At 65.7% G+C, this 54,289-nt stretch carries 56 protein-coding genes and 1 tRNA gene (1 of these 57 cut by a window edge); 27 read left to right on the top strand and 30 right to left on the bottom strand.

Annotated elements, in window-relative coordinates; translation table 11 throughout:
* Positions 1-656: oxidoreductase (locus tag AC0KVN_RS12740; protein ID WP_483656138.1), on the top strand; the 656-nt coding region annotated here is incomplete at its 5' end.
* Positions 657-787: 131 nt separating this feature from the next.
* Here the strand turns inward: AC0KVN_RS12740 and AC0KVN_RS12745 are convergent.
* From AC0KVN_RS12745 to tpiA, 3 genes are all read right to left on the bottom strand, one after another.
* Positions 788-2,419, bottom strand: a complete 1,632-nt coding sequence (locus AC0KVN_RS12745; RefSeq protein WP_284111665.1) for a CTP synthase — start codon at positions 2,417-2,419, stop codon at positions 788-790.
* Between the two features lie 90 nt (positions 2,420-2,509).
* Positions 2,510-2,887, bottom strand: a complete 378-nt coding sequence (gene secG, locus AC0KVN_RS12750; RefSeq protein WP_004211256.1) for a preprotein translocase subunit SecG — start codon at positions 2,885-2,887, stop codon at positions 2,510-2,512.
* Positions 2,888-3,263: 376 nt separating this feature from the next.
* The gene (tpiA, locus tag AC0KVN_RS12755; protein WP_435567384.1) at positions 3,264-4,007 is read right to left on the bottom strand and encodes a triose-phosphate isomerase; all 744 of its coding nucleotides are present in this window, start codon (positions 4,005-4,007) and stop codon (positions 3,264-3,266) included.
* Positions 4,008-4,218: 211 nt separating this feature from the next.
* On the opposite strand from tpiA, the gene AC0KVN_RS12760 reads away from it, so the two are divergent.
* The gene (locus AC0KVN_RS12760) at positions 4,219-6,168 is read left to right on the top strand and encodes a peptidylprolyl isomerase (protein ID WP_483656139.1); all 1,950 of its coding nucleotides are present in this window, start codon (positions 4,219-4,221) and stop codon (positions 6,166-6,168) included.
* A gap of 22 nt (positions 6,169-6,190) precedes the next feature.
* Positions 6,191-7,693: an anthranilate synthase component I gene (gene trpE, locus AC0KVN_RS12765; RefSeq protein ID WP_435567443.1), complete on the top strand. Its 1,503-nt coding sequence runs from the start codon at positions 6,191-6,193 to the stop codon at positions 7,691-7,693.
* Between the two features lie 6 nt (positions 7,694-7,699).
* Here trpE and AC0KVN_RS12770 read toward each other — a convergent pair whose 3' ends face one another.
* From AC0KVN_RS12770 to pobA, 3 genes are read right to left on the bottom strand one after another with little or no spacing between them, the layout of a single operon-like run.
* Positions 7,700-8,428 carry an extensin-like domain-containing protein gene (locus AC0KVN_RS12770; RefSeq protein ID WP_435567383.1) on the bottom strand — a complete coding sequence of 243 codons (729 nt, stop codon included), beginning with the start codon at positions 8,426-8,428 and terminating at the stop codon, positions 7,700-7,702.
* A 3-nt stretch (positions 8,429-8,431) separates the two neighbouring features.
* Positions 8,432-9,202, bottom strand: coding sequence for an NUDIX hydrolase (locus AC0KVN_RS12775; RefSeq protein WP_435567382.1), 771 nt, complete (start codon positions 9,200-9,202; stop codon positions 8,432-8,434).
* A gap of 56 nt (positions 9,203-9,258) precedes the next feature.
* Complete coding sequence (gene pobA, locus AC0KVN_RS12780; RefSeq protein ID WP_435567381.1) at positions 9,259-10,440, bottom strand: 4-hydroxybenzoate 3-monooxygenase; 1,182 nt, start codon at positions 10,438-10,440, stop codon at positions 9,259-9,261.
* 151 nt (positions 10,441-10,591) lie between these two features.
* Here pobA and AC0KVN_RS12785 point away from each other — a divergent pair, with 151 nt between their 5' ends.
* Positions 10,592-11,473 (top strand): helix-turn-helix domain-containing protein, encoded by an 882-nt coding sequence (locus AC0KVN_RS12785; RefSeq protein WP_333701503.1) that lies wholly within the window; start codon positions 10,592-10,594, stop codon positions 11,471-11,473.
* Between the two features lie 28 nt (positions 11,474-11,501).
* Here the strand turns inward: AC0KVN_RS12785 and AC0KVN_RS12790 are convergent, their stop codons facing one another.
* Complete coding sequence (locus AC0KVN_RS12790; protein WP_435567380.1) at positions 11,502-12,095, bottom strand: TetR/AcrR family transcriptional regulator; 594 nt, start codon at positions 12,093-12,095, stop codon at positions 11,502-11,504.
* Positions 12,096-12,145: 50 nt separating this feature from the next.
* Between AC0KVN_RS12790 and AC0KVN_RS12795 the strand changes: the two genes are divergently transcribed.
* From AC0KVN_RS12795 to AC0KVN_RS12820, 6 genes are all read left to right on the top strand, one after another.
* Positions 12,146-12,991, top strand: a complete 846-nt coding sequence (locus AC0KVN_RS12795) for an oxidoreductase (RefSeq protein WP_435567379.1) — start codon at positions 12,146-12,148, stop codon at positions 12,989-12,991.
* Positions 12,992-13,027: 36 nt separating this feature from the next.
* The gene (locus AC0KVN_RS12800; protein ID WP_435567378.1) at positions 13,028-13,513 is read left to right on the top strand and encodes a hypothetical protein; all 486 of its coding nucleotides are present in this window, start codon (positions 13,028-13,030) and stop codon (positions 13,511-13,513) included.
* Complete coding sequence (locus AC0KVN_RS12805; protein WP_435567377.1) at positions 13,513-15,102, top strand: alpha/beta hydrolase; 1,590 nt, start codon at positions 13,513-13,515, stop codon at positions 15,100-15,102. Before AC0KVN_RS12800 ends, AC0KVN_RS12805 begins: the two co-directional genes overlap by 1 nt.
* Positions 15,103-15,181: 79 nt before the next feature.
* Positions 15,182-15,934 (top strand): peroxide stress protein YaaA, encoded by a 753-nt coding sequence (yaaA, locus tag AC0KVN_RS12810; RefSeq protein ID WP_037512850.1) that lies wholly within the window; start codon positions 15,182-15,184, stop codon positions 15,932-15,934.
* Positions 15,935-16,012: 78 nt separating this feature from the next.
* The gene (locus AC0KVN_RS12815) at positions 16,013-16,573 is read left to right on the top strand and encodes a YkgJ family cysteine cluster protein (RefSeq protein WP_435567376.1); all 561 of its coding nucleotides are present in this window, start codon (positions 16,013-16,015) and stop codon (positions 16,571-16,573) included.
* Between the two features lie 93 nt (positions 16,574-16,666).
* Positions 16,667-17,563 (top strand): aldo/keto reductase, encoded by an 897-nt coding sequence (locus AC0KVN_RS12820; protein ID WP_010337440.1) that lies wholly within the window; start codon positions 16,667-16,669, stop codon positions 17,561-17,563.
* A 121-nt stretch (positions 17,564-17,684) separates the two neighbouring features.
* On the opposite strand, the gene AC0KVN_RS12825 is transcribed toward AC0KVN_RS12820, so the two are convergent.
* Positions 17,685-17,760 (bottom strand) — tRNA-Ala (locus AC0KVN_RS12825).
* A 257-nt stretch (positions 17,761-18,017) separates the two neighbouring features.
* Between AC0KVN_RS12825 and AC0KVN_RS12830 the strand changes: the two genes are divergently transcribed.
* Entirely contained in the window at positions 18,018-18,941 is a 924-nt protein-coding gene (locus tag AC0KVN_RS12830; RefSeq protein ID WP_159365586.1) for a DUF2171 domain-containing protein, read from the top strand.
* A gap of 202 nt (positions 18,942-19,143) precedes the next feature.
* On the opposite strand, the gene AC0KVN_RS12835 is transcribed toward AC0KVN_RS12830, so the two are convergent.
* From AC0KVN_RS12835 to AC0KVN_RS12845, 3 genes are all read right to left on the bottom strand, one after another.
* The gene (locus AC0KVN_RS12835) at positions 19,144-19,977 is read right to left on the bottom strand and encodes an HpcH/HpaI aldolase/citrate lyase family protein (RefSeq protein WP_435567375.1); all 834 of its coding nucleotides are present in this window, start codon (positions 19,975-19,977) and stop codon (positions 19,144-19,146) included.
* The gene (locus tag AC0KVN_RS12840) at positions 19,974-20,426 is read right to left on the bottom strand and encodes a MaoC family dehydratase (protein WP_435567374.1); all 453 of its coding nucleotides are present in this window, start codon (positions 20,424-20,426) and stop codon (positions 19,974-19,976) included. Before AC0KVN_RS12840 ends, AC0KVN_RS12835 begins: the two co-directional genes overlap by 4 nt.
* Positions 20,427-20,488: 62 nt before the next feature.
* On the bottom strand, positions 20,489-22,330 hold the full coding sequence (locus AC0KVN_RS12845) for an acetyl/propionyl/methylcrotonyl-CoA carboxylase subunit alpha (RefSeq protein ID WP_435567373.1): 1,842 nt from the start codon (positions 22,328-22,330) through the stop codon (positions 20,489-20,491).
* Between the two features lie 116 nt (positions 22,331-22,446).
* Between AC0KVN_RS12845 and AC0KVN_RS12850 the strand changes: the two genes are divergently transcribed.
* Positions 22,447-22,803: an endonuclease domain-containing protein gene (locus AC0KVN_RS12850; protein WP_347880927.1), complete on the top strand. Its 357-nt coding sequence runs from the start codon at positions 22,447-22,449 to the stop codon at positions 22,801-22,803.
* Here AC0KVN_RS12850 and AC0KVN_RS12855 read toward each other — a convergent pair whose 3' ends face one another.
* Positions 22,804-24,405, bottom strand: a complete 1,602-nt coding sequence (locus tag AC0KVN_RS12855; protein WP_435567372.1) for a carboxyl transferase domain-containing protein — start codon at positions 24,403-24,405, stop codon at positions 22,804-22,806. It abuts the gene before it with no gap.
* Positions 24,406-24,444: 39 nt separating this feature from the next.
* On the opposite strand from AC0KVN_RS12855, the gene AC0KVN_RS12860 reads away from it, so the two are divergent.
* Positions 24,445-24,783, top strand: coding sequence for a DMT family protein (locus AC0KVN_RS12860; RefSeq protein WP_097382498.1), 339 nt, complete (start codon positions 24,445-24,447; stop codon positions 24,781-24,783).
* Position 24,784: 1 nt separating this feature from the next.
* Here AC0KVN_RS12860 and AC0KVN_RS12865 read toward each other — a convergent pair whose 3' ends face one another.
* Positions 24,785-25,930 (bottom strand): isovaleryl-CoA dehydrogenase, encoded by a 1,146-nt coding sequence (locus AC0KVN_RS12865; protein ID WP_004211231.1) that lies wholly within the window; start codon positions 25,928-25,930, stop codon positions 24,785-24,787.
* Positions 25,931-26,015: 85 nt separating this feature from the next.
* Here AC0KVN_RS12865 and AC0KVN_RS12870 point away from each other — a divergent pair, with 85 nt between their 5' ends.
* On the top strand, positions 26,016-26,888 hold the full coding sequence (locus AC0KVN_RS12870) for a LysR family transcriptional regulator (protein WP_435567371.1): 873 nt from the start codon (positions 26,016-26,018) through the stop codon (positions 26,886-26,888).
* Here AC0KVN_RS12870 and AC0KVN_RS12875 read toward each other — a convergent pair.
* Positions 26,885-27,730, bottom strand: a complete 846-nt coding sequence (locus tag AC0KVN_RS12875; protein ID WP_435567370.1) for a bestrophin-like domain — start codon at positions 27,728-27,730, stop codon at positions 26,885-26,887. The two genes, AC0KVN_RS12870 and AC0KVN_RS12875, sit on opposite strands and share 4 nt — an antisense overlap.
* 372 nt (positions 27,731-28,102) lie before the next feature.
* On the opposite strand from AC0KVN_RS12875, the gene AC0KVN_RS12880 reads away from it, so the two are divergent.
* On the top strand, positions 28,103-29,248 hold the full coding sequence (locus tag AC0KVN_RS12880) for a BamA/TamA family outer membrane protein (RefSeq protein WP_435567369.1): 1,146 nt from the start codon (positions 28,103-28,105) through the stop codon (positions 29,246-29,248).
* A 9-nt stretch (positions 29,249-29,257) separates the two neighbouring features.
* Here AC0KVN_RS12880 and queA read toward each other — a convergent pair whose 3' ends face one another.
* From queA to AC0KVN_RS12905, 5 genes are all read right to left on the bottom strand, one after another.
* Complete coding sequence (queA, locus tag AC0KVN_RS12885; RefSeq protein ID WP_435567368.1) at positions 29,258-30,292, bottom strand: tRNA preQ1(34) S-adenosylmethionine ribosyltransferase-isomerase QueA; 1,035 nt, start codon at positions 30,290-30,292, stop codon at positions 29,258-29,260.
* A 25-nt stretch (positions 30,293-30,317) separates the two neighbouring features.
* The gene (locus AC0KVN_RS12890; RefSeq protein WP_125998748.1) at positions 30,318-31,094 is read right to left on the bottom strand and encodes a peptidylprolyl isomerase; all 777 of its coding nucleotides are present in this window, start codon (positions 31,092-31,094) and stop codon (positions 30,318-30,320) included.
* 120 nt (positions 31,095-31,214) lie between these two features.
* On the bottom strand, positions 31,215-31,727 hold the full coding sequence (gene coaD, locus AC0KVN_RS12895) for a pantetheine-phosphate adenylyltransferase (RefSeq protein WP_010337450.1): 513 nt from the start codon (positions 31,725-31,727) through the stop codon (positions 31,215-31,217).
* Between the two features lie 3 nt (positions 31,728-31,730).
* On the bottom strand, positions 31,731-32,636 hold the full coding sequence (locus AC0KVN_RS12900; protein WP_333885241.1) for a polyprenyl synthetase family protein: 906 nt from the start codon (positions 32,634-32,636) through the stop codon (positions 31,731-31,733).
* An 8-nt stretch (positions 32,637-32,644) separates the two neighbouring features.
* Positions 32,645-32,902 carry an exodeoxyribonuclease VII small subunit gene (locus AC0KVN_RS12905; RefSeq protein ID WP_004211214.1) on the bottom strand — a complete coding sequence of 86 codons (258 nt, stop codon included), beginning with the start codon at positions 32,900-32,902 and terminating at the stop codon, positions 32,645-32,647.
* A gap of 190 nt (positions 32,903-33,092) precedes the next feature.
* Between AC0KVN_RS12905 and AC0KVN_RS12910 the strand changes: the two genes are divergently transcribed.
* From AC0KVN_RS12910 to AC0KVN_RS12930, 5 genes are all read left to right on the top strand, one after another.
* Positions 33,093-33,476 carry a hypothetical protein gene (locus AC0KVN_RS12910; RefSeq protein ID WP_435567366.1) on the top strand — a complete coding sequence of 128 codons (384 nt, stop codon included), beginning with the start codon at positions 33,093-33,095 and terminating at the stop codon, positions 33,474-33,476.
* 178 nt (positions 33,477-33,654) lie between these two features.
* On the top strand, positions 33,655-33,990 hold the full coding sequence (locus AC0KVN_RS12915) for a glycine zipper 2TM domain-containing protein (protein WP_435567365.1): 336 nt from the start codon (positions 33,655-33,657) through the stop codon (positions 33,988-33,990).
* Positions 33,991-34,073: 83 nt separating this feature from the next.
* Positions 34,074-36,251 carry a phosphoribosylformylglycinamidine synthase subunit PurL gene (gene purL / locus AC0KVN_RS12920; protein ID WP_435567364.1) on the top strand — a complete coding sequence of 726 codons (2,178 nt, stop codon included), beginning with the start codon at positions 34,074-34,076 and terminating at the stop codon, positions 36,249-36,251.
* A gap of 90 nt (positions 36,252-36,341) precedes the next feature.
* The gene (locus tag AC0KVN_RS12925; protein WP_435567363.1) at positions 36,342-36,815 is read left to right on the top strand and encodes a hypothetical protein; all 474 of its coding nucleotides are present in this window, start codon (positions 36,342-36,344) and stop codon (positions 36,813-36,815) included.
* A 112-nt stretch (positions 36,816-36,927) separates the two neighbouring features.
* Positions 36,928-38,598, top strand: a complete 1,671-nt coding sequence (locus AC0KVN_RS12930) for a glycoside hydrolase family 43 protein (protein ID WP_435567362.1) — start codon at positions 36,928-36,930, stop codon at positions 38,596-38,598.
* Here AC0KVN_RS12930 and AC0KVN_RS12935 read toward each other — a convergent pair.
* On the bottom strand, positions 38,556-39,329 hold the full coding sequence (locus tag AC0KVN_RS12935) for a methyltransferase domain-containing protein (RefSeq protein WP_435567361.1): 774 nt from the start codon (positions 39,327-39,329) through the stop codon (positions 38,556-38,558). The two genes, AC0KVN_RS12930 and AC0KVN_RS12935, sit on opposite strands and share 43 nt — an antisense overlap.
* 57 nt (positions 39,330-39,386) lie before the next feature.
* On the opposite strand from AC0KVN_RS12935, the gene AC0KVN_RS12940 reads away from it, so the two are divergent.
* From AC0KVN_RS12940 to bfr, 3 genes are all read left to right on the top strand, one after another.
* Complete coding sequence (locus AC0KVN_RS12940; protein WP_435567360.1) at positions 39,387-40,631, top strand: DUF418 domain-containing protein; 1,245 nt, start codon at positions 39,387-39,389, stop codon at positions 40,629-40,631.
* A 54-nt stretch (positions 40,632-40,685) separates the two neighbouring features.
* Positions 40,686-40,856, top strand: coding sequence for a (2Fe-2S)-binding protein (locus AC0KVN_RS12945; protein ID WP_004211205.1), 171 nt, complete (start codon positions 40,686-40,688; stop codon positions 40,854-40,856).
* A 160-nt stretch (positions 40,857-41,016) separates the two neighbouring features.
* Entirely contained in the window at positions 41,017-41,496 is a 480-nt protein-coding gene (bfr, locus tag AC0KVN_RS12950) for a bacterioferritin (RefSeq protein WP_004211204.1), read from the top strand.
* Positions 41,497-41,626: 130 nt separating this feature from the next.
* Here the strand turns inward: bfr and AC0KVN_RS12955 are convergent, their stop codons facing one another.
* A complete protein-coding gene (locus AC0KVN_RS12955; protein WP_435567358.1) occupies positions 41,627-42,034 on the bottom strand; it encodes a (deoxy)nucleoside triphosphate pyrophosphohydrolase in 408 nt (135 codons plus the stop codon).
* Positions 42,035-42,114: 80 nt separating this feature from the next.
* On the opposite strand from AC0KVN_RS12955, the gene AC0KVN_RS12960 reads away from it, so the two are divergent.
* Positions 42,115-42,300: a Flp family type IVb pilin gene (locus tag AC0KVN_RS12960; RefSeq protein ID WP_004211202.1), complete on the top strand. Its 186-nt coding sequence runs from the start codon at positions 42,115-42,117 to the stop codon at positions 42,298-42,300.
* A gap of 133 nt (positions 42,301-42,433) precedes the next feature.
* Positions 42,434-42,595 (top strand): Flp family type IVb pilin, encoded by a 162-nt coding sequence (locus AC0KVN_RS12965; protein ID WP_004211201.1) that lies wholly within the window; start codon positions 42,434-42,436, stop codon positions 42,593-42,595.
* Between the two features lie 76 nt (positions 42,596-42,671).
* On the opposite strand, the gene AC0KVN_RS12970 is transcribed toward AC0KVN_RS12965, so the two are convergent.
* From AC0KVN_RS12970 to AC0KVN_RS12990, 5 genes are all read right to left on the bottom strand, one after another.
* Positions 42,672-44,150 carry a M48 family metalloprotease gene (locus AC0KVN_RS12970; protein WP_037510136.1) on the bottom strand — a complete coding sequence of 493 codons (1,479 nt, stop codon included), beginning with the start codon at positions 44,148-44,150 and terminating at the stop codon, positions 42,672-42,674.
* Positions 44,151-44,230: 80 nt separating this feature from the next.
* The gene (locus AC0KVN_RS12975; RefSeq protein ID WP_004211198.1) at positions 44,231-45,175 is read right to left on the bottom strand and encodes an acetyl-CoA carboxylase carboxyltransferase subunit alpha; all 945 of its coding nucleotides are present in this window, start codon (positions 45,173-45,175) and stop codon (positions 44,231-44,233) included.
* Between the two features lie 11 nt (positions 45,176-45,186).
* Complete coding sequence (locus AC0KVN_RS12980; RefSeq protein WP_435567356.1) at positions 45,187-46,116, bottom strand: tyrosine recombinase; 930 nt, start codon at positions 46,114-46,116, stop codon at positions 45,187-45,189.
* 14 nt (positions 46,117-46,130) lie between these two features.
* A complete protein-coding gene (locus AC0KVN_RS12985; RefSeq protein WP_435567355.1) occupies positions 46,131-47,960 on the bottom strand; it encodes a hypothetical protein in 1,830 nt (609 codons plus the stop codon).
* Positions 47,961-47,965: 5 nt separating this feature from the next.
* Complete coding sequence (locus AC0KVN_RS12990) at positions 47,966-48,151, bottom strand: hypothetical protein (protein WP_004211192.1); 186 nt, start codon at positions 48,149-48,151, stop codon at positions 47,966-47,968.
* Between the two features lie 94 nt (positions 48,152-48,245).
* Between AC0KVN_RS12990 and AC0KVN_RS12995 the strand changes: the two genes are divergently transcribed.
* Both AC0KVN_RS12995 and aroB read left to right on the top strand, forming a co-directional pair.
* Entirely contained in the window at positions 48,246-48,794 is a 549-nt protein-coding gene (locus AC0KVN_RS12995) for a shikimate kinase (protein ID WP_048937845.1), read from the top strand.
* Complete coding sequence (gene aroB / locus AC0KVN_RS13000) at positions 48,785-49,894, top strand: 3-dehydroquinate synthase (protein ID WP_435567354.1); 1,110 nt, start codon at positions 48,785-48,787, stop codon at positions 49,892-49,894. Before AC0KVN_RS12995 ends, aroB begins: the two co-directional genes overlap by 10 nt.
* A gap of 377 nt (positions 49,895-50,271) precedes the next feature.
* Here the strand turns inward: aroB and rpmE are convergent, their stop codons facing one another.
* The 4 genes from rpmE to bamA all read right to left on the bottom strand — a co-directional run.
* The gene (gene rpmE, locus AC0KVN_RS13005) at positions 50,272-50,496 is read right to left on the bottom strand and encodes a 50S ribosomal protein L31 (RefSeq protein WP_004211187.1); all 225 of its coding nucleotides are present in this window, start codon (positions 50,494-50,496) and stop codon (positions 50,272-50,274) included.
* 213 nt (positions 50,497-50,709) lie between these two features.
* A complete protein-coding gene (gene fabZ / locus AC0KVN_RS13010; RefSeq protein WP_037518190.1) occupies positions 50,710-51,189 on the bottom strand; it encodes a 3-hydroxyacyl-ACP dehydratase FabZ in 480 nt (159 codons plus the stop codon).
* Positions 51,190-51,193: 4 nt separating this feature from the next.
* Positions 51,194-51,862: an OmpH family outer membrane protein gene (locus AC0KVN_RS13015; RefSeq protein ID WP_004211184.1), complete on the bottom strand. Its 669-nt coding sequence runs from the start codon at positions 51,860-51,862 to the stop codon at positions 51,194-51,196.
* Positions 51,862-54,289: the 3' portion of an outer membrane protein assembly factor BamA gene (gene bamA, locus AC0KVN_RS13020; protein WP_435567353.1), read on the bottom strand. The gene runs 209 nt beyond the window's last position; only the last 2,428 of its 2,637 coding nucleotides appear in the window; its start codon lies beyond the right edge, outside the window; its stop codon occupies positions 51,862-51,864. Before bamA ends, AC0KVN_RS13015 begins: the two co-directional genes overlap by 1 nt.

The raw sequence follows: 54,289 nt of genomic DNA on the forward strand, positions 1-54,289 counted from the left end.
AATCGGCACTACCCGCCCGCTGCCGCCTCCTCCTGCGCCCAGTTGGACATAATCCGACGGTTCTTCGAGGTGTCCAGCTGCATGGCGCCCATGGCTATCTGCTGCACCAGTTCCTCTCGCCGCTCTCCAACCAGCGCGACGATGATTATGGCGGCAGCCTGAAAAACCGGATGCGCCTGCCGCTGGAGATTTTCGACGCGGTTCGCGCCGCGTTCCCGGCGCACAAGCCGGTGACGATGCGAGTATCGGGCACCGACTGGGTCGAAGGTGGCTGGGACATCGAGCAGACGGTCGCATTTGCCAAGGCGCTGGAGGCACGCGGATGCAGCGCCATCCATGTGTCGAGCGGCGGCCTAGACCCGCGCCAGGATATTCCGGTGGGGCCGAGCTATCAGGTGCCGCTGGCCCGCGCGGTCAAGCAGGCGGTCAACATGCCGGTGATCGCCGTCGGCCTGATCACCGATTTCGAGCAGGCCGAAGCGATCATCGGCACCGGCGACGCCGACCTGATCGCGATCGCCCGCACCATCCTCTATGATCCGCGCTGGCCCTGGCATGCCGCCGCGCATCTGGGCGCTTCGGTGAAGGCCGCGCCGCAATATCTGCGCTGCCAGCCGCGCCAATATCGCAATCTGTTCGACGCGCCGAAGGGCTGAAACGAAAAACGGGGCCTTTCGGCCCCGTTTATCCTGGCACAGCCGATCCGATTATATCGGTTCGACTGTACCAGTTCTTATTTTGCGCGTTTTCAGAGTCAGCAGGCGATCCCGCCTGCTTCGAAAACGCTTTATACCAACCGGCTCTGCTTGACCGCCGCTTCGATGAAGCTGGCGAACAGTGGGTGCGGGTCGAACGGCTTGGACTTGAGTTCCGGGTGGAACTGCACGCCGACGAACCAGGGATGGTCGGGCCGCTCGACGATTTCAGGCAGCGTGCCGTCGGGCGACATGCCTGAGAAGATCAGGCCACCCTTTTCCAGCGGTTCGCGATAGCCGGCATTGACTTCATAGCGGTGGCGGTGACGCTCGCTGATGTCGTTGCTGCCATAGATGCCGGCGACGACGCTGTTGCCCGCAAGCTTGGCCGGATAGGCGCCCAGACGCATGGTACCGCCCAGATCGGTTTCGGCGGTGCGCTTCTGCAGGCCCTCCGCGCTCATCCATTCGGTGATCAGGCCGACGACCGGCTCGCTGGTCTCGCCGAACTCGGTGGTCGAGGCATTCTCGATCCCCGCCGTGTTCCGCGCGCCTTCGATGCAGGCCATTTGCATGCCGAGACAGATACCGAAGAAGGGCACGTCGCGTTCGCGCGCGAACTTGACCGACGCGATCTTGCCTTCCGACCCGCGCACGCCGAAGCCGCCGGGGACGAGAATGCCGTGCATCGGTTCGAGGCTGGCGGCGAGATCGTCGCCCTTCTCGAACAGTTCGGCGTCGATCCACTTGATGTTGACCTTCACCCGGTTGGCAAGGCCGCCATGGTGCAGCGCTTCGTGCAGCGACTTGTAGGCGTCGAGCAGGCCGACATATTTGCCGACCACGCCGATCGTCACTTCGCCTTCGGGATTGAGCTGGCGATCCATGATGTCGGTCCAGCGGTCCATCGACGGCGCGGGCGCATCGGTGATGCCGAAGGCGCGCAGCACTTCATTGTCGAGACCCTCGGCATGATATTGCTCGGGCACGGCATAGATGCTCTTGGCGTCGAGCGCCGGAATGACCGCCTCGGGACGGACATTGCAGAAGAGGGCGATCTTCTTGCGCTCGCTCTCGGGCAGCGGATGCTCTGCCCGGCACAGCAGGATGTCGGGCTGGATGCCGAGCGAGGTCAGCTCGCGCACGCTATGCTGGGTCGGCTTGGTCTTCAGTTCGCCCGCCGCCGCAAGATAGGGCACCAGGGTCACATGGACGAAGATCGACTGGCCGCGATCCAGATCATTATGGAGCTGGCGAATCGCTTCCATGAAGGGCAGCGATTCGATGTCGCCGACGGTGCCGCCGATTTCGCACAGCACGAAGTCCAGATCGTCGGTCTCCGCCGTGGCGAACGCCTTGATCTCGTCGGTGACGTGCGGGATGACCTGGACGGTCGCGCCCAGATAGTCGCCGCGCCGTTCGCGCTGGATGATGGTCTGATAGACCCGGCCCTGGGTGACATTGTCCGACTGGCGCGCCGACACGCCGGTAAAGCGTTCATAATGGCCAAGATCGAGGTCGGTTTCCGCCCCGTCGTCGGTCACATAGACTTCGCCATGCTGATAGGGCGACATCGTGCCCGGATCGACGTTGAGATAGGGGTCGAATTTCCGGATTCGCACGCGATAGCCCCGCGCCTGCAACAGCGCTGCCAAGGATGCGGCCATGAGGCCCTTACCAAGCGAGGAGACCACGCCGCCGGTGATGAAAATATACCGCGTCATGGGAGAAGAGGCTTAGCCTTATACAAACGAGTTGAGCAAGCGCGCGAATCCGCACGCTCGCAAAAAATATGGCGATGAACGACGAAAAGGTCAGTTAGCGAGCGGAACTGCGCCGTTCGCTGCCGAACCATTGCCGGCGGCACTGGCCGCACCGGCCAGCGGGTCGGCGTTGCCGGTCGCGGGCGCCGGGGCCTGCGTGGCGGGGGCCGACTTGACCAGCGAGGTGTCGATGTCGCCGCCTGCATGACGGACCGAGGCGATGACCGCCAGGGTGATCGACAGCAGGACGAAGATGGTCGCCAGGATCGTGGTCGAACGCGTCAGGAAATCCGCCGCGCCGCGCGCCGACATCAGCCCGGCCGGGCTGCCACCGACGCCCAGACCGCCACCTTCCGACTTCTGCATCAGAATGACGGTGACCAGCAGGGCAGCGACGATCGCCTGCACGACGAGAAGGAAGGTGAACATGCGGGTTCTTTTCTGTCCAATGAAGGAATGCGTTGGCGCGCACATAGCGATGATGGGCCGCCGGGGCAACCGGCGAGCCTGTCGATATGAACGAAGGCATGGATGAGGGCGCGTGCAGAGGGTGCTGCGGATGGCTTGCAATGGCCCATATAATCAAGTCTGAACAGTGAAAGAACCGTTCGGGCTGAGCGAAGTCGAAGCCCTCGGCCGAGCGGAGCGAGGCAATAGCTTCGCCTTCGCTCAGCAGCGCCCTTCGACTTCGCTCAGGGCGAACGGAGTGAAGATAGCCAGCCCCTTCAACGCACAGCCAGCAACGAGCCCGACTCGCATCAGGCCAGAATGCCCCCTCTTCCGCACGAAGAGAGGGCGTTCGGCATCAATCCGCGGCGGCGATCACCGGTTCGAACTTGGCGGCCGACAGGCTGGCGCCGCCGACCAGGCCGCCGTCGACGTCCGGCAGGGCAATGATCTCGGCGGCATTGTCGCCGTTCATCGATCCGCCATAGAGGATGCGCATGGCGTCGGCCTGGTCCGGGCCGATCCGGCTGGCGAGCGCAGCCCGCAAGGTGGCGTGCATCGATTGGATCGCCTCCAGCGTCGGGATACGGCCGGTGCCGATCGCCCAGATGGGTTCATAGGCGACGGCCAGCCAGTCGGCGCTTGCGCCTTCGGGCAGCGAGGCGAGCAACTGGGCGGTGACCACTTCGTCGGCATCGCCTGCATCGCGCACGGCGAGCGTTTCGCCGACGCACAGGATCACCTTCATGCCCGCGGCATGGGCGGCGACCGACTTGGCGGCGACATCGGCGTTGGTCTCGCCGCGCGTCTCGCGCCGTTCGCTATGGCCGGTGATGACCCAGGTCGCCCCCGCCTCGATCAGCATCTCCGCCGACAGCGAGCCGGTATAGGCGCCGCTCAGTTCCATATGGCAGTTCTGGGCGCCGATGAAGGCTGCGCCCTTCAGCTGCGACCCGGCCATGATCAAAGTGGCCGGCAGGCAAAGCCCGACTTCCACCGCCGGATGCTGCGCGGCGAGCTTGCCGATCGCCTCCACCTCGTCGAGATGCGCGCGCATCCCGTTCATCTTCCAGTTGCCGACCACCAGCTTGCGCCTGCTCATCGGTCCATGTCCCCTTGTGATTATTGCTGCACGTGCCCGCAGCGGGTCCCCACGGCATGCGCCGCGTCTCCTGGTTCCGCTTTCAGGCAATCAAGCCGATGGACGGCGATGCAGCATTTGTCCAGACCGTCCGCCACGGCCGCACTTGCCGCCGGGTCGATCCGCCCCTAAAGCGGGCCGCCATATCGCCGCATAAAAACCGGACATTCTCATGCTCTCTGTCTTCCGCAGTTTCATCCGTTCCAAATTCGGCGCCCTTTTCGCGATCCTCTTTCTGGGGTTGATCGCGGCGGCGTTCATCCTGGGCGACATTTCCAGCGGCAAGTTCGGGACCGGCCTTGGCGGCGGCGACACCGTCGCCAAGGCCGGCGGTTCCAAGCTGCGCATGAGCGAGTTGCAGGACCGCATTCAGCGCGTGTTCGAAAATGCGCGCCGCGAAAATCCCGGCATGCAGATCGGCGATTTCTTTGCCCAGGGTGGCGGCAAGCAGGTGTTCGACCAGCTGGTCGCCGCGCTGACGCTCAAGCAGTTCGCCAGCGACCAGGGCGTCCATATCAGCAAGCGGCTGGTCGATGCGCAGATCGCGCAGATCCCCGCCTTCCAGGACGCGGCCGGCAATTTCAGCCAGGATAATTTCCGCGCCCTGCTGCAGCGCGAGCGGATCAGCGAACAGTCGCTGCGCGACGATATCAGCCGCGAAATCCTGCAGCGCCAGCTGCTGGCCCCGGTCGGTCTGGGCGTGAAGCTGCCCGACAGCGTGGCGCTGCCTTATGCGTCGCTGCTGCTGGAGGAACGCCAGGGCACGATCGCCGCGATCCCGGCCGCCGCCTTCCTGGACGCCAAGGAGCCGACCGACGCGCAGGTCGCCGATTTCTACAAGAAGAATGCCGCGCGCTACACCATCCCGGAACAGCGCCGCATCCGCTATGCCGTGATCGACAGCGAGCGTTTCGCCCAGGCGGCCCAGCCGACCGAGGCGGAAATCACCGCCGCCTACAACCAGAACAAGGCGGCCTATGCCGCCAAGGAAAATCGCAGCGTCGAGCAGCTTGTGCTGCCGACCCAGGCCGCCGCCAAGGCGATCGCCGACCAGGTGAAGGCCGGCAAGACGCTGGCCGCCGCCGCACAGGGCGCGGGCCTTGCCGTGTCGACCCTGACCGACCAGAGCCGCGAGGCGCTGGCCGCCACCGCGTCCAAGCCGGTCGCCGACGCCGCCTTTGCCGCCAAGCAGGGCGAACTGGTCGGCCCGGTCCGTGGTTCGCTCGGCTGGATCGTGCTGCGCGTCACCGCGCTCAACAATGTCCCGGCCCGTGCGCTGGCTTCGGTGCGTGATGAGATCATCGCCACGCTGCGCACCCAGAAGGAAAAGCAGCTGCTGACCGACTTCACCGGCAAGATCGAGGACCAGATCGCCAATGGCGGCACCTTCGAGGAAGTCGCGAAGGATAATGGCCTGAAGCTGGAAACCTCGCCGCTGCTGGTGTCGAGCGGCAAGCAGGTCGAGGACGAAACCTATCAGCCCAACAGCGACCTGCAGCCGCTGCTGGCGCCCGTCTTCGCGATGAGCGCCGACGATGACGCCCAGCTGGTGCCGATCACTGCCGACAAGCGCTATGCGCTGGCCGCGCCGGGCGACATCGTCGCCCCCGCCCCGCCGCCGCTCGCCAAGATCAAGCCGCTGGTCGTGGCCCAGTATAAGCTGAGCCAGGGCTATGAGAAGGCGCAGAAGGTCGCCGAGGACATCCGCGCCAAGGTCGCCAAGGGCACCAAGCTGGCCGATGCACTGGCCCAGGCCGGCGTCAAGCTGCCCGCCCCGCAGGTCGTGGGTGGCCGTCGCGCCGACCTGATGCGCGGCCAGCAGCGCCCGCCGGCCGAAATCGCCATCCTCTTCTCAATGGCCGCCAACAGCGTGAAGACCCTGCCGATCGGCCAGGATCGCGGCACCTTCGTGGTGCAATTGAACGCCATCAAGCGCGGCGACGCCGCCGGTCAGCCCGAATTGCTGAACCAGGTCCGCACCCAGCTGGGCGACGTCGTGGGCGAGGAATATGGCGCCCAGTTCGAGCGCGCGATCGAAAAGGACATGGGCGTGACCCGCAAGGCGAACGCCGTGGCCGAAGCCCAGAAGGCGCTGTCCGCCACCAATAGCGGCGAGCAGTAAGATGGTGGCGCAGGGGGGAATGATGGACGGCACCGCCGTCGCTCGCGCGGCACTGGCACAGGGCCGTTCGGGTCTGGTGTGGCGGCGGCAGATTGCCGACACCGACACGCCGATTTCCGCTGCGCTCAAGCTGTTCGAGCCGGACCGCGGCGACTTCCTGCTGGAATCGGTCGAGGGCGGCGCGGTGCGTGGCCGCTACAGCCTGATCGGCCTGGCCCCCGACCTCGTCTATCGCGCCGAGGGCGCCAAGGGCGAGATCAACCGCCAATGGGCGACCGATCGCGACGCCTTCGTCCCCGCCGAACAGGATGCGTTGCAGGCGCTGCGCGCACTGGTCGCCGAATGCCGCGCCGATCTGGACCCCGCCCTGCCGGCCGCGCTCGCCTGTCTGGTCGGCTATTTCGGCTATGAGACGGTAGGCCTGGTCGAAAAGCTGCCCCGCCCGGCCGCCAACGACATCGCCCTACCCGACATGCTGTTCGTGCGGCCGACCGTCATCCTGGTGTTCGATCGCCTGGCCGACGCCCTGTTCCTGGTCGCCCCGGTGTGGAAGGATCAGGCTGCCGACGCCGACAAGGCGATCGCGCAGGCACTGGAACGGATCGACGCGACCGCCGCGCGCCTGGCCGCGCCGCTGCCGGCCGTGCCCGCCCCGGCCGACATTGCCGAGATCGACGTGACGCCGGTGCTGGAACCGGGCCGCTACGCCCAGATGGTCGACCGCGCCAAGGACTATATCGTCGCGGGCGACATCTTCCAGGTGGTGCTGGCGCAGCGCTTCACCAGCCCCTTCACTTTGCCCCCGATCGCGCTCTATCGCGCGCTGCGCCGGATCAATCCGTCGCCCTTCCTCTATTATCTCGACCTGCCCGGCTTTGCGCTGATCGGGTCCAGCCCGGAAATCCTGGTCCGCGCCCGCGATGGCGAAGTGACGATCCGGCCGATCGCCGGCACCCGCCCGCGCGGCAAGAATGCGGTCGAGGACGCCGCCAACCGCGCCAGCCTGCTCGACGATCCCAAGGAACGGGCCGAGCATCTGATGCTGCTGGACCTGGGCCGCAACGATGTCGGCCGCGTCGCCAGCGCCGGCAGCGTCACCGTGACCGAAAGCTATACGGTCGAATTCTACAGCCATGTGATGCACATCGTGTCGAACGTGGTCGGCCGGCTGGCACCGGAGAAGGACGCGATCGACGCGCTGTTCGCGGGCTTCCCCGCCGGCACCGTGTCGGGCGCACCCAAGGTCCGCGCCTGCGAGATCATCGCCGAACTGGAGCCGGAAACGCGCGGCGCCTATGCTGGCGGCGTCGGCTATTTCGGACCGGACGGCAATATGGACAGTTGCATCGTGCTGCGCACCGCCGTGCTGAAGGATGGCGTGATGCACGTCCAGGCCGGTGCCGGCATCGTCGCCGATTCGACCGCCGAATATGAACAGCGCGAATGCGAGGCCAAGAGCGGCGCCCTGCTCGCCGCCGCGCGTGAAGCCGTCAGCCTGGCCAAGCAGGCCGGCTACGGGCAGTAACCACCTTTAACGACAGGCCCGCCAGCCCGTCGCGCCGCGTTCCGCCTGGTCGAGGTGGAAATGATCGCGATGGGCGGCATTATAGTCGGGCGAGAGCACGGTCGAGAAGAGGTCGCAGGCGCCATCGCGCACGTCACGCAGGAAGGCGGCGTCCTTGCCCTCTCCCTTCCAGTCGCCGACCACGCTGATCCGGTGGCCATCGGCCAGCACGAAGCCCGCGACATCGATCGCGTCGGCCGTGGCATGTTCGCTGAAGTCCCCCTGGCTGCGGCCATACATGCGCCGGCAGCTATAGGAACCGAAATGGGTGATGGAGCGCACCGGCTGGCCGAACAGGCGCTGGGCGGCGGGCTGCACCACCTGCCATTCCCAGACGCGCAGGGCGGCAACTACCGGGCAGGACGGCGCCACCCCGGCGGGTGACAAGGCGATCATGTCCTTTTCCGCCTTCAGCCGGACCGCGTCGGCATAGTCGCACTGCCCCTCGCCCCCGCCCGGCTTCATCGCCGTATAGGCAATGCCTGCCCGGTCGAGCAGCGCCAGACATTGCGCCCGGTCGCCGGTCAGCGCGGCAAGCTTGCGACCGGTGAACAGGCCGACCGGCTGCGACAGGTCCAGCCTGGTCCAGGGCAGATCCTGCGGTCGCTGGCGCAGCAGCGCATAGCCGACCCAGAGCAGGCCAAGGATGACAGCGACAATGACAAGGGCACGAAGGGTCAGATGAAGGCGGCGCATCCCCTAACCACGCCGGACCTGCCGCATTGGTTCCGACGTGACCGGATAGCCCAGATGCGCCGGGATGCAGAGATGCGGCTCGCCGTCGCGCTCCTCGAACCAGGGGCGCACCTTTTCCACCGGGATGCTGCGCGCATGGGCGGCGAGCGCGTCGAAACTGTCATATTGCGCCAGCCGTTCCAGATTGCGACGGGTCGGGAAGATGACATGCCCCTCGCCGCCATCGGCACGGGCGATGGTCGCGGCGGCGCTGCTCCAGAACAGGCGGACATTCTCGGTCGCGTCGACGCTTGCCTCCTGCCCCAGCGGCGCGCGGGCGAGATAGAAGCGGGTGTCATAGACACGGATCGCCTTTTCCCGTGTAGACGGGTGCCAGCGGGCGAACGGCACCAGCGCATCCAGCGCCAGGGCGATGCCGCGCGGCGCCAGAAGATCGCCGAGCGGCGCCCCACCGAGCAGGCCCGCGCGAATCGCCGACACGGTCGCGGCATCGACAGACCCCGCCAGGCCGACGCCCAAACCGCTTTCCTCGATCGTCTCGCGAATGGCGGCGATCCGCGCAGCGACCTCGTCACTGGCCAGATCGCTAGACATACTGGCGGCCAGCGCCCGATCGCTATCATCGACGCCACCGCCCGGAAAGACCAGCGCACCGGCGGCAAAGGCCATGGTCGCGGCCCGTTCCATCATCAACAGGTCGGGCGCTGTCCCCGGCCGGTCGCGCACGATCACGATCGTCGCTGCGGGGCGGCCCGCGTCATTCTCTTGGCTCATGCCCCGGTCTAGGCCGCATCCGGCGGGGCGGTAAAGCCCCGCCCCGGCCAGAGGCGTCAGGCGGCCATCAGCGGAAGGCCGACATAATTTTCCGCCAGCGTGCGCTGCGCCGCCTGCGACCCGCGAATATAGTCGATCTCCGCCGCCTGGATGCGGCGGGCAAAACCGTCCATGTCGGGGAAGCGGTGCGTGATCGAGGTGAACCACCAGGAAAAGCGCTCCGCCTTCCAGACGCGCGCCAGGGCACGGGCGGAATAGCCGTCCAGCCCGGCATCCGATCCGCCGCGATAATGGTCGACCAAAGCCTCGCTCAGCATGATGACGTCCGACGCGGCAAGGTTGAGCCCCTTGGCACCGGTCGGCGGCACGATATGGGCAGCATCGCCGGCCAGGAACAGCCGGCCCCAGCGCATCGGTTCCGACACGAAGGAGCGCAGCGGCGCGATCGACTTCTCGAAGCTCGGCCCGCGGGTGACGCGCGATGCGGCGTCGGGGCCAAGGCGCAGGCAAAGCTCGTCCCAGAAACGGTCGTCGGACCAGTCCTCGACCTGCTCGTCGAGGCCGCACTGGATATAATAGCGGCTGCGCGTGGGCGAGCGCATCGAGGCGAGCGCGAAGCCGCGCTCATGATTGGCGTAGATGAGTTCATGGTCGACGGGCGGCACATCGGCCAATATGCCGAGCCAGCCGAACGGATAAACGCGCTCGAACGTGCGCAGCACATGGGCGGGGATGCTGTTGCGGCTGACGCCATGATAGCCGTCGCAGCCGACGACATAGTCGCATTGCAATTCTTGCGCGACGCCATCCTGGCGCCAGCGGACCACGGGATGATCGCCGTCCAGTTCCTCCAGCGTCACATCCTGCGCATTCCAGACGATCTCTACGCCGCGCTCCGGCGCCGCCTCGAACAGGTCGTGCATCACCTCCTGCTGGCCATAGACGGTGACCGCGCTGCCGCCGGTCAGCGCCGCCATGTCGATGCGGAACAGCGAACCGTCGAGCGAAATCTGGGTGCCCCCATGGACCAGCCCCTCGCGATCGAGCCGGCTGCCGAGGCCCAGTCGATGCATCAGGTCGGTCGTCACCTGTTCCAGCACGCCGGCACGCACCCGCCCCTCGACATAGGCCCGGTCGCGCCGTTCCAGCACGACAGCGGCAATGCCCTCCGCCGCGAGCAGATGGGCCAGGAACATGCCGGCCGGGCCGGCGCCGATAATGGCTATGCTGGTGCGCATTCGCATCCTCTCATGATCCGGGCGCGCTGACGGCGCCCCTGTTTGTCCGATGCGCCCATCGTATCCGCACGGCCGGCGATGGACATGGGCGCACCAGCCTATTAATTGGACAATTCATCAGCCCCAGCGCATCCCGACGGGACCATGCCCGATGTCGAAACAGTCCTTCCCGACCTTCTATCTTTATGGTGAACCCCACAGGCTGGTGGCGGAGGGCTTCGTCCATGTCGAAACGCTGGACGATCGTTCGCGTCCCAGCGAATGGACGATCAAACCGCATGCCCATAGCGAGCTGAGCCATATCTTCCTCATTACCTCGGGCGGCGGCGCGATGGAGGCGGATGGCGCGGAGCTACGCTTCGTCGCGCCCAGCTTCCTGCTGGTGCCGGCCACCGCCGTGCATGGCTTCAAATGGCTGGAGGAAACCGCCGGCTTCGTCATCACCATGGCGGACGCCTATCTGCAGGATCTGGGCCGCCATGGCCCGGAACTGACCGGCCTGTTCGAGCGGCCAGACGCGATCGAGATGAGCGCGGCGCAATTGCCGCCAGTCGAACGGCTGGTGGCCGATCTGATGCGCGAACTCAGTTGGTCGGCGCCGGGCCACCGGGCGGCGGTCGATGCGGCGATGCTGTCGCTGCTGGTGACGGCACTGCGCCATCGCAGCGCCGCCGTCCATGCCGCCCCGCGCGCCGGACCACATGCGTCGATCGTGGCGCGGCTGCGCGAACGGATCGAGCAGCGCTTCCGCCTGCGCGAACCGGTGTCGATCCATGCCGCCGCGCTAGGCGTCAGCCAGACCGCGCTGCGCGTCGCCTGCGCGCGGATGGCGGGACGATCGCCGGCGCAGATGCTGGACCAGCGCGCCCTGCTCGAAGCGCAACGGGCCCTGCTCTATTCCAACCTGTCGATTGCCGAGATCGGCTTTTCGATCGGCTTTGCCGACCCGGCCTATTTCAGCCGCTTCTTCCAGCGCAACATGGGCCTGTCCGCCCGCGCCTATCGCGAGGCACAACAGGGCACGAACGGATAAGACACGCCGCCCGCCCTAGGCATGACGATCAGGACTGGCTGGCTGCGCCGCCCAGCAAGGCGTTCGCCACGTCGCGGGCATTGGCAGCAAGTTCGTCATCAGGCAATTCACCGGCCGTCCAGAAGGACAGCACACCGCGAAAGCCGAAGGCCAGATGCCGTGCCAGGGCGGGCAGCGCCGGGTGTCCTTCAACCAGGCCTTCGCCAGCACCGATCGCCAGGGTCCACAGCGCGGTGGACTGCGCCAGCACTTCGCCATGGGTCGGCCCCGGCGTGCCGAGCCACCCCATCACCGCCCGATTCACGCGCGGTTCTTCCAGCATCAACTCGACCACCGTGGCGACCGCCAGCAGCACGCGCTGGCCGGCATCGTCGAGCCGCGGCTTGTCCGCGAAGCGCTGGGTCGCGGTGGCGATCCGCCGCGCCGACAGGGCGTGCATGATCGCGGCCTTGCTGCCGAACTGGTTGAAAGGCGTGGCGAAACTGACGCCCGCTTCGGTCGCCAGATCGCGCATCGAAAATTCCGCCTTGCCGTCGCGCAGCAGGCGTTCGGCCGCGTCGATCACACGATTGCGCACAGGTTCACCACGCGAACCGGTCGAGGGGGGCTTGATGGACGTCATATTGCTATCTATATCATGATATAGTTGATGTTCAAATCATGGAGTAGGCCATGTCGGCGCTGATCCCCAAGACTTTCCTGATTACCGGCGTCAGTTCCGGCCTGGGCCGGGCCTTTGCCGAGGGCGCGCTGGACGCCGGCCATGCCGTCGTCGGGACCATGCGGCACTCCAAGGATGCCGACGCCTTTGCGGCGCTGGCGCCCGGACGCGCGCATCCGCTGCAGTTGGACGTGACGCATCTGGACGCGATTCCGGCGGCCGTGGCGGAGGCCGAGCGGCGCGCCGGGTCGGTCGACGTGCTGGTGAACAATGCGGGCTATGGTCATGAGGGCGTGCTGGAGGAATCGTCGATCGACGATCTGCAGCGCCAGTTCGCGGCCAATGTGTTCGGCCCGGTGGCGATGATGAAGGCGGTGCTGCCCGGAATGCGCGAACGGCGGCGCGGGCATATCGTCAACATCACTTCCATGGGCGGGTTCATCACCATGCCCGGCATCAGCTTCTATTGCGGCAGCAAGTTCGCGCTGGAGGGGATTTCCGAAGCGCTGGGCAAGGAAGTGGCGCCGTTCGGCATTCATGTGACGGCGCTGGCGCCCGGCCAGTTCCGCACCGATTGGGCCGGGCGGTCGATGGACCGCACGCCGCGCAGCATCGCTGATTATGACGCAGTCATGGACCCGATCAGGGCGGCGCGTCAGGCCAAGAGCGGGCAACAGCCGGGTGATCCCGCGCGCGCGGCGCAGGCCTTGCTGGCGCTGGTGGAGGCGCCGGCACCGCCGACGCGCCTGCTCCTGGGCGACGATGCGCTGGGCCTGGTCGAAGGCAAGATGGCCGCCATGGAAGCAGAGATCGCGCAGTGGCGCGAACTGTCCCGCTCCACCAACTTTACCGCATAAGCGCGGCGATCGCCCGCCAACCGAAAGATACAGACCATGTTTGGAATAACGCCCCTGGGCTGGGTGCATACGCTCGGCAGCCTGCCCGCCATTCCGCTGGCGGCCTATATGTTTGCGCGCCATGGCCGAATCATGCCGCGAACGGCACCGGGCATCGCCTATCTCATCTTCATGCTGATCGGTGCTGGCACGGTGTTCCTGGTGGCGCATCAGTCCGTCAGCTACGGCATCGGCACGGTGACGATCCTGCTGCTGATCGCCGGCTATGGCGTGGATCGCATCCGCTTTCTCGGGCGGGCGCGGCGCTATCTGGAAACCGTCTTCCTCAGCCTCACGGCGTTCCTGCTGATGGTGCCGACCGTGACCGAAATCCTGCGCCGCGTGCCGGACGGTCACCCGTTCGTCACCGACCTCAAGTCGCCCTTGCTGCTGGGATCGCAGGCTGTACTTCTGGCAATGCTGATCCTGGGCCTTGCCGCCCAGTTGATTGCCCTGCGCCGGCAAAATGGCAGGATCTCCTGATGATGACCGCAATGGCCCGCTTGCTTGCACTTCCCCTGTCTGGGCTGGCGCTGATCGGCGCTGCGGCACCCGAAACGCGTTTCGATATCAGCCTGCCGGCTGCGCTGGGCGACGACCCATCGGGGCGACTGTTGCTCTTTGCTGCACCGCTGAGCGCCGACAATGGCAAGAGCGAGGATATCGACATCTATGGCCCCGACGACGCCCGCATCTTCGTGGCGGGCCGCGATGTCGCCAGTTTCGGGCCTGATCGCACCGTGAGCATCGATGCCGAGGAAAGCGCGTTTCCCAAGGGATTGGCGGGACTGGCGCCGGGGGACTATCGGGTGCAGGTCGTGCTCGATCGCGATGGCGACTATAATTATGGCGGGCGGGGGCCGGGCGACCTGGTCTCGAAGGTGGTGACGTTGCGCCTGCCGCTAGGCGCCAGGCCGTCGATTGCGCTCGATCACAGACTGCCGCCGGTGGCCGGACAGTTCGACGTCACCGGCCTGCCGCCGCGCGCCGCCGAGCAGATCACCGCGTCGCGCCCGCATCTGCACGACGAACAGGTCGTATCGAAAGTGCTGACCCGCTTTCGCGGCACGCCGCAGAGTGTCGCCGCCTGGGTGCTGACCCCGCCGGGCTATGATCCCCATGGCCGCGTCACCTATCCCACGGTCTATACGGCCGGTGCGTTCGGCACCAATCACCGGGTGGACGGGCAGCAATTGTCGCGCATCTGGCATCTGATGGAGACAAAAGCCATTCCGCCGATGATCTGGGTGACGCTGGACTTCGCCTCGCCGACCGGCACGACCGAATTTGCCGACAGCGTCAATAATGGTCCCTGGGGCGAAGCGCTGACGCGCGAGATCATTCCAGCGCTCGAAAGCCGCTATCGGATGGATGCCAGGCCCTCGGGCCGGTTCCTGACCGGCCATAGTTCGGGCGGCTGGTTCGCGCTCTGGGCGATGGTGCGCTATCCCGCCTTCTTCGGTGGAAGCTGGGCCTCGTCACCCGATCCGGTGGATTTCCGGCATTTCATCGGCGTCGACCTCTATCAGCCGGGGGCGAACATGTATCGCGATGCCAATGGCGTGGCCCGTCCGCTGGAACGCGCCCATGGCGCGGTGAAGACGACGATCGCGCAGGCGGCGGGGATCGAGACGGTGCTGGGGCGCGACGGCGGCCAGTTGCGATCCTTCGACTGGACCTTCTCGCCGCGCCGTGCGGACGGGACGCCGGCGCCGCTCTTCGATCGGGTGACGGGCGCAGTCGATGCGCAGGTCGCGGCCTATTGGCGGGACAATTATGATATCGGCCACCGGATCGAGACCCAATGGCCGCGCCTGCGCCATGATCTGGACGGCAAGGTCCATGTCATGGTCGGGACCGCCGATTCCTACTATCTCGACGGTGCCGTCCATGATCTGGAGGCTGCGTTCCGCAAGGTGGGAGGTCGTGCGGAATTCATCTATGTCCCCGGCGCGTCGCACAGCATCAACGAAGTCTATGCACGGGACGGCGATCGCAACGCCTATTACCGGGAAATGGCGCAGGCCATGTATGCGGTGGCGCGGCCATCAGGGGCCACAGGCGGGCGCTGAAGCGAAATCCGCTGGCGGGCGGGAGGGGGAGGCGCGGTCCGGTTTGACGCCCGGACGAGGCGCGGCTACCGCGCGGGGCATGATCGTTCTGCTCTCTCCCGCCAAGACGCTCGACTTCGAGCGCGCGCTGCCGCCCCTTGCCGTCACCACGCCGCATTTCGCCGAGGAAGCGCGCGGGCTCGCCAAGTCGGCCGCCAATCTTTCGCAGAAGCGGCTGGCGGAACTGATGCATATCTCGCCGCGCCTGGCCAAGCTCAATGCCGACCGGTTCCGGGACTTTGCCGAGTTGCCCGAACGGCAGGCGCTCTATGCCTTTGCCGGCGACGTCTATTCCGGTTTCGAAGTGGACACGCTGGACGAGGCGGCGGTGGCCTTTGCGCAGGATCATGTGCGCATGCTGTCGGGGCTTTACGGGCTGCTGCGTCCGCTGGATGCGATCCGTCCCTATCGGCTGGAAATGGGCACGCGCTGGGCACCGCGGCACAAGAAGCTGACCGACTGGTGGGGCGATCGCATCGCCGCGCTGCTGCGCGCGCAGGCCGCGGAAGAGGGGTCGGGCGTCGTCCTCAACCTGGCCAGCCAGGAATATTTCGCGGCGGTCGAGAACAGGCTGGACGGCCTGCGCGTGATCCATGTCGATTTTCGCGAGCCGGGGCCGAACGGCCCGCGCTTCGTGAGCTTCAACGCGAAGCGGGCACGCGGCATGATGGCGCGCTGGATGTGCGAACATCATGTCGCCGATGTCGAGGCCATGCAGGGGTTCGACAGTGACGGATATCGCTTCGATCCGGCCGAGAGCGACGCCGACCATTGGCGCTTCATGCGCGCCTGAGCGGCGCAGGACATCTGCCGCGAGGCGGCCCGCATGATGCCGCTTGCATTCCCGACAAGGCCAAGGCACCCCGCCCGGATGCACATGGATACAGATCTGGAAACCGCTCTGCTGGGCCCTGTCATCCCTGACCGGTCCTGCGGCGATTGCACCATGTGCTGCACCATTCTGACCGTCGACACGCCCGATTTCAAGAAAACGGCGGGCGCGCCCTGCGCGCATCTGGGCGAGCAGGGATGCAGCATCCATGCGGTGCGCCCGCATATCTGCCGGACATGGTTTTGCGCATGGCGCCGGGTCCAGGCCATGCCCGATGAAGCCCGTCCGGACCGGTCCGGCATCCTGGCGTCGATCGATTTCGTCCGCGAACCGCGCAACTGCTTCGAAGGCGTATCGATCATGGTTCGCATGCTGCCCGGCAGCGCTGCGATCGAGAATGGCATGGCCGGCGCGATCCTCGACAGTCTTTGCGATCAGCTGGTGCCCGTCTGGTTCAGCGACGGATCGCGGAAGATGTTGATGCACCCCGATAATGAGGTCGCCGCCCTCGTCCTGTCGGGGGACGCCGCCCCCGCCCACCTGCGCGCCGAAGTCGCCGCCTGGCGCGCGCGTTACATGAGCTTTTCATCCAAGGCCTGACACCGGCCCCGGCAAGCGCCGGTCGCCCGGCCGGTCATGTGGGACGCGGATGGCCCCTACCGCCGGCACATTGCTTGTGCCATTGATCGATCCATGACGACGCTGCGCCTCTCCGCCGAACCACGTCCGCTCGGCAAGAGCGGCATTTCCGTCTTTCCGATCGCCTGGGGCATGTGGCGCCTGGCCGGCGAGGATATCGCCGAGGCCCGCGCCAGGGTGGAGGCGGCACTGGACGCCGGCATCACCCTGCTCGACACGGCGGACATCTATGGCTGCGACACACCCGCCGGTTTCGGATCGGCCGAAACGCTGTTCGGCCAGATATTGGCGGATGCCCCTGAACTGCGGCACCGCATGATCATCGCCACCAAGGGCGGCATCCGACCGGGCATCCCCTATAATAGCGGCGCAGACTATCTGGCCGAGGCCATCGATGCGTCCTTGACGCGAATGGGCATCGACCGGGTCGATCTCTACCAGATCCATCGCCGCGATTTCCTGACCCATCCGCAGGAAGTCGCCGCCAGCCTGACCCGCATGGTCGAAGCCGGCAAGGTACGCGCGATCGGCGTGTCCAACTATGCGATTCATGAACTCGACGCGCTCCAGACCTTTCTCGACCTGCCGATCGTCAGCACCCAGCCCGAATTTTCCGCGCTGCGCACGGCGCCGCTCCATGACGGCACGCTCGATCAGGCGATGGCGCGCGACATGGCGGTTCTGGCCTGGTCGCCGCTGGGTGGTGGTCGCCTCGCCAAGGCGCTGCACCCGGCCGCTGTGATGCTTGCAGATCAGGGCGAGCGCTATGGCGTCGATATCACCGCCGCCGCCCTGTCCTGGATCATGGCGCATCCCGCGCGCCCGATTCCCATTGTCGGCAGCCAGTCCGCTGCCCGCATTGCCCGCAGCATCGATGCCTTCAAGGTCGAATGGACCCGCGGCGAATGGTATGCGGTGCTCGAAGCGTCGATGGGAGAAAGGCTACCCTGATCCGCCCGTGCGAGATCGCGATCTTGCCATGCTGCCCGATGATCATGGGGTGCGCCGGCCGGTGGCGTCCGGTCCGCACAGCCAATGCCACACGGAACAGTTCGTTCATTTCGAAGGGAAATGGTGGAGCCTAGGGGGATCGAACCCCTGACCTCGTCATTGCGAACGACGCGCTCTCCCAGCTGAGCTAAGGCCCCAAAGGTGGGCTGCCTATAGGCGAGGGATTTTCGCCTTGCAACGGTCTTTTGCGCAAAAAATCGCCGCCTTTCCTGATCTCGATCAAGAGCCCCGGAAATCGGCCCTTTCCGCCTTCGACAGGGCGGTTGAAAGGCGCGACGTTACCCGCCCGTAACGCCCGGAACGATGGGCCGCGCCACCCATTGATGGCCTGTCGGTGCAACACGCACGCACCACCGGAGGGCGCGATCCTCCGACAAGCACAAGGAGACGGACCATGGGTTATCAAGGCGGACGCCGCTATGGCGGCGATGATCGCTATTCGACCGACTGGGATCGCGGCAACGACCGTTATAATGATCGGTACAGAGCGTCGCGCGACGAGCGCGCCTATCGATACGGCATGCGCGGCCAGTTCAGCGGGCCGGGTGCCCGCCCCTATCCCCAGGGCTATGATCCCGACGAACGCGGCTTCTTCGACCGGGCGGGCGACGAGATTCGCAGCTGGTTCGGCGATGACGAGGCGGAACGCCGCCGCGAATATGACGAATATTATAATCGCCCCTATGGCGACCCGCGCGACCAGTCGAGCCGGCTTGGCTATGCCTCGGCCGCGCGCAGCGACTATCTGCCCGGCCGTGGCTTTGCCCCCTATACCGGGGAGCGCAGCGGCTATGGCAGCGAGGACCATGGCTATCGCAACCGCGCCTTCGGCCCGCAGCAGGACTATGGCGCGCATCATGACAGCAATTATTATAGCTGGCGCCAGCAGCGGATCGACGAACTGGACCGCGACTATGCCGAATATCAGCGCGAACATCGCGATCGCTTCAACAGCGAGTTCGGTACATGGCGCACCCGTCGCGGCGAGCAGCGCCAGGCGGTGACGCAGGTGCGCGAGCATATGGAAGTGGTCGGCAGCGATGGCGAGCATGTCGGCACCGTCGACAAGCTGCGCGGCGACCGCATCATCCTGACCAAGAGCGACAGCGATGCGGGCGGCGTCCATCACTCCATCCCCTCCTCCTGGATCAAGTCGGTCGATGCGACCAAGGTGACGCTGGAGAAGAGTGCGGATGAGGCCCAGCACGCCTGGCGCATCGAGCGCGAACAGCAGGCGCTGTTCGGCGATCGCGACGATACCCGCGGCACCTATGGCGCCGGGTCGTCGACCAATTATGAAAAGAGCCGTTACCGCTAAGAGTCTGTTTTGACATGCGCCTTTGGCGCATCCGCACCCGCCCACACCCCCACCCGACCTCCCATTCAGGATACACTCTGTGGGTGGTCGGGTGGGGGTGTGGGCCGGTGCCGCGTCCGAAATGCGCTCTTTCGCGCATTTCGAGAAAAAGTCCGAACAAAGGCAACTACATGAAAAGGCCCGGCCGCGATGCCGGGCCTTTTCATATGGCGGCCAGCACCCGCTGCGCCTGCACCAGATGCGGGCGATCGATCATTTTGCCATCCAGCTTCAGCACGCCGGCACCCGGATTGGCGGCAAAGGCATCGACCACCGCGCGGGCATGATCGACTTCCGCCGGGGTCGGGGTGAAGCCGGCATTGATCGCCGCGACCTGGACCGGGTGGATCGCCATCATGCCGGTAAAGCCATCGCGCCGCGCCCGGCCGACATAGGCGGCCAGATCGTCCATCGCGTCGATCCGGGGGAAGACCGTGTCGATCGCCGCGACGCCGGCGGCGTGGGCTGCGAACAGGGTCAGGCTGCGCGCCATCTCGATCGGCGCGGTATAACGGCCATCGGCCTCCCGCGCGCTGGTAGCGCCGATCGAGGCGGGCAGATCCTCCGCGCCCCAGGTGAGGCCGGCCAGCCGATCACGAACGCTGCGATAGCTGCCAAGCTCGAACAGGGCGGCGGGCGTTTCCGTGGCGATGGGCAGGATCGGCGGCAGCCGCCCTGCCCCGGCCAGTTCCTCCAGCGCTAGGATGCTGGCCGCCCCTTCCGCCTTGGGCAGCATGATGCCGTCGGGCGCCGCCGGCAGGATGATGGCCAGATCGTCGGCGGTCTGCCCGCCCTCCAGCGGATTGACCCGGACGAAGGCGGTGCAACCGCGGGCACCCGCCAGCCAGCCGGCGATCGCATCACGGGCATAGCCCTTGCGCTCGGGCGCGACCGAATCCTCCAGGTCGAGGATAATCGCATCTGCGCCGCTCGCCGCCGCCTTGTCGAACCGTTCGGGACGATCGCCCGGCACAAAGAGCAGCGAGCGAAGTTTCATGCAGACCTCTTCTTGAGCAACGCCATGCGCAGGCACTGGCAGACAATCTCGTCCCGCTGGTTGAGCAGGCGATGGGTGAAGGTGACGATGCCCGCTTCGGGGCGCGAGCGGCTTTCTTTGAGCTCTGTGACCTCGGTCTCGCAGCGCAGCGTATCGCCGATGAACACCGGCTTGGGCATGACCAGTCTGTCATAGCCCAGGTTCGCGACCAGCGTGCCCATAGTGGTATCGCCCACCGACAGGCCGATCATCAGCGCGAAGCTAAAGGTGCCGTTGACCAGGATCTGGCCGAATTCCGACGCCTTGGCCGCCTCGGCGTCCAGATGCAGCGGCTGGGGATTATGGGTCATGGTGGTGAACAGCAGATTGTCGATCTCGGTCACCGTGCGGCGCAGTTCATGCGCGATCCGGTCGCCCACCTGCCATTCGTCGAAATGCCTGCCCGCCATATGTCGCCCTCTATATAAATATGCACAATAGTGCAATTATCATTCCATGGAGCCGGATCGGCTCAGCCCTCGGCCTGATCGATCCGGGCCAGCAATACGCCCTCGCTCACCTGCCCGCCCTCGGCCGCGTTCAGGTCTGCGACCACGCCATCGAACGGCGCGACCAGGCTATGCTCCATCTTCATCGCTTCGAGCGTCAGCAACTTCTGTCCCTTGGTCACCGTCTGTCCGGCCGTCACCGCCACGGCAATGATGCGGCCGGGCATGGGCGACAGGATCGCGCCGTCAGATGCCGCGCCACCGGCGCCACCGGCGACGCGCCAGGGCGTCATTTCCCAGACCTGCCCGCCCTCGGCAATCAGCACATCCTCCAACGGCCGGGCGTCGCCCAGACGCGGATCATAGCGCACGGCATGGGGATGGCCGTTCAGCAGGAAACTCGCCTCCGCCCGGACCCGCGCATTGAGGCGGAAGCCCGCCAGCGCCCCGCCCGGCGTCAGCGCCGCTGCCGCGTCAGCCAGTGCCGCGTCGGACGGATCGGCCGGCGGCAACAGCGCGTCGCCCTCCCGCGCGATCAGGCCGGTGTCGAGCCGGGCCGCCGCGAAATCCGCATTCTCCAGCGCCTTGACCAGAAAGCCCGCATTGGTGCGCAGCGGCCAGATCACCGTCTCATCAAGCGCCGCCGCCAGCCGCAGCCGCGCCGCGTCGCGCGTGTCGCCATGGGCGATGACCTTGGCGATCATCGGATCATAATAGGGCGAAATGGCCGCCCCTTCCTCGACGCCGGTATCGATGCGCGCACCGCCGCCCAGTTCGAACGTGTCGAGCGTGCCGATCGAGGGCAGGAAGCCCTTGACCGGATCCTCGGCATAGAGGCGCGCTTCCATCGCCCAGCCATTGATCGACAGTTGCTCCTGCGTCCGGGGCAGCGGTTCGCCCGACGCGACCCGCAACTGCCATTCGACCAGATCCTGGCCGGTAATCTCCTCGGTCACGGGATGTTCGACCTGAAGCCGGGTGTTCATTTCCATGAACCAGATGCGGTCGGCGCGCAGCCCATCCGATCCGTCGGCAACGAACTCGATCGTGCCGGCGCCGACATAGTCGACCGCCTTGGCCGCATTGACCGCCGCCTGACACACGGCCGCGCGGGTCGCTTCATCCATGCCCGGCGCGGGCGCTTCCTCGATCACCTTCTGGTGGCGGCGCTGGAGCGAACAGTCGCGCTCGAACAGATGGACGACATGGCCATGTTTGTCGCCGAACACCTGCACCTCGATATGGCGCGGGTTGGTGATCCATTTCTCCAGCAGCACCTGCTCGTTGCCGAAGCTGGACGCCGCCTCGCGCCGGCAGGACAGTAGAGCGTCGGCGAAATTGACAGGGTCATCGACCTTGCGCATCCCCTTGCCGCCGCCACCGGCCACCGCCTTGATGAGGACAGGATAGCCGATCGCGTCCGCCTCCGCCGCCAGCCGCTCGGGCGACTGGTCTTCGCCCAGATAGCCGGGCGTAGTCGGCACGCCAGCGTCCTGCATCAGCTTTTTGGCCGCGTCCTTCAGGCCCATGGCGGTGATGGAGGACGGGTTGGGGCCGACCCAGATCAGCCCCGCATCGATCACCGCCTGCGCAAATTCGGCATTTTCCGACAGGAAGCCATAGCCAGGGTGGATCGCCTGCGCCCCTGTCGCTTTCGCTGTCGCGATGATGCGGTCGCCGACCAGATAGGATTCGCGCACCGGCGACCGGCCGATATGCACCGCCTCGTCCGCTTCGCGCACATGCAGCGCGTCGGCGTCGGCATCGGAATAGACCGCGATCGTGCGGATACCCAGCCGCCGCGCGGTGCGGATGATGCGACAGGCAATTTCGCCACGATTGGCGATGAGGAGGGATTGGATCATAGTGCATTCCTCCCCGGCACGGGGAGGGGGACCGTGCGAAGCACGGTGGAGGGGCAGGCGCCATGTTGACCGGACCAGGCCGAACGGTGAAGCGCGCGCGTGAATTGCGCCGCCAGATGACCCTGCCGGAAGGGCTGTTGTGGCAGGCGCTGCGCCAGCGCCCGAACGGCTTCAAATTCCGTCGCCAGCATCCAGCCGGCATCTATATCCTGGATTTCTACTGCGCGGTCGTTCGACTGGCCATCGAAGTGGACGGCAGCAGCCATGACGGGCCTGATGCCCTGCGCCATGATGCGGCCCGAACCCATTGGTTGACGGCGCAAGGCGTTACGGTGCTGCGCATAACCGCCGCCGATATTCTGCGAGATTTGCCTGCTGTGGTCGATCATATCATCTCTCACTCTCAAAGGCTCTTGCCCCTCCACCACTCGCCTCCGGCGAGCGGTCCCCCTCCCCGTGCCGGGGAGGAATGATCACATCCGGAACACGCCAAATTGCGCGCGTTCGTCCACCGGCGCGTTCAAGGCGGCGGCGAAGGCCAGCCCGAGCACATCCCGTGTCTGGGCCGGGTCGATCACGCCATCGTCCCACAGGCGCGAGGTCGCGAAAAAGGGATTACCTTCATCCTCATATTTCTGGCGCACCGGCGCCTTGAAGGCTTCGGCCTCTTCCGGCGTCCATTTGGCGGCGTCGCGGTGGACGGTCGCCAGCACGCTCGCCGCCTGCTCGCCACCCATCACGCTGATGCGGGCATTGGGCCAGGTGAAGAGGAAGCGCGGCTGATAGGCGCGGCCACACATGCCATAATTGCCCGCGCCGAAGCTGCCGCCGATCAGCACGGTGATCTTGGGCACCTGCGCCGTGGCCACCGCCGTCACCAGCTTGGCGCCATGCTTTGCGATCCCTTCCGCCTCATATTTGCCACCGACCATGAAGCCGGAAATATTCTGGAGGAAGAGCAAGGGTACGCGCCGCTGGCAGGCCAGTTCGATGAAATGGGCGCCCTTCTGCGCGCTTTCGCTGAACAGCACGCCGTTGTTCGCCAGGATCGCCACCGGCATGCCCCAGATATGGGCGAAGCCGCAGACGAGCGTGGTGCCGTAGAGCGGCTTGAACTCGTGGAATTCGCTACCATCGACGATCCGCGCAATCACTTCGCGCACATCATAGGGCGCGCGCACATCCTGGGGGATGATGCCATAGAGATCGGCCGGATCGAACTTGGGCGGACGCGGGTCGCGCAGGTTGAGGTCGCTCTGGCGATCGGGCTGCAGGGTCGAGACAATGTCGCGCACGATCGACAGCGCATGCTCGTCATTGTCCGCGACATGATCGACCACGCCCGACTTGCGGCCATGCAGGTCGCCGCCGCCCAGATCCTCGGCACTGATGACCTCGCCCGTCGCCGCCTGCACCAGCGGCGGACCGGCGAGGAAGATGGTGCCCTGGTTGCGGACGATCACCGTCTCGTCCGACATGGCCGGGACATAGGCGCCACCGGCGGTGCAACTGCCCATGACGCAGGCGATCTGCGGAATGCCGCGCGCCGACAGGTTCGCCTGATTGTAGAAGATGCGGCCGAAATGATCGCGATCGGGAAAAACCTCCGCCTGGTTGGGCAGGTTGGCGCCGCCGCTGTCGACCAGATAGACGCAGGGCAGCCGGTTTTCGAGCGCGATTTCCTGCGCGCGCAAATGCTTCTTCACCGTGACGGGATAATAAGTGCCGCCCTTCACCGTGGCGTCGTTGCAGGCGATCATCACCTGGCGCCCCGACACCCGGCCGATGCCGGCAATCATGCCGGCGCCCGGCACCTCATCGCCATATTGGCCGTTGGCGGCGAGCTGGCCGATCTCAAGGAAGGGCGAGCCGGGATCGAGCAGCCGCTCGACGCGATCACGCGGCAGCAGCTTGCCGCGCCCGGTGTGCTTGTCGCGCGCCGCCGGCGATCCGCCCAACGCCGCGTCGGCAACCTTGGTACGCAATTCCTCCGCCAGCGCGCGATTATGCGCGGCATTGGCGCGGAAGCCTTCGCCGTCGGGCGACAGCTTGCTGTCCAGAACCGGTGCGCTCATGCCCTCGCCTTCCCGGCGTCCGCGTGCCACAGAGCAGATATGCCCACCATCATCCTCCTCATCCTCTCCAACCTGTTCATGACCACCGCCTGGTACTGGCACCTCAAGGGCGGCATGAACAAACCGCTGATGCTGGTCATCCTGATCAGTTGGGCGATCGCCTTCGTCGAATATTGCCTGGCGGTGCCCGCCAACCGCATCGGCTTTGCCCATGGCTGGTCCGCCGGACAACTCAAGATCGCGCAGGAAGCCATCGCCCTCGTGATCTTCGGCGTCTTCATGGTGACGGTGCTGGGCGAACCGCTCCACTGGCGCCACGCGGCGGCCTTTGCCTGCATCATGGCGGCGGTCGGCTTCCTGTTCGTGGGGCGGAGCTGAATCACGCCCCAATTAATTCCCGGCCAATCAGCATCCGGCGGATCTCGTTGGTGCCGGCGCCGATATCGAGCAGCTTGGCGTCGCGCATATAGCGTTCGACCGGCCAGTCCCTAGTATAGCCCGCGCCGCCCAGCGCCTGCACCGCTTCCAGCGCGACCTTCATCGCATTCTCGCTGGCCAGCAGGATGGCGCCGGCCGCATCGAAACGCGTGGTCTTGCCTGCGTCGCAGGCACGCGCCACGGCATAGACATAGGCGCGCGCGCTGTTGAGCGCGACATACATGTCGGCGACCTTGGCCTGCATCAGCTGGAACGCGCCGATGGGCTTTCCGAACTGCCTGCGCTCGCGAACATAGGGCAGCACCGTGTCGAGACAGGCCTGCATGATGCCGAGCTGGATGCCGGCGAGCACGGTGCGCTCATAGTCGAGGCCCGACATCAGCACGCCCGCGCCGCCGTTCAGCGGCCCCATGATATTCTCTTCGGGCACTTCGCAATCGTCGAACACCAGTTCGGCGGTCGGGCTGCCGCGCATGCCAACCTTGTCGATCTTCTGGCCGATCGAGAAGCCGGCAAAGCCCTTCTCGATCAGGAAGGTCGTGATGCCCTTGGAGCCCTCGCCGGTCTTGGCATAGACGACCAGCGTGTCCGCCTCGGTCGCATTGGTGATCCAGAACTTCGTGCCATTGAGGACGTAGCGATCGCCCTTCTTTTCGGCCTTCAGCTTCATCGACACGACATCGGACCCGGCGCCGGCCTCCGACATGGCAAGGCTGCCCACATGCTCGCCGGAAATCAGCTTGGGCAGATAGCGCGCCTTCTGCGCGTCATTGCCCCAGCGGCGGATCTGGTTGACGCAGAGATTGGAGTGCGCGCCATAGCTGAGACCTATGGAGGCGGAGGCCCGCGCCACTTCCTCCTGCGCCACCACATGCTCCAGATAGCCCAGGCCCAGGCCGCCATCCGCCTCGTCCACGGTGATGCCGTGCAAGCCGAGCGCGCCCATGGCGGGCCACAGGTCGCGGGGGAACCAGTCCTTGGCATCGATCTCCGCCGCCAGCGGGGCGATATGATCGGCGGCGAAACGGGCGGTGCTTTCGCGGATCATGTCCGCATGCTCGCCCAGGGCGAAATCGAAGTCGGTCATTGGCATCTCTCCTGCGCCGCACCCTAGTCCTGAACGCGGCAAGGGAAAAATTGAAACCACGGGCAGGAGTGTATAGTTTCCATCTATGATCGAACGCTATCTGCTGCGCTATTTCCTGGCGGTCGTGGACCAGGGCAATTTCTCCCGTGCGGCGGCGCATTGCCTGGTGTCGCAACCGACCCTGTCGGTCGGCATCGCCAAACTGGAACAGGCGGTCGGCGCGCCCTTGTTCCTGCGTAGCAACCAGCGGGTCGAACTGACCGAGGCCGGCAGTCGCCTGCTGAGCCACGCGCGGCGGATCGAGCGCGAGTTCAACCTGGCCGAACAGGCGGGCGCGCAGACGGCCGAAATCCAGACGCTGCGCATCGGCCTGCTGACCAGCATCGCCGGGGCGCCGGTGGCGGCAGCGGTCGCCGCCTGCCCGGCCGAGGCGCGCGGCCGGGTGGAATTTATTCCAGGGTCGGAGCGCGAATTGCTGGGGCGCCTGGATGCCGAGCGGATCGACGTGGCGCTGACCCTGGTGCGGCCGGGGGCGGAAGAGCGCTATGCCGCGCGGATATTGGCCGAGGAAGGCTATGACCTGGCCCTGCCCGCCGACCATCGCCTCGCCGGGCGCGAGACGATCGCGGCGGAGGAACTGGCGGGCGAGACGATGATCGTGCGCCGCCATTGCGAGGCGCTGTCGGCGACCAGCCGCTATTTCGTCGATCGCGGCATCCGCCCGCATTTTGCCTATCGATCGACCAATGACGAGCGGGTGATGCAGATGGTGGCGGCGGGCCTGGGGGTCACGGTGATGCCGCTGAGCTATGAATGGCCCGGCATGGCGCGCGCGGCGCTGCGCGACTTTGGCGAGCGGCGGACGATCGGCCTGCTCCATGGCCCGCGCGCCATTCCCCTGCGCGACACGCCACCGCCGATGCTCCGTGCATTGGCAGTGGCATTCGGTCGCGCTTAGGTCGCTGGCTCCACGACCGGCTTGCGCCAGGTATCGAAGGTGCCGGGCGGCTGCTGCTTCAGCGTCTCGCGCAGTTCGATCATCGGCCCCTGGCTTTCGACGATATTGCCGCCCGCCGGCCGGTCGATATCGATAATCAACATGTAGGACATGGTGAAGAGCAGGAATAATATGCCCGCCAGCATCCGCCCCTGCGTCTCCGACCGGGCATAGCCCAGCATCCCCGCAGTCACCGCGATATAGAGCCACAGCGCCAGGAACACCTCGCCCGGCACCCGCACCTTGCGCGCCGCCTTGCGCGCGCTGTCCATGTCGATCACTTCGTTGACGGTCGAATGGAGCGAGGAGGCCAGCGCGGAATTGCCGATCGCATCGGTCGCCGCCAGCGTGCCAGCCCATAGCTCGACCAGCAGCCGATCGCTGGCGACGATCAAGGGCGCCATCTTGTCGGGGCTGGCCGTGCCCAGTTCGACGCGATTATTGGTGTAGTTGACCAATATCTGCGACATCCGCGTGCGATGCGGTTCGGGCAGGCCCTGGACCCGCAAATAGCTGGTGCCGATGGCATTGGCTTCCTGCAACACCAGCGCCCGGCGCGTTTCGAACCGGCCAACCGCCAGTGCGAAGGTGAAGCCCAGCAGCAGCGCAACCAGACCGATCACGGCGGAGACGATATAGCCCTCCGCCCCGCCTTCTTCCGTGGCGCCCTTGTGCGTCAGCATCAGCCGCACGCGCCGCCGCAGGACATAGCCGGCTGCCGCCGTCAGCATCATGGTTGCCAGCATCAGCAGCCCGACCAGCAGGATGGGCAGCTTGTCCAGAAATTCCGCCAGATTGGCCATATGACCCCCTCAGTCTATCGGGGGCAGCATGTGCCGTTTCAGGGTCCGGGAACCATCGGGCGAAACACCGGCATGGCTCAGGGATTATCCCTAGTGGTGACCGGCCGACGCCGGCTTTCCATGACGATCGTCAGGCGAGAGCGCAAAGCGATCGACATGTGGGGGCATTGCCATTTCAGTCGCTTGCGCATGCCCTGCTCTGCATCCGCCGGATCGCATTCCCCCGACCGTCACGGCGCAATTCGACAGCTTTGCCTTGAAGCTGCACAAGATCGCCGGCCATGCTTCAGTGTTTGTCCCGATGGTTCCTATGCCAGAGATGGGGGATGGATAGAGCATGGCCATCCGCCCGCCTCTCCCACAGGCCCCGGCATGATCCGGCGCTATCGCCTCGGATGCGTGGCGCTTGCGTCCGTCCCCTGCCTGTCATCGGGCATGGCGACGGCCCAGAGCGAGACCGATGCGAACAGCCTGTCACGCGCCCTGCCCGCCGAAGGCAGGACCGCAGCTTCCCCTACCCGCAAGCCCCAGATCCTCTTCGTTCCCGTGCCGCTGTCCAATCCGGCAACCGGCACAGGCCTCGCCGCAGGTGCCATCGCCTTCTACAATCCCAATGCCGCGCCCCAGCAGTGGATCAGTGCCGGCGGCATCATCTACACCTCCCGCGGGACCAGGGGCGTCGGCGCCTTTCATTCCATGTCGTTCGACAAGGATCGGCTGCGCTTCAGCGCCAGCCTCTCCTATATCGACGATCGCAACGACTATTATGGGATCGGCGCGGCTGCTGGCGATGACGGTATCCGTCGCGAGATCGACAGCAAGCAGTTCAACATCGACCTGCAGGCGTTGATGCGCGTCTTCCCGCGCGGCTATGCCGGCATCCGCTACCGCCTGCGCACCACCGACGCGCGGCTGAAAGAGGCGGAGGCCGAATCCTTGCCGGCGCCGCCGCCCGACGCCATGAACAGCAACCTGTCCGCGATCGGCCCCAGCTTTGCCTATGATACGCGCGACAGCGCGACCCAACCGCATCGCGGCATGATGTTGAGCGCCAATTGGCTGTTCGGTCTGCGCGCCCTGGGCGACAGTTATAGCCATGACAAGTTGCAGATGGCCGCCAACAGCTATCTGCCGATCGGCTCTGGCACGGTGATCGCACTGCGGGGCGCGCTATGTGCCGCCGGGGGCAACGCCCCTTATTATGATCTGTGCCTGTTCGGCGCGAACAACGATCTGCGCGGCTATGTCACCGGTCGCTATCGCGACAAGGCCAGTTGGGCGACGCAGGCCGAATGGCGCCAGCATGTCAGCGGCCGCTGGGGCGCGACCGCCTTTGTCGGGCTGGGCGGCATCGCGCCATCGGCCGGCACGATCATCGACAAGGGCAAGCTGCTGCCGGCCGGCGGCATAGGCCTGCGCTATCGTCCTTTCCGCAGCAATGACGTGCAGTTGCGCGTCGACCTTGCGGCGGGAAAGGACGATCATGCCATCTATGTCGGGATTGCGGAGGCGTTCTAGCCGCCAGGTTCAGCCCTGCGGCAGCAGCAGCGAAGAGTCCCCATAGCTGTAGAAGCGATAGCCGGTGGCGATCGCATGGGCGTAGACCTGCTGCATCCGATCGCGGCCCATCAAGGCACTTACCAGCATGAACAGGGTCGATTTGGGTAGGTGGAAATTGGTCATCAGCCCGTCGATCGCGCGGAAGCGGTAGCCGGGTGTGATGAAAATGCGGGTTTCGTCGGCGAAGGGGCGGATCACGCCATCCTCGCCGGTCGCGCTTTCGAGCAGGCGCAGCGAGGTGGTGCCGACGGCGATGATCCGGCCGCCGGCCGCGCGCGCGGCGTTCAGGCGATCGGCCGTGTCCTGATCGATCCGACCCCATTCGGCATGCATGCGATGGTCGTCGGTATCGTCCGCCTTGACCGGCAGGAAGGTGCCCGCACCGACATGCAGGGTCAGCGTTTCGGTCAGCACACCGGCCTGCGCCAGTGCGACGGTGAGATCGGGCGTGAAGTGCAGCGCGGCGGTGGGGGCGGCGACCGCGCCATCCTCGCGCGCGAACATGGTCTGGTAATCGCTGCGGTCACGCTCGTCAGTGGCGCGCTTGCTGGCGATATAGGGCGGCAGCGGCATGCGCCCGGCCCGCTCCAGCAGGATCTCAACCGGTTCCTCGCCCTCGAAATCGAGGGTGACGCCGCCATCCTCGTCGCGCGGGCCGGCGATCGCGGTGACGCCGGCGCCGAAATCGATCCGGTCGCCATCCCTCACCCGCTTGGCATTGCGCAGAAAAGCCTGCCACTGGCGCAGGCCCAGCCGCTTGTGCAGGGTCGCGCCGATCCGTGCCTCGCCCCGCATCCCTTCCAACTGGGCGGGAATGACGCGGGTGTCGTTGAAGACCAGCACATCGCCCGCGCGCAGCAGCGATGGCAGGTCGCGCACGATGCGATCCTCCATCGCGCCGTCACCGGGCACGAGCAGAAGGCGCGCCGAATCGCGCGGGCTGGCTGGACGGAGAGCGATATTCTCCGCCGGCAGATCGAAATCGAACAGATCTACACGCATGACGATGGCCCTTCCGGGCGCAAACTCACTTCTTCTTGGGGGCCGGCTTCTTGGCCGGGGCCGCCGATTTCTTCGACGGCAGCGCTGCGGGTTCGGGCGCCGGCGGCGGGGGCGGCGGCGCCAGCACCGGCGGCTTGCCGTCGCTCTCGATCGAGGCCTGCAGGATCACGGTCGGGTCGGCCGGCGGTTCGCCCTCATGGATCGCGTCGACATATTGCATGCCTTCGATCACGCGACCGAAGACGGTATATTTCTTGTCGAGCTGCATGCGCGGCAGCAGCACGATGAAGAACTGGCTGTTGGCGCTGTCCTCGCTCTGGGCGCGGGCCATGGACAGGGTGCCGCGCAGATGCGGCATCGGATTGAACTCGGCCTTGAGGTCGGGCAGCGTCGAACCGCCGGTGCCGTCACCCTTGGGATCGCCGCCCTGGGCCATGAAGCCGGGGATGACGCGGTGGAACTTCAGGCCATTGTAGAAGCCCTGGCGGGTCAGTTCCTTGATCCGCTCGACATGGTTGGGGGCGATGTCCGGGCGCAGCTGAATGCGCACGCGGCCGCCGCTCGACAGGTCAAGATCCCAGATATTCTGCGGGTCGGCCGGAATGGTCGCCGGCGGCAGCTGCGGCGTCAGCTGTGCGCCCAGTGACTTGGCATTCTGCTCCGCCTTCGCAGCGGTCTCCGCCTTCTTCATTTCCTCGGCGCCGCCGCCGCCGCCACCGCCGCCGCCCTGGGCGAAGGCCACGCTGGACGCGGTGAGGGCGAAACCGATCGCCACGGTCTTGAGCGCGGAAGTGAAACGCATGCGAATAAGCTTTCCTTAGATCTTGCCCGGGAAGGTCAAGCCGTCCTGATAGCGCCCTGATCGGGATTGGCAACTGAACGCGGGCTGAAACGAGACGGCAACATTGGCGACAACCCGTTCCTAGCCCTGCCCCTTGAGGCCCAGCGCGGCAACCCGCGCCTCCACCTCCTCGCGCACGGCGGGGCTGACGAACTTGTGGATCGGCCCGCCATAGAGGGCGATTTCCTTGACCAGACGCGACGCGATCGGCTGCAACGATACGTCGGCCATCAGGAAAACGGTTTCGACCCGGCTGTTGATCTGCTGGTTCATGCCCGCCATCTGATATTCATATTCGAAGTCGGCGACGGCGCGCAGCCCCCTGATGATGACGCTGGCCCCCTGCGATTCGGCAAAGTCCATCAACAGCGAGTTGAAGCCGGTAACGACGATTTCGGTGTCGATGTCCGCGCATTCGCGGCGAACCATGTCCAGCCGTTCCTCATCGGAAAACATCGGCGACTTGCTGATGTTGGTGGTGACGCCGATCACCAGCTTGTCGACCAGCTTCGCGCCGCGGCGGATGATGTCCATATGGCCAAGGGTGATGGGATCGAAGGTGCCGGGATAGACACCGATACGCGACTTGCTCATGATCTAGCGGTCCCTCTCCACAATATAGTCGGCAATGGCGCGCAGCAGATCCGCCTCCGCGCCATGGCCGTGCAGGTGCGCCTTGGCCTGTTCAACGAGCAGACGCCCCTGTTCCCGCGCCCGATCTACCCCCAGGAGCGAGACGAAGGTTTCCTTACCGGCGGCGGCATCCTTGCCCAGCGCCTTGCCGGCGAGGGCCGCGTCGCCCTCCACATCGAGCAGATCGTCGGCAATCTGGAAGGCAAGGCCGATGTCGCGGGCATAGCCGTGCAGGCCGGTGCGCGCTTCGACCGGGATACGCGCCATGATGGCGGCGGCATCGACGCAGAAGCCGATCAGCGCGCCGGTCTTGAGATTTTGCAGCCGGGTGACGGTAGCGAGATCAAAGCGGGTCTTTTCCGCCTCCAGGTCCATCATCTGCCCGCCCGCCATGCCGGCCGGGCCGCTGGCGACGGCGAGCGCCTTTACGAGGTCGATGCGGACGAAGGCATCGGGATGGGTCTGTTCGTCGGCGAGGATTTCGAAGGCCAGATCATGGAGGCAATCGCCGGCCAGGATCGCGGTCGCTTCATCGAACGCCTTGTGGACGGTCGGCTTGCCGCGCCGCATATCGTCATCGTCCATCGCCGGCAGATCGTCATGCACCAGCGAATAGACATGGATGCATTCGATCGCGAGGCCAACGCGCAGCGCGGATTCGCGGGAAATGTTGAACAGGTCGCAGGTCGCCTGCACCAGCAGCGGCCGCAGCCGCTTGCCGCCCCCGATCGCGGCATGGCGCATCGCTTCATAGAGGCGATGGCGCGGATCGTCCGGGATCGCCAGCAGCGCGTCGAACGCCCGGTCGATATCGGCCGCGACCGTTGCCGCACGGGCAGCGACCAGCGCGCCTGCCACGCTCCGTTCCATGCAGTGGGTCAATCCGCGCCGAACGGCTGGGCGCCGGTGATGGCGCCGCCGGCATCGACGGTCAGCTTGCTGATGCGCGCTTCGGCCGCCTGCAGCCGCTCGGTGCAGCGCTTGCGCAGTTCTTCACCCTGGGCATAGAGCGAGATCGACTCATCGAGTGGGACATCGCCGCTTTCCAGCCGGCGGACGATCGATTCGAGTGCGCGCAGCGCATCCTCGAACGACAATTGGGACAGATCCTTTTGCGGGGTATTTTCCTCAGCCATGCGCCTGCATTGACCGCCCCTGTCCACGGGGTCAAGCGCGGATGACATGGCAGCAGACCTAAGGCCGCTCAATAGTGGGTCAATCCCGCCGCTGTCACGCAAACGTCATGACGTCGCTGCACAGGCGTGGCGGAATTCGGGCAGTTTTGCGTTGACGCACAATGTTGCAAGCGCACATAAAAGGATCGCTATGAAATATTATCTCCCCCTCATCGCCGTTGCCAGCCTGACCATGCTGTCGGCCTGCAACAAGAGTGACGAACCCGAAGTCGTCGGCGGCCCCGCCGATCCGATGGCTGCCCAGCTTGCCAACGCCGCGCCGGTCGAGCTGCCGCCGTCGGTCAAGGCCAACAAGCAGTTCCGCTGCAAGGACAACAGCCTGTTCTTCGTCGACTATATGAGCGACGACAAGAGCGCGATCCTGCGCACCGAAAAGAATGGCGCGCCCACCATGCTGAAGGCGGCCGAAGCCGGCCAGCCCTTCACCGCCGAAGGTGGTTATGAAGTCAAGGGTTCGGGCAACGACGTGACGATCACCGTCCCCGGCAAGTCGGCGCAGGCCTGCCACGTCTGATCGCAGCATTGCCTGAGTCTTTTTTCTGACAGGGGCCGGTTCTTCCCTAGGAACCGGCCCTTTTTTCATGCCCGGCGCTTTTCCTGAACGACAGATAACGTGCCGGTTCAGGATGTTGCCAGCCAGCCGGTGGCAGAACAGCCTCGTACCAGAGATAAACAGGTCGAGGAGATGACCCATGAACTTCAAGAAGAGCCTGATCGCCATGGCCCTGGCGACCGCAACCGTCGCCACCGCCGTTCCGGCGACCTCCTTCGCCCGCGGCCATGATCGTGGCTGGCACCGTGGCGACCGCCATTATGACCATGGTCGCTATTCCGACCGTCGCGGCTATCGCGGTGATTATCGCTGCCGCAAGTCGGGCGGCACCACCGGCCTGCTGCTGGGCGGCGTTGCCGGTGCTCTGCTGGGCCGCGCGGTCGACACCCGCGGCGATCGCACCACCGGCACCGTCGTCGGCGCTGGCGCCGGCGCCTTGGCTGGCCGCGCGATCGACCGCAACAGCAACTGCTAAGCGACTTAAGGGCGGCGGCCGGCCATGACTTGGCCGCCGCCCCCCCATTGTGAATCCCGCGCCACGCGTCTAAAGGCGCGCTCATGTCCAGCAGCGCCCCCCAGATCACCCCGCAGATCGTTGCCGAGCACGGTCTGTCCCCCGAAGAATATGATCGCGTCCTGAAGGCGATCGGCCGCGAGCCGAACCTGACGGAACTCGGGATCTTTTCGGTCATGTGGTCCGAGCACTGCTCGTATAAATCCTCCAAGATCCACCTGATGAAGCTGCCCACCAAGGGCCCGCAGGTGATCTGTGGCCCCGGCGAAAATGCCGGCGTGGTCGACATCGGCGATGGCCAGGCCGCCATCTTCAAGATGGAAAGCCACAACCACCCCAGCTACATCGAACCCTATCAGGGCGCCGCGACCGGCGTCGGCGGCATCCTGCGCGACGTGTTCACCATGGGTGCCCGCCCGGTGGCCAACATGAACGCGCTGCGCTTCGGCCGCCCCGACCACCCCAAGATGAAGCATCTCATCAGCGGCGTGGTCCATGGCATTGGCGGCTATGGCAATTGCGTCGGCGTGCCGACCGTGGGCGGCGAGGTGAATTTCCACCCCGCCTATGACGGCAATATCCTGGTCAATGCGATGACCGTCGGCATCGCCGACACCGACAAGATCTTCTATTCGGCCGCCAGCGGCGTCGGCAACCCGATCGTCTATGTCGGGTCCAAGACCGGCCGCGACGGCATCCATGGCGCGACCATGGCGTCGGCTGATTTCGGCGAGGATAGCGAAGAGAAGCGCCCCACCGTCCAGGTCGGCGACCCCTTCACCGAAAAGCTGCTGATCGAGGCGTGCCTCGAACTGATGGCGTCGGACGCGATCGTCGCCATTCAGGACATGGGTGCCGCCGGCCTCACCTCCTCCAGCGTCGAAATGGCGTCGAAGGGCGGCGTCGGCCTGCACCTCAAGATGGATGACGTGCCGCAGCGCGAAACCGGCATGACCACCTATGAGATGATGCTGTCTGAAAGCCAGGAGCGCATGCTCATGGTGCTCAAGCCCGGCCGCGAAGCCTTTGCCGAGGCGATCTTCCGGAAGTGGGAACTCGACTTCGCCGTCATCGGCCATGTCACCGACACCGGCCGCATGGTGCTGGAGCATAAGGGCGAGATCGTCTGCGACATTCCGCTCGCGCCGCTGGCCGACGATGCGCCGCTCTACGACCGTCCCTCGATGCCGAAGGACGAGTATAAGATTTGGTCGAAGGTCGAGCCGCTGGGCGAGATCGCCGAGAGCGCCGACATTGGCGCCGACCTCGTCACGCTGATGGGCAGCCCCGACATCGCCAGCCGTCGCTGGATCTGGGAGCAGTATGACCATATGGTCGGCGCCGACACGGTGCAGCGCCCCGGCGGCGACGCTGCGGTGGTCCGCGTCCATGGCAGCCGCAAGGGCATCGCCATCAGCACCGACTGCACCCCGCGCTATTGCTATGCCGACCCCTATGAAGGCGGCAAGCAGGCGATCGCGGAATGCTATCGCAACCTGAGCGCGGTCGGCTCGACCCCGCTGGCGGTCACCAACTGCCTCAACTTCGCCAATCCGCAGCGCCCCGAGATCATGGCGCAGCTGACCGGCTGTCTGGAGGGCATGGGCGACGCCTGCCGCGCGTTCGACTTCCCGATCGTGTCGGGCAATGTCAGCCTCTACAATGAATCCAAGGCGACCGGCGGTGGCTCGGCGATCCTGCCGACCCCGGCGATCGGCGGCATCGGCCTGCTGGCCGATATCGATGCGATGGCGACCGTGGCGTTCAAGAATGCAGGCGACGCGATCTGGCTGGTCGGTGGCGAAGGCACGCATCTGGGCCAGTCGATCTGGCTGCGCGAGATTGCCGGTCGCGAGGCGGGTGATGCGCCCAAGGTTGACCTGGTGGTCGAGCGCGCCAATGGCGACGCTGTCCGCGCGCTGGTGGTGGCCGGCACGGTCAATGCCGTGCATGACATTTCCGATGGCGGCCTGATCGTCACGATCGCGGAAATGGCGCTGGCCGGCAAGATCGGCGCGACGCTGGACGTGGCGCTGACCACCGCTTCGGCCTTCGGCGAAGACCAGAGCCGCTATGTCATCACGGCTGCGGCCGGCGTGGAAATCCCCGGCGCGGTCAAGATCGGCACCGTCGGCGGCGACAGCGTGGCGGGCGTGTCGATCGACGCGCTGCGCACCGCGCATGAGGGCTTCTTCCCCGCGCTGATGGACAGCGAACTCTAAATCTTTCCGTCCCGCCGGGTGCAGCGCATCCGGCGGGACAAATTCATCGCAATCTGTCATGATCCACCCCGAGAAAATGGGGAGCGCACCATGCGCGAGAGGATCATCCGAGCAACCTTGGTTGCCGGCACACTCGACATATTTTCCGCCTTCGTCTTTGCCGGCATGGCAGGCACGGCGCCGCATGCGGTGCTGCAATTTGTCGCGAGCGGCCCGCTGGGCGATCGTGCGCGGGGCGATCCTGTCTGGCTCTGGGCAATCATCGGCCTGGCCGTCCATTTCGCGATCATGGCCTGCATGGCGGGCGCCTATATGCTGATCGCGGAGCGACGCCCTGCCCTGCGCCGCCATCCGGTCGTCGCCGGCCTGCTCTATGGCCTGCTGCTCTGGGCGATCATGTACTGGATCGTGCGGCCGTGGCGCTGGCCCGCAATGTGGCTGCCCGCCGCCTATGCCGCGCTGCCGATCAGGCGGATCGCCTGGAATATCGGCAACCAGCTCTTCTCCCACTGCATTCTGGTCGGCCTGCCGATCGCCTTCATCGCGGCCGGGCGCCGACGATAGATAGTGACAGCGAAATTGACATATCCAGGCCCGTTTGCGCGCGCAGGGCTGGATTTTTGATAGCGCTATCAAAAACTCTCTCCTATGTTCGGCAAAAATGGGAGGAGAGGATATGCGCAAGACCCGTCGTGCCGCCTTGCTGTTGCTGGCTGCGATCGCTGGCCCGGCCCTGGCAGGCCCCGCCCGCTTCAGCGATTTCCGCTATGACGGCCGCGCCCAGGAACAGGTGACGCCCGGCCCGGACGACTATCGCAACCCGATCCTGTCGGGCTATTATCCCGATCCATCGATCACGCGGGTCGGCGAGACCTATTATCTCGTCAATTCCTCCTTTGCCCATTATCCGGGGCTGCCGGTCTTCCGGTCGACCGACATGGTCCATTGGCGCCAGATCGGCAATGCGATCGACCGGCCCGACCAGTTTGATTTCAGCGGCCTGCGCAGTTCGCGCGGCATGTTTGCGCCCGACATCTCCTTCCATGACGGGCTTTTCTACCTGGTCGGCACCTGCGTCGATTGCGGCGGTAATTTCGTGATGACGGCAAAGGACGCGGCCGGGCCGTGGTCCAAACCGCACTGGCTGCCATTCGAGGGGATCGACCCGTCGATCTACTGGGAAGGCGAGCGCGCCTTCATCGTCAATAATCGCGCGCCGGCCGAGCCGCCCCGCTATGAGGGGCATCGGGCGATCTGGGTGCAGGAATTTGACTGGCACGCGCTCAAGATGAGCGGCACGGCGACCCAGATCGTCAATGGCGGCGTCGACATCAGCCAGAAGCCCTCCTGGATCGAGGGACCGCATCTGCTGAAGCGCGAGGGATATTATTATCTGATCGCGGCCGAGGGCGGCACCGGCGACCAGCATAGCGAAGTGGTGTTCCGCGCCCGCGACCTGCGCGCCCCCTTCACCCCCTATGCCGGCAATCCGATCCTGAGCCAGCGCAGCCTGGACCCGGCCCGTCCCCATCCGGTGACGTCGGCCGGCCATGCCAAGCTGGTGCAGACGCAGGCGGGCGACTGGTGGGCGACCTTCCTCGCCACCCGCCCCTATGGCCCGGACCTCTATAATATCGGGCGCGAAACCTTCCTGCGGCCGGTCGCATGGCGCGATGGCTGGCCGCATATATTGGAGGCCGGCAAGGCCATTCCCTTTGCGGCGAAACGCCCGGCCCTGCCGGTGCGCGATGCGGATGCGCCGTCGACCAGCGGCGATTTCGCCTATCGCGACCAGTTCGACGGACCGCGTCTTAGCATGGACTGGATCGGGCTGCGGACGCCCAAGGCGCCGCTTTTCCGGCTGGAAGCAGGCGGACTGGTGCTGGACGGCACGACGGCGCTGGGCGACCTCAGCGGCGCCCCGGCCTTTGTCGGGCGGCGCCAACAGCATCATGTCGCGACCATCAGCACCGACCTGACCTATCGGCCGGAGACGGAGGGGGATCGTGCGGGGCTGGCGGCGGTGCAATCCGACCGATCCTTCCTGTTCTTCGGCGTGACGCACAAGGACGGGAAACCGCAGATCGCCCTGATGGTACGCGAGGACAGCGATCGTGACAGGCTGGTCGCTGCCGCGCCGATCGATCCGGCCAAGCCCGTCCGCCTGACCATCGCCCTTGATGGCGGGACGGCGCGCTTCGCCTATGGCGTCGACGGGCGGGAGACAGTGCTGGCACGCGATGTCGATATCCGCTTCCTCAGCACCCATGAGGCTGGCGGCTTCGTCGGCACGGTGATCGGCCCCTATGCCTGGGCCGCGCGTGTCACCCGGCCGATCAGCAACTGATAGACGTCGCGGCCGCCCGCCTCGTCATAGGCGGCGATGACCCGGCGCAACGCAGCAGGGGAGAGCGGCCGGCGCCCCTCGTCCGGCACCACCGCGCCGATGCCCTTGAGATGGCCGATCAGCGCGCGGGCGCCCTGCCCGTCCAGCGGGACAGTCTCGTCAAAGGCGAAGGCGTCGCCATAGGCCGCCAGCATTGCGCGCAGCGCGTCAAGCGCGGGATAGGCGGGGACGCCGGGCGTCAGATCGCAGGTGGCATGGGCAGCGCGCCAGTTGGCAAAGCTGCCCTGCCCCATGGTCGAGAAGATGAGGCTGCCGCCGGGGCGGAGCAGCGCCACCAGCCGCGCGATCGCGGCGGGCAGGTCGTCAAACCATTGGAAGGCAAGGCTGGAGAGGATGAGGTCGAACCATTCGCCTTCGAACGAGGGCGCCTCCCCATCCATCGTGAGGAAGGTGCCGGCCACCAGCCCGGCCGATGCCGCGCGGTCCAGCATCTTTGGCGAGATGTCGGTCGCGACCAGATCCGCACCAGGCCAGCGGGACTGGATGTCGCGCGTGAGCAGGCCGGTGCCGCAGCCGATTTCCAGGATGCGCGCGACGCCGTCCGGGCTTTGCCGCTGGGCGATGTCGGCGACCAGGGCTGCGGCCGTCCGCTGCGGCCCGGCATGTTCGTCATACCGGTCGGCGGCCGCGCCGAAGGAGTCGCTTATCCGTTGCTTGCGGCCATCATTCATGGCTAGGCGCATGGCAGACCAATGCCCCGATGGCCAGCATCTTCAAGGATTGCCCGCATGACCGCCGCATCGCCCCGTATCCCCGCCATGGACGTGCTGCGCGGCTGCGCGGTGATGGGCATATTGTGGATGAACATCACCGCCTTCGCCCTGCCGCAGAACGCCTATTTCAATCCGGTCGCGGCCGGGCCGATGTCGGCCGGCGACATCGCCTTCTGGGCGAGCAGCCTGATCCTGGTCGACGGCAAGATGCGCGGGCTGTTCTCGCTGCTGTTCGGGGCATCGATGCTGCTGCTGATCGACCGGGAGGAAATGGCCGGGCGGGATGGCACGCGGACGCAACTGGTGCGCGGCGGTTGGCTGCTGGCGATCGGCCTGCTGCATCACATATTGCTGTGGTGGGGCGACATATTGGTGACCTATGCGGTGGTCGGAACCATCGCCCTGCTCTTTGCCCAGAAGGAGCCGCTGGCGCTGGTCAAATGGGCGTTCCTCGCCTTCCTGATCCATTTCCTGATCTGTGGCGCCTTCATCGCCAGCCTCTATGGCTGGGCTCATGCCGCGGCCGCCCCCGGTGCGGCTGCGGCGACGCGCGAGGGGCTGGACAGCTTCCTCGCTGGCCTGTCCGACCCCAGCAGCCCGATCATCCAGCAGGATATCGCCATCTACACCGGCAGCTTCGGCGGGATCGTGCGCCATCATCTGACCGGCTTTGTCGGCGACTGGCTGTGGACCTTCCTCTTCACCGGGCTCGATACGCTGGGCTTCATGCTGCTGGGCATGGCGATGCTGAAAGGCGGCTTCCTGATCGGTCGCTGGCCCGCCGAGCAATATCGGCAGACCGCGCGCCACTGTTTCCTGATCGGGCTGGTGCCGATGATCGGCCTGACCATCTGGGTGGTGGCGAGCGGCTTCGCGCCGCTGACCGCCTTTTCCACCGCGCTGCTCTGGTCCTTCCCCTTCCGCATCCCGCTGGCGGTCGGCTGGGCGGCACTGATCCTGTGGCTGCTGGCGCACCATCGCGATCATTGGCTGGTCGGCCGGATCGCCGCGACCGGGCGCATGGCGCTCAGCAATTATCTGGGCACCAGCCTCATCATGACGGCGATCTTCTATGGCTGGGGCCTGGGGCTGTTCGGGCAGGTGCGCCCGGCAGCCTTTCCGCTCTTCCTTATCGCCGCCTGGGCGGTCATGCTGCTGTGGTCCAAGCCCTGGCTCGACCGATTCGCTATGGGTCCGGCCGAATGGGTATGGCGCAGCCTGCAACGGGGAAAACTGCAAAAGATTCGCAGGAGCGCGTGATCTTCTATTGCGATCCATTAGCATCTGGCCTATTTCACGGGTCAGGAGAATCCAATGGTCGTCTGTGTTTGCAATGCCATTCGCGAAAAGGATCTGCGGGAAGCGGCGCGCGATGGTGCCGATACCCCCTGTAGCGCCTATGCCCGTTTCGGCCGTCGGCCCAAGTGCGGCCAATGTGTCGGCTATGCCCGCACGATCATCGCGGCGGAGCGCGCGACGGCCTGATATCATTGCGAAGCAGGCGCAGTAAAAGGCCCCTGACAATCGCGAACATCACGCAATAGCCGCCTGAAAAATGGCGGTTTTCTGCGCCTTTCCGGCTTAACAACCGGATGCGAAACCTTTATATGTCCGGCATTCCCAATAACAGCCGGAGCATAGCGCCATGAAGGGCGACCAGAAGGTTATCGATTATCTGAACGAGGTCCTCAAGAACGAGCTGACCGCGATCAATCAATATTTCCTCCACTATCGCATCCTCAATCACTGGGGCATCGAGAAGCTCGCCAAGTTCGAATATGAGGAATCGATCGACGAGATGAAGCACGCCGACAAGGTGGCCGAGCGCATCCTGTTCCTCGACGGCCTGCCCAATTTCCAGCTGCTCGGTCGCCTGAAGATCGGCGAGACCGTCGAGGAAATCCTGAAGGCGGATCTGGAGCTGGAATATGAAGCGCTGCCGGTGCTGCGCGACGCCATCGCCTATTGCGAGTCGATCAAGGACTTCGTCAGCCGCGACCTGTTCCAGTATATCCTCGAAAGCGAGGAAGAGCATGTCGACACGCTGGAAACCCAGTTCGAGATGATCGAGCGCATGGGCATCCAGAATTATGTCCAGCTGCAGAGCAAGGCCAAGGAAGACTGACACGAACGCGCGGGGCCGGCTGTCCGGCCGTCGGCCCCGCCTTTTACAGGCTGTGGGGGAAGGTGCAGATCGCCCTTCCCCCGCCCTTTATAGCCTAACCCTGCACCATCGGTGCAGAGCCGGATTTCCGTCAGATGAGCGCGTCGAGAATGCCGATCAGCGGCAGGTCGGCCGGTGGCATGTCGAGCGCATACATTTGCGCAGGCCGCACCCATTGCAGCGCGGTGGCATGGCGCGCTTCGGGCATCCCTTCCCATTTGCGGCAGACATAGAGCAACAGCAGCAGATGCTTGTTCTCCAGCGGGGCGCTAGCGAAGGTCGCGGGCGCGAGGCAGCTTTCATGGGTGCGAATGCCCAGTTCCTCCTCCAGTTCACGCACCAGTGCCTCCTCGGGCGTTTCACCCGACTCAACCTTGCCACCGGGGAACTCCCACAGGTCCGCCATCGGCTTTCCGGGTGGCCGTTGCTGCACCAGAACGCGCCCATCGGCATCGATCAGGGCGACGGCGACGACCAGAAACGGGGTAAAACTCTGCATAACGCTCCCTTGCAAGGGCTTTGTTAACCGTGGCTGCTTTACACACTGATCGTGGAGTGTCTGTAGCCAAGCGGGGTCATATGCGCGCGATCATCGAATTCGTCACGAAATCCGCGCTTTCGCGATGTGAGCGGGGGGCAACCGCGGTCGAATATGGCCTGATCATCGCGATGGTCGTGCTGGCCATGATCGCGGCGCTGAACAACGTCGCGACACGTACGACCGGCATGTGGAACAATGTCGCCGGCGAAGTGACCAAATATTAACCACGAAATTCTGACACCCCCGGTTTCGCATTAAACTTTTCTCAACCGAGCCAATCTAGAGAGGTCTTCGCTGACCTAATTCATAGCGGGGCGGCCGGGTAGTTTAACGTAACGTTTGTCAAGGAGACATCACATGCAGTTCATTCGCAAGATGCTGAAGAACGAAAAGGGCGCGACCGCCATCGAATACGGCCTGATCGCCGCTCTGATCGCCGTGGCCGCCATCGGCGCCATGACCAGCCTGGGCTCGAAGCTGGGCAGCACCTTCAACAACGTTTCGGGCAACCTGAAGTAAGCTCGAAACCGATGTTAAAAAAGGGCGGCGGAAGCAATTCCGCCGCCCTTTTTCTTTGCCTGGAGTCTGCCGAATCTTACCAGGTGACGATCTTCACCCGATCGCCCGGCTTCAACACGGAGCGTTCATTGAGCGCGTTCAGCACCAGGAAGCGCTCCAGCGGATAATCGCTATAGGCCATGCGGCGGCCAAGCGACTGGACAGTGTCGCCCGCCTTGACGGTCACCAGATTGACCCGGCGCGGCTTGATTGCCGCCGCCTCTTGCGCCGACAGGCGCTGGACCGAACGGACCATCGAGTCGAACGGGCCAATGCCCTTGCCCGCCGGGGTCAACAGCAGGAAATGATAGGCCTTTCCGCCGCCGAAATCATAGGCGAAGACGGTGGCGTCGATCTGACCCGACTTGGTGTTCGCGCGCACCGTGCGCCAGGCGGCCGGCAGGCCGTTGATCGTCGTGCGCTGCACCTCACCCGCCGGCGGCGCGCCGGCATTGCCCGCGAGTCGCTTGAGCACCGAATCGATATAGGTCGACAGATTGCCATTATAGGCCATGCCGCCAAACTGCGCCTGACCGCCCGAACCGGTGATGCTGACCGCGTCCGCGCCATTTTCCATGCCGAAGCCCGAGGGCGCGGTGAAGGACAGGCGCAGGTCGGGATGGCGGAAGCGGCTGCCGTCGATCACGCCCTGTTTGGGATCGTCGCCATAAAGGACGCCATTGAGTGCCGTCAGGAAGGCATCGCGGTTGCGCAGCGTGCTGGTCGCGCCGGTGCGTGACGCCATCTGCGCCGCCCGATCGACGCGCTCGCCCGGATCGGGATGGGTGCTGGCCCATTCGGGCATGGAGCGCGCGTCGCCCGACACACGCTGGTCCAGGCTGGTCTGCGCCGCCAGCGAGGCAAGCATGTCCGACAATGCACGGGGATCATAGCCGGCCGAGGCGAGGTAGCGGATACCCAGATCGTCCGCCTCATATTCCTGGCTGCGGGAGAATTTGAGGGTCAGAAGCTGGCTGCCGGTGCCGATCCCCTGCTGCAACACGCCGCCCAGCGCCGAATCGCCCAGCAAGGCGCCGGTCAGCACCTGCAGCAGCGCGCCGCCGATCGCGTTGCGCTGCGCCGCCTGCTGGCGCCGCTGGCCATGCTGGGCGGCGACATGGCCGACTTCATGGCCCAGCACGCCGGCCAGTTGCGCCTCGTCATTCATCAGCGCCATCAACTGGCGCGTGACATAGACATAGCCGCCGGGGATGGCGAAGGCGTTGTTGACCGGGGAATTGAGCAGGGTGACGGTGAAATCGCCCTGCGCGTTGGAGAGGCCGGACTGGACCGCGATGCGGCGTCCGACCGTTTCCACATAGCGCGCCTGCGGCCCGACATAGGCGCCGCCAAATTCCTTGAGCAGTTCGGGATGCTGCTTGGCGCCCGATGCCTTGTCCTGCGCGCTGATCGAGGAGACGGTGCGAATCGCCCGCTGCTGCCCCAGCACCGCCGGCGCAACGCCCGCGACGATCAGGCCGACGCCAAGGCCGGCCGACAACCATGTCCGATTCATTCCATTCCCATCCTTGACACCCTGCCCCTGTTACCGTGCCGTAACGAGCGAGGACAGGATGCTGTTCCGGGAAATCGACGTCAGATACCGATGGCGAGGAACTTGTCGGCACGATCGGTGCGCAGTGCCTGCGGTTCGAGGCCGGACAGCGCGTCCAGTTCCTCGCCGATGGCTGCGCCCAGATTGGCGATCGCCTGCACCGGCTCGCGATGGGCGCCGCCCACTGGCTCTACGACGATACGGTCGATCACGCCCAAGCCCTTCAAATGCTGCGCCGTGACCTGCATCGCGGTCGCCGCATCGCTGGCCTTGTCGGCGGTGCGCCACAGGATCGAGGCGCAGCCTTCGGGCGAGATCACCGAATAGACGGCATGTTCGAACATCAGCACGCGATTGGCCGCGGCCAGCGCCACCGCGCCGCCCGAGCCGCCCTCACCCACCACGGCCGCGACCATGGGGACGCCAAGCGCCAGACAGGCTTCGGTCGAACGGGCAATGGCTTCGGCCTGGCCGCGTTCTTCGGCCTGGACGCCGGGAAAGGCGCCCGAGGTGTCGACCAAAGTGACGACCGGCAGGCCGAAACGATCAGCCAGTTCCATCAGGCGGATCGCCTTGCGATAGCCTTCGGGCTTGGCCATGCCGAAATTGTGGCGGACGCGGCTGGCGGTGTCGTCGCCCTTTTCATGGCCGATGACCATGACCTTGCGCTCGCCCAGCGTCGCGAAGCCGCCGATGATCGCCTGATCGTCGGCAAAGGCGCGGTCGCCGGCCAGCGGCATGAAATTGTCGAACATGCCCGCGACATAATCCTTGAAGTGCGGGCGTTCAGGGTGGCGGGCCACCTGCGTCTTCTGCCAGGGCGTCAGCTTGGCATAGATGTCCGACAGCATCTTGTCGGCACGCTGTTCCAGCGTGTTGATCTCGCCACTGATGTCGATGTCGCCGACGGAGGCCGTCTGGCGCAGTTCGATGATGCGGGCTTCCAGCTCTGCGACCGGCTTTTCAAATTCGAGAAAGCTTACCATGGCGGATGGCGTTAAGGCGCGGACGCGTCGCCGTCAACGCGGGGATGCGCGATCCTGGCTTGCATGCCGGCCAGCGGGTGCCGGCTGTTGACCAGTTCGACCAGCCGGCGGCTGTCGACATGGGTGTAGATTTGCGTCGTGCCGATATCGGCATGGCCCAGCATCGATTGCAGCGCGCGCAGGTCCGCCCCGCCCTCCAGCAAATGGGTGGCAAAGGCATGGCGCAGCACATGGGGGCTGACCCGTTCGGGCGCGATGCCGGCCGCCACGGCCAGTTGCTTCACCAGCTGATAGAGGCGGATGCGGCTGACATGGCTCTTGCCCGAGGGGAAAAGCCAGGGGCTGTCCGCCGGCACATGGGTGAGCCAGGTCGCGACGGCGGCACGGGCGCGGTCGGAGATCGGCACCAGCCGTTCGCGCGCACCCTTGCCCCTGATGATGAGGAAGGGGCGATCGACCGCCAGTGCCTTGCGCGGCAGCGAAACCAGTTCGGTCGCGCGGAGACCCGAGCCATAGAGAAGTTCGATCAGCGCCGAGAGCCGCAGGTCGAGCGGCGCGGGATGCGCCGTCTCCACCCGCTGCGCGATCAGGGCAAAGAGCGAATCGACCTCCTGCGACGACAATATCTTGGGCAGCGGCCGGCGTGTGACCGGCCGGGGCAATGCCGCGCCGGGATTGTCGGCGCGCAGCCCTTCCTCCTCCAGAAAGGCGTAGAAGGCGCGCAGCGCGGACGCCTTGCGCGCCACGGTGGAGGCCGCGAGCGGCGCCCATTCGCCGGCGAGGCGGCCAAGCGCATCCTGGCTGGCGGCGGCAAGCCCGCCGACAATCTCTCCCGCGCCCTGAAGATCGGTGCGATAGGCGAGCAACGTGTTGCGCGATGCACCCCGTTCCGCCGCCATCATTTCGAGGAAGCGATCGATCAGGACGGCATCATCATCCATCGCCCCGGACCGGGTCAGGACAGGCGGGTCAGGGCCTCGGCCGCGATCATCCGCGCCTCCGGGTCCAGCCCGACGCGATGCAGCGCCGCCACCACATGATAGAGATGGCCGGGCGGCAGGCGATGCCAGTCGCGACCCTGCATGCCGACGGCAGCGAGCAGCGCCACGGTCGCCTTCTCGCCCCGCTGCGCGGCGGCGGCGATTGCACGCGCCCAGCGGCTGTTGGCGGCCAGGGTGAAGCCATTATCCTGCGCCAGCGCGGCCGCATCATTGGCCGACAGACGCGACAGGCCCGCCAGTGCGGCGATCAGCATCCGTCCCTTCTCAGGGCCGGCATCGCCGACATAGCTGGAGATGCGGCTGCTGCCGCTGTCGACCACCGTGCTGGGGGCACCGACCGCGAGCAAGGCCCAGAAATCCTGCGCGCCATCGCCATCGATCTGGCCGATCGCCTGTGCCCAGCGGGCCGCATTGCGATCATAGCCGGCGGTCAGCATCGCCGCCACCAGATTGGCGGCATCGCGCGCATCGGCCTGCGACACGGGCAGTGCGGCGGCGGCGCGGGCCGTGGCGATCAGGCCCACATAATCGGGCGCGCCATTGTCCCGCCACAGCGTCTGCATCGCCTGGATGCGGGCACCCGCAGTCGGGCCGGAATAGGCATTGCGCAACGCATCGACGCGATCGGCCAGATCGGACGCGAGATCGCCTTCGCTGCCCAGCTCGGCATAGAAATTGACCAGCGCCTCGCTGGAGAAGACGCCCAGCCGTGCGGCGACTTCGCTGCCCGGCAGGCGGCGCACGGCGGTCAGTGCCGGCGCGCGGGCTTCCCAGGCACGGACATGGGGGCCGACGCTACCGAACATGTCGTCGGGGATCGGCACGTTGAGCGCCGTCGCCAGGCCATAGCGCCAGGCGGTGAGGCCATCGACGCCGTCCCATTCGATCTTGACTGAACGACGCGCGTTGAAGCCGGCGCCGACCATCTTTTCCGCGAGGCGATAATCGATGCCGCGCACCACGCCCTTGCGCTGGGCCTGGTTGAGTGCGGCGCTGGCCGAACCCTGATCGCCCGACAGCGCGGGGCAGATCGCCCGCGTCATGTCCCAGCCCGGTTCCTTGCTGGTGCGCAGCGCGCCCGCCGACAGCGGACACAGGCCCGCCGGATCGGCGGTCGCCAGATAGGTCTGCATCGCGATCGCGTAGAGACGCGGCGTATATTTGTCGGGGTCGACGCTCTGCACCAGCAGCCGGGCGCTGTCCGCCTCGCCCATGCGCAGCAGCAGCCAGGCGCGCTCGGCCGCCCAGTCGGCGCCATTGATGCCGCGCGGCGTGTTTGTGGCGCTGAGCAGCGCGCGCCGCAGCAGGATGGAGGCCCAGCGCGACAGGATCGGCGCATGGGTCTGCTTCATCAGGATCGCGAGATAGGGGCCATATTCCGCGCCGAAGGCGTCGGGCTCCATGCCGCGCGTGGCCGGGGTCAGCGGGCCGATGCGGTCGAGCGAGCGACGAGCGCTCTGCGGCAGGTCATATTTGGCCTTTTCAGCGGCCAGTTCGTCCGCGCTCATCGCCTCGGCGGCATTGTCCACCGCATTCGCGACCGACAGGTCGAGCGGCTGGACGATTTCGCCAGACGGCGACGGCGTGACCGGCACGGTCGGGACGACCGGTGCGGGCGATGCCGGACGGGCCGGCTGCGCGGGCGTGGGGGTCGGCGCCGGGGCCGGATCACCAAAGCCGGGCGGCAGCAGCGATTCGGGCGCCTGCTGCGCGACGACCGGCAGTGCCAGGGCGAGCGCAAAGCTGCCCAGCGCCCATTTCGCATTCCCCCGCAGGCGGCTCATGCGGCTTACTGACCCAGTTTCTCGGCCGGGATGACCTTCTCGACGGGCTGTTGCGGCTGTTCGCCACCGCGCGACCAGAGCACGCCGATCAGCAGGACAAGAACCAACACCGCCGCGATCGGAAGGATCGGCAGACGGGTGCGACGGCGCGAACCGCCTTCGAAACTGCTCAGGGAACGATTATTCTTCATGGTCTCTTCTGCGGCTGGCCCGGCGATGTTTGCCGGACGACAGGGGAAAGTTGCGTTTGCCTCAGCGACGGCTGGCTGTATAGCCCCCCTCGCCATGCAGCGAAACAGCAAATTCCCGGAGAGCAACGCCAAGCGCGGCCCGATCGTGCTGATCGGCATGATGGGCGTGGGCAAATCCACCGTCGGCCGGCGCCTTGCCGCGCGCCTGGGCCTGAGCTTCGTCGATGCCGATGAGGAGATTGAGCGGGCTGCGGGCATGAGCGTGAGCGAGATATTCGCCCGCTATGGCGAGGCCCATTTCCGCGATGGCGAGCGCCGGGTGATCGCCCGGCTGATGGACGGCGTGCCCAAGGTGATCGCGACCGGCGGCGGCGCCTTCATGCAGGACGAGACCCGCGCGCTGATCCTGGACCATGCCACCACCATCTGGCTGGATGCCGATATCGAGGTGCTGGTCGACCGCGTGTCGCGCCGTGAAGGGCGCCCGCTGCTGAAGGATCGCGACCCGCGCATCGTGCTGACCGAGTTGGCGGCGGTCCGCAACCCCATCTACGCGCTGGCGCCGATCCATGTGAAGAGCATCGCCGCGCCGCACGAGGTCGCCGTCGACCGCATCCTGGAGCAGCTATCCGCATGGCACTAGTCCCCGTCGCGCTGGGCGCACGCAGCTATGACATCGTCATCGAACAGGGTGCGCTCGACCGTGCGGCCGACCATCTGGCACGCTATGCCCGTGGCGGGCGGCTGGTGGTCGTCACCGACACCCATGTCGCCGCGGCGCAACTCCCCCGGCTCGACGCCAGCCTGCGCCGCGCCAATATCGTCATCGAACCGATCATCCTGCCGGCGGGCGAACAGACCAAGAGCTGGCGCCATCTGGAGGAACTGCTCGACGCGCTGCTGGCGCTGGAGATCGAGCGTGGCGACCATGTGATCGCGCTGGGCGGCGGCGTGATCGGCGACCTGGTCGGCTTTGCCTCGTCCATCCTGAAGCGCGGCTGCCATTTCGTGCAGGTGCCCACCACCCTGCTGGCGCAGGTCGACAGCTCGGTCGGCGGCAAGACCGCGATCAACGCGCGCGCCGGCAAGAATCTGATCGGCAGCTTCTACCAGCCCAGCCTGGTGCTGATCGACCCGTCGGTGCTCGACAGCCTGCCGCTGCGCGAAACCCGCGCCGGCTATGCCGAGGTGGTCAAATATGGCCTGATCGACGATCCCGACTTCTTCGCCTGGTGCGAGGCCAATGCCGACCGGCTGCTGGCCGGCGACGCGGAAGCCCGCACCTATGCGATCGAGCGCAGCGTGCGCGCCAAGGCGGCGATCGTCGCCGATGACGAGCGCGAGACGACCGGCCGGCGCGCCCTGCTGAACCTTGGCCACACCTTCGGCCATGCGCTGGAGGCCGATACCGGCTTTTCCGACACGCTGCTCCATGGCGAGGGCGTGGCCGCCGGCATGGCGCTCGCCTTCCGCTACTCGGCGCGCCTTGGCCTGTGCAGCGCGCAGGATGCGGAACGGGTGACCGCGCATCTGAAGGCGATCGGCCTGCCCCATGACCTGGCCAGCGCCCATGTAAAGGCCGACGGCGCGGCGCTGGTGGCGCATATGCTGCACGACAAGAAGATGGCGGCGGGCACCCTGCCCTTCCTGCTGGCGCGCGGCATCGGCCAGACCTTCCTGTCGAAGGATGTGGTGCTGGACGATGTGGCGGCATTCCTCGACGCGGACCGCGCCGGCGCCTGACCAGGGCGGCGCGCGGGCGCCAGTCGGCCTTTCATTTCGTCATCCCAGCGAAGGCTGGGATCTGTGGCCTTGTCACGCTTCATTGCCTCAGACCCCAGCTTTCGCTGGGGTGACGGCCTTGGCTTGTCCCGACATTTCAGCACCGATCGGCCTCGGTAATAATCGGGACATTCGCCCGCAGCATTTGCGGGCTAGACCAGTCCTTGTCAGCGGCATCCCCTTGCAGATCCCCCTCTGTCGCCGCTGATCCTCCCCTGAACCTCGGCCTCCAGCTTTTAGCTGGAGGCCCTTTTTTTGTGCCGTGCGCATCGCGCCCAGGCACAAAAAAAGGGCGCCCGGTGGGGCGCCCTTTCGATATCGTGCCTGTGAAAGGCCGATTACTTCTTCAGCGTCAGGCCGCCAAAGCGCTTGTTGAAGCGCGCAACCTGGCCACCGGTGTCCAGCTGGCGGTTGCCGCCGGTCCAGGCCGGGTGCGACTTGGGATCGATGTCGAGCGCCATCGTGTCGCCTTCCTTGCCCCAGGTCGAGCGGGTCTGGAAGGTGGTGCCGTCGGTCATCTGGACGGTGATGAAGTGGTAATCGGGGTGGGTATCGGCCTTCATGGCGTCTTGCTCCGTGTGTGTGCCGGTTCCGACCGGCTATGGATGCGATAAAATGCGAAGGCGCGCCGTTAGCGTTTTCGGCGCGCCAAAGCAAGGAAAAGGATGCGCCCAAGCATCGTGCGAAAAAGTGGGAACCGGTTTTTCGCTTAAAACGATGCGGTAACAAAGAACGAGCGGGCGACCGGCGTTCCGTTTAACGCCGCGCGCGCTCCCTCAGTCCTTGGGCGGATCGGCGATCATCGCGACGAAATTGGCTTCCGCCGCCAGCTTGCCCTCGATCAGCGCACGGCCGGCGAACTTGCAGACCGCGCCGCGCATCTGCGTCACTTCGACATGCAGGTCGAGCAGGCAGCCCGGCTCCACCGGAGTGCGGAACTTCGCGCCGTCGATGCTCATGAAATAGACGAGCTTGCCCGAATCCGCGAGTCCCAGCGAATCGACCACCAGCACGCCGGCCGCCTGGGCCATGGCCTCGACGATCAGCACGCCCGGCATGATCGGCCGGCCGGGGAAATGCCCCTGGAAGAAGGGCTCGTTCATCGACACCGCCTTGATCGCGTGGATCGACTGGCTCGGCACCAGCGACGCCACGCGGTCAACCAGCAGCATCGGGTAGCGATGCGGCAGGGCAGCCATGACCCGACGGATATCCATCGGGCCACGGGCTTCCTTGTTATCAACCTCTCCGGTCATCTTATCAGCGCGACTTGGGCGCCTGCGCCGGGTTGGCGGGGGCCGGAGCGGCAGCGGCCGGGGCCGCAGCCTGGCCCTGACGACCGCCCGGCTGCCAGCCGGCGGGCGGGGTGATGCCGACGCTGGGCACCAGCGTGTTGAGTTCGGTCACGACCGCGGCCGTGATGTCGACGGTCGGCTGATAGGACACGGTCGCGTCGGGCGACAGGACCAGATCGACCTTCGCCTTGGTCATGGCGGCCTTCAGCGCGTCCGACAGCTTCGCGGTGATCTGTTCCTCGACATAGGCGTTGGCGAGCGCGATCGGCTGACCCAGGCGCTGCAGTTCGGCCTGCGCGGTCTGCTGCGACTGCTGGAACTGCTGATACTGGGTTTCGATCGCCGGGGTCGGCTTGCCGCCGGCCGCCTTCAGCGCCGCCTGCAGGGCGTCGCCCTTGGTCTTGAGATCGGTGTCGATCGCGGTCTTGCGCGCGGTGAAGCTGTCGATCTGCGCCTTGTAGGTGGTCTGAATCTGGGTGCGGGCGGTCGAATAGGCCGCGCTGGTGGCAACCGCGCGCTGCAGATCGACGACGGCGATGCCCTGCTTCGACTGGGCAGCGGCCGGCGCTGCGGTCAGAGCGATGGCGGTGACAGGCGCGATACCGAGCGCCAGAGCCTTGATAAACGTCTTCATCAGAATTGAGTCCCTACGTTGAAGGTGATGAGTTTGTTGTCGTCCCCTGGTTCCTTGAGCAGGGCCTTGGCGATGTCGATGCGGAACGGCCCGAAGGGCGAGTTCCAGTTGACACCGAAGCCCACGGACAGACGCGGTTTCAGCGTGTCGCCCAGATAATCTTCCTCGAACATGCCGCTCTTGGTGTCATAGCCAACAGGGCAGACCGGGCTGGCCGCCGTGCCGGTCGCACGGACGGTGCTCAGCGAACCGGTGGAGTCGGAGCAATAGCCCGCAAAGTTGATGGTGCCCGGATTCTTCAGGCCGGCAACGGCGCCGACATCCGCGAAGATCGACGGACGCAGGCCCATTTCACGGGCACCCGAACCCAGCGGAATCTCCATTTCGGCGCGGGCCATATAATAGACGCGGCCACCCAGCGCGTCATCCGACACATTATTGTTGCCGGTCTGGCGGACATAGCTGGTGGAACCGTCATCATTGGTCTGCGAAACCAGATAATAGCGCTTCACGCGCGGACCAACGCCGCGAATGTCGAAGCCGCGCATCTGCGGTTCGCCCAGGAAGAAGCGGTCGGTCAGGCGGATCGGGTCGACTTCGGCGCCGGTGGCGTCATAGCGCGTGCCCTGGAGGCTGTGGATATAGCCGCCTTCGCCCGTCAGCGAGAAGATGAAGCCGCCACCCAGACCCCAATATTTGGCAGCATTGCCGCGGGTACGGATGTAGCGGACATCGCCGCCCAGGCCGGCAAAGTCCTGGCTGAGCGTGACGGTCTGACCACGGGTGGGACGGATGCGGTTGTCGCGGGTATCATAGATCAGCGAGTAGCCGATCGACGAGGTCGTGCGCTTGCCGATGGCATCGCAGAGATAGCGGCCGGCCAGCAGCGGGTCGCAGACGCCGTCGGTATAATAGGTGTCCTTGTCCAGCGTCACGTCGTCGAAGTTCAGCGTGTAGCGCAGCGCCAGCGACACATATTCGGTGATCGGCACGCCGGCACGCAGTTGGAAGCCGGTCGTGGTCTGTTCATAGGTGGTGTCGCGATCGTTATTGCTGAGATAACGGAAGCTGTTGAGGTCGCGGCGATAGATGTCGCCGCCCAGCGCGATATTCTTGTCCATGAAATAGGGCTCGGTGAAGCCCACTTCGACCGACTTGGAATAAGCCGAATAATTGACCGAGGTGCGCAGTTCCTGGCCCTTGCCGCGGAAGTTGCGCTGGGTGATCGACGCCGAGATGATGAAGCGTTCGAGCGAGGAATAGCCGGCCGAAAGCGAGAGTTCGCCGGTCGACTTTTCCTGGACGTTGGTTTCCAGCACGATGCGGTCGGGCGCGGAGCCGGGCTTCTGCTCGATGTCCAGCTTCTCCTGGAAGAAGCCGAGCGAGTTGATGCGGTCCTTCGAGCGCTTGACCAGGAAGCTGTTGAAGGCGTCGCCTTCGGCCAGGCGGAACTCGCGGCGGACGACCTTGTCCTGGGTCAGCGTATTGCCGTTGATGTCGACGCGCTCGACATAGACGCGCGGGGCGTTGGCGATGCGGAAATTGATCCCCATCGTCAGGTCGTCCTTCGACCGATTGAAGTCGGGTTCGACCTGGGCGAAGGCATAGCCGAACAGGCCGGCGGTTTCGCTCAGCGTATCGACCGTGTCCTCGACCTGCTTGGCGTTGTACCAGTCGCCCTTCTTCATCGGCAGGCGGCGGGTCAGCGCATCGCCCGACAGGTCGCGAATGTCGCTCTCGACCTTCACGTCGCCGAACTTGTAGCGATCCCCTTCCTCGACCACATAAGTGATGATGAAGTCCTGCTTGTCGGGCGTCAGTTCCGCGACGGCCGAGATCACGCGGAAATCGGCATAGCCTTCGGTCAGGTAGAACTGGCGCAGCTTCTGCTGGTCATAGGCCAGGCGATCCGGGTCATAGCTGGTGCCCGACGAGAAGATGCGGAACCAGCGCGACTGCTTGGTCACCATCTGGCCGCGCAGTTCGCCGTCCTTGAACTTCTCGTTGCCGATGATGTTGATCTGGCGGACCTTGGACTTGGGCCCTTCCGAGATTTCGAACACGATGTCGACGCGGTTCTGGTCCAGCTGGACCATCTTGGGCTCGATCGTCGCGGCAAAGCGGCCCTGGCGGCGATACAGCTCGACGATGCGGGCGACGTCGGCGCGGACCTTGGAGCGGGTATAGATCTGGCGCGGCGCCAGTTTTATTTCGGGACGGATCTTGTCGTCCTTCAGGCGCTTATTACCTTCAAGGACGATACGGTTGATGACGGGGTTTTCCTTCACCTCGACGGTCAGCGCACCGCCATCGTTGCGGATCTGGACGTCGGCGAAGAGTTCGGTCTCATACAGGTCGCGCAGCGCCTGATCGAGCGATTCCTGGCTGAAGGCCTGGCCCACGCGCAGCTTGGTGTAGGACATGACC

The sequence above is a fragment of the Sphingobium sp. SG1 genome, assembly GCF_057063145.1.

Excerpts from the sequence above, each read along its gene's own strand:
- AC0KVN_RS12890 (WP_125998748.1), bottom strand. The coding sequence starts at position 31,094 with ATGCGTTTCACTTCCGCGCTCAAGACCGTGGCGATCGGTTTCGCCCTC.
- AC0KVN_RS12990 (WP_004211192.1), bottom strand. The coding sequence starts at position 48,151 with ATGAAGAATAATCGTTCCCTGAGCAGTTTCGAAGGCGGTTCGCGCCGT.
- AC0KVN_RS12815 (WP_435567376.1), top strand. The coding sequence starts at position 16,013 with ATGCACATGGATACAGATCTGGAAACCGCTCTGCTGGGCCCTGTCATC.
- AC0KVN_RS12790 (WP_435567380.1), bottom strand. The coding sequence starts at position 12,095 with ATGACGTCCATCAAGCCCCCCTCGACCGGTTCGCGTGGTGAACCTGTG.
- AC0KVN_RS12860 (WP_097382498.1), top strand. The coding sequence starts at position 24,445 with ATGCCCACCATCATCCTCCTCATCCTCTCCAACCTGTTCATGACCACC.
- AC0KVN_RS12770 (WP_435567383.1), bottom strand. The coding sequence starts at position 8,428 with ATGCGCCGCCTTCATCTGACCCTTCGTGCCCTTGTCATTGTCGCTGTC.
- AC0KVN_RS12795 (WP_435567379.1), top strand. The coding sequence starts at position 12,146 with ATGTCGGCGCTGATCCCCAAGACTTTCCTGATTACCGGCGTCAGTTCC.
- AC0KVN_RS12855 (WP_435567372.1), bottom strand. The coding sequence starts at position 24,405 with ATGAGCGCACCGGTTCTGGACAGCAAGCTGTCGCCCGACGGCGAAGGC.
- AC0KVN_RS12910 (WP_435567366.1), top strand. The coding sequence starts at position 33,093 with ATGAAATATTATCTCCCCCTCATCGCCGTTGCCAGCCTGACCATGCTG.
- pobA (WP_435567381.1), bottom strand. The coding sequence starts at position 10,440 with ATGCGCACCAGCATAGCCATTATCGGCGCCGGCCCGGCCGGCATGTTC.
- AC0KVN_RS12900 (WP_333885241.1), bottom strand. The coding sequence starts at position 32,636 with ATGGAACGGAGCGTGGCAGGCGCGCTGGTCGCTGCCCGTGCGGCAACG.
- AC0KVN_RS12985 (WP_435567355.1), bottom strand. The coding sequence starts at position 47,960 with ATGAGCCGCCTGCGGGGGAATGCGAAATGGGCGCTGGGCAGCTTTGCG.
- AC0KVN_RS12970 (WP_037510136.1), bottom strand. The coding sequence starts at position 44,150 with ATGAATCGGACATGGTTGTCGGCCGGCCTTGGCGTCGGCCTGATCGTC.
- AC0KVN_RS12865 (WP_004211231.1), bottom strand. The coding sequence starts at position 25,930 with ATGACCGACTTCGATTTCGCCCTGGGCGAGCATGCGGACATGATCCGC.
- secG (WP_004211256.1), bottom strand. The coding sequence starts at position 2,887 with ATGTTCACCTTCCTTCTCGTCGTGCAGGCGATCGTCGCTGCCCTGCTG.
- AC0KVN_RS12760 (WP_483656139.1), top strand. The coding sequence starts at position 4,219 with ATGCTCTCTGTCTTCCGCAGTTTCATCCGTTCCAAATTCGGCGCCCTT.
- AC0KVN_RS12940 (WP_435567360.1), top strand. The coding sequence starts at position 39,387 with ATGACCGCCGCATCGCCCCGTATCCCCGCCATGGACGTGCTGCGCGGC.
- AC0KVN_RS12800 (WP_435567378.1), top strand. The coding sequence starts at position 13,028 with ATGTTTGGAATAACGCCCCTGGGCTGGGTGCATACGCTCGGCAGCCTG.
- trpE (WP_435567443.1), top strand. The coding sequence starts at position 6,191 with ATGGACGGCACCGCCGTCGCTCGCGCGGCACTGGCACAGGGCCGTTCG.
- AC0KVN_RS12820 (WP_010337440.1), top strand. The coding sequence starts at position 16,667 with ATGACGACGCTGCGCCTCTCCGCCGAACCACGTCCGCTCGGCAAGAGC.
- bfr (WP_004211204.1), top strand. The coding sequence starts at position 41,017 with ATGAAGGGCGACCAGAAGGTTATCGATTATCTGAACGAGGTCCTCAAG.
- AC0KVN_RS12945 (WP_004211205.1), top strand. The coding sequence starts at position 40,686 with ATGGTCGTCTGTGTTTGCAATGCCATTCGCGAAAAGGATCTGCGGGAA.
- coaD (WP_010337450.1), bottom strand. The coding sequence starts at position 31,727 with ATGAGCAAGTCGCGTATCGGTGTCTATCCCGGCACCTTCGATCCCATC.
- AC0KVN_RS12805 (WP_435567377.1), top strand. The coding sequence starts at position 13,513 with ATGATGACCGCAATGGCCCGCTTGCTTGCACTTCCCCTGTCTGGGCTG.
- tpiA (WP_435567384.1), bottom strand. The coding sequence starts at position 4,007 with ATGAGCAGGCGCAAGCTGGTGGTCGGCAACTGGAAGATGAACGGGATG.
- AC0KVN_RS12875 (WP_435567370.1), bottom strand. The coding sequence starts at position 27,730 with ATGGCCAATCTGGCGGAATTTCTGGACAAGCTGCCCATCCTGCTGGTC.
- AC0KVN_RS12975 (WP_004211198.1), bottom strand. The coding sequence starts at position 45,175 with ATGGTAAGCTTTCTCGAATTTGAAAAGCCGGTCGCAGAGCTGGAAGCC.
- rpmE (WP_004211187.1), bottom strand. The coding sequence starts at position 50,496 with ATGAAGGCCGATACCCACCCCGATTACCACTTCATCACCGTCCAGATG.
- yaaA (WP_037512850.1), top strand. The coding sequence starts at position 15,182 with ATGATCGTTCTGCTCTCTCCCGCCAAGACGCTCGACTTCGAGCGCGCG.
- AC0KVN_RS12835 (WP_435567375.1), bottom strand. The coding sequence starts at position 19,977 with ATGAAACTTCGCTCGCTGCTCTTTGTGCCGGGCGATCGTCCCGAACGG.
- AC0KVN_RS12935 (WP_435567361.1), bottom strand. The coding sequence starts at position 39,329 with ATGAATGATGGCCGCAAGCAACGGATAAGCGACTCCTTCGGCGCGGCC.
- AC0KVN_RS12955 (WP_435567358.1), bottom strand. The coding sequence starts at position 42,034 with ATGCAGAGTTTTACCCCGTTTCTGGTCGTCGCCGTCGCCCTGATCGAT.
- AC0KVN_RS12915 (WP_435567365.1), top strand. The coding sequence starts at position 33,655 with ATGAACTTCAAGAAGAGCCTGATCGCCATGGCCCTGGCGACCGCAACC.
- AC0KVN_RS12840 (WP_435567374.1), bottom strand. The coding sequence starts at position 20,426 with ATGGCGGGCAGGCATTTCGACGAATGGCAGGTGGGCGACCGGATCGCG.
- AC0KVN_RS12995 (WP_048937845.1), top strand. The coding sequence starts at position 48,246 with ATGCAGCGAAACAGCAAATTCCCGGAGAGCAACGCCAAGCGCGGCCCG.
- queA (WP_435567368.1), bottom strand. The coding sequence starts at position 30,292 with ATGCGTGTAGATCTGTTCGATTTCGATCTGCCGGCGGAGAATATCGCT.
- AC0KVN_RS12905 (WP_004211214.1), bottom strand. The coding sequence starts at position 32,902 with ATGGCTGAGGAAAATACCCCGCAAAAGGATCTGTCCCAATTGTCGTTC.
- AC0KVN_RS12785 (WP_333701503.1), top strand. The coding sequence starts at position 10,592 with ATGTCGAAACAGTCCTTCCCGACCTTCTATCTTTATGGTGAACCCCAC.
- AC0KVN_RS12965 (WP_004211201.1), top strand. The coding sequence starts at position 42,434 with ATGCAGTTCATTCGCAAGATGCTGAAGAACGAAAAGGGCGCGACCGCC.
- AC0KVN_RS12775 (WP_435567382.1), bottom strand. The coding sequence starts at position 9,202 with ATGAGCCAAGAGAATGACGCGGGCCGCCCCGCAGCGACGATCGTGATC.
- AC0KVN_RS12850 (WP_347880927.1), top strand. The coding sequence starts at position 22,447 with ATGACCCTGCCGGAAGGGCTGTTGTGGCAGGCGCTGCGCCAGCGCCCG.
- AC0KVN_RS12925 (WP_435567363.1), top strand. The coding sequence starts at position 36,342 with ATGCGCGAGAGGATCATCCGAGCAACCTTGGTTGCCGGCACACTCGAC.
- AC0KVN_RS12980 (WP_435567356.1), bottom strand. The coding sequence starts at position 46,116 with ATGGATGATGATGCCGTCCTGATCGATCGCTTCCTCGAAATGATGGCG.
- AC0KVN_RS13015 (WP_004211184.1), bottom strand. The coding sequence starts at position 51,862 with ATGAAGACGTTTATCAAGGCTCTGGCGCTCGGTATCGCGCCTGTCACC.
- AC0KVN_RS12745 (WP_284111665.1), bottom strand. The coding sequence starts at position 2,419 with ATGACGCGGTATATTTTCATCACCGGCGGCGTGGTCTCCTCGCTTGGT.
- AC0KVN_RS12845 (WP_435567373.1), bottom strand. The coding sequence starts at position 22,330 with ATGATCCAATCCCTCCTCATCGCCAATCGTGGCGAAATTGCCTGTCGC.
- AC0KVN_RS12930 (WP_435567362.1), top strand. The coding sequence starts at position 36,928 with ATGCGCAAGACCCGTCGTGCCGCCTTGCTGTTGCTGGCTGCGATCGCT.
- AC0KVN_RS12830 (WP_159365586.1), top strand. The coding sequence starts at position 18,018 with ATGGGTTATCAAGGCGGACGCCGCTATGGCGGCGATGATCGCTATTCG.
- purL (WP_435567364.1), top strand. The coding sequence starts at position 34,074 with ATGTCCAGCAGCGCCCCCCAGATCACCCCGCAGATCGTTGCCGAGCAC.
- AC0KVN_RS12960 (WP_004211202.1), top strand. The coding sequence starts at position 42,115 with ATGCGCGCGATCATCGAATTCGTCACGAAATCCGCGCTTTCGCGATGT.
- aroB (WP_435567354.1), top strand. The coding sequence starts at position 48,785 with ATGGCACTAGTCCCCGTCGCGCTGGGCGCACGCAGCTATGACATCGTC.
- AC0KVN_RS12870 (WP_435567371.1), top strand. The coding sequence starts at position 26,016 with ATGATCGAACGCTATCTGCTGCGCTATTTCCTGGCGGTCGTGGACCAG.
- AC0KVN_RS12880 (WP_435567369.1), top strand. The coding sequence starts at position 28,103 with ATGATCCGGCGCTATCGCCTCGGATGCGTGGCGCTTGCGTCCGTCCCC.
- fabZ (WP_037518190.1), bottom strand. The coding sequence starts at position 51,189 with ATGACCGGAGAGGTTGATAACAAGGAAGCCCGTGGCCCGATGGATATC.